This window comes from Aquabacter sp. DMC10 (assembly GCF_056314145.1).
In genome coordinates, this window is sequence record NZ_JBQUYX010000007.1 from 289,841 (window position 1) to 347,511 (window position 57,671).

The following is a 57,671-nucleotide window of genomic DNA, read 5'->3' on the forward strand; positions in this document are numbered from 1 at the left end:
CTCCACCACTTCTCCGTCATCCCGGTTCTACGTGATCGCCCAGGCTTGAGGCCCCAAAGCGCGTGGCGCTGGCGCCGGCAGGTCGATGCCTGTTCCCATGTCCCGTGACGGCCGCGCGCAGGCGCGGCCGATGACGGCGCCGGGCGCGATGTCTCAGGCCGGCGGCACGGCGGGCATGAAGTGGAGGTCGCTGCCGGTCACGAAATGCTCGGACACCTCGCCGGCGAAAACCTCGCCTTGCGCGATGGACAGCTTCAGCACCGGGGCGCCGGGCTTCAGGTTCAGCTTGTCCAGGCGCACCCAGAAGGTGTTGGGGCGGGTGGCCGAGTCGAAATAATAGACCTTCTCCTTGTGGTCGCAGATGCTGCGCCAGATTGTGGAGGAGATGTTGGGCTGGTCGGGGGTGGTGATGCCCAGCGGCACGCTCACCGCCCGCTGGAGGCTCAGCACGGAGGCGAGTGCCTGGCGGGCAAAGGTCTGGCCGGGCACGCCGGCCATATATTGCGGCTCCGGCTTGCGCGGAATGGCGTCCAGATAGAAGGCGGCGCGGGCGAAGCGGTCGGCGGCGCGGTTGGTGCCGGGCAGGAAGGCGAGGCCGCCGATGGATTTCCAATATGCCACCAGCGCCAGTTGCTGGTCATAGGTGGGGGAATTGGTCATCACCGTATGGGCGTTGCCATGGTGGATGACGAGCTTGCCGCCCACATATTCCAGGATGGCCGAATCGCCGGTGGCATCTGACAGGGCAAGATGCAGCGTCGTTTCCACGCCATTGGGCAAGGCGGGGGCGAGAAGGTTGAACGCCTCCTGCTCGAACGCGGCCACCGCCTCGGCCACCGTGGCGAAGCTGTCCAGCGCATATTGCGCCCAGAGCGAGATGGACAGGAATGGCCGGCCAGCCACCGGCGCGGCATATTGGGATTCGGCGAGGTAGAGCGCGTTGGCTACCAGGCCCGCCTCGTTCATGCCGTCGGGCGTGCCGATGTCATAGCCGGAGGCGATGACGCTGCCATATTTAGAGATCCAGCGCAGGGAATGGGGACCTGCCGCACCGTCGCGGGCGATCCCGGCGGGAAAGGCCCACAGATTGGTGCGCATGTCCTCCTTCCAGTCCATGTTGCGTCCGGTGATGACGAGGTCCTCGTCAGCGACGAACAGGGTCCTGGTGCACATGCCACTCTCCCAACTCCACGGCCGCCTCGCGGGCGGCGCGCGTGACGTTAGGGATATTCCGGCGGGCTGTCAGCCCGGCGTGCGGCGCAGGGGGGCGGGACGGCCGGTGATGGAACGCACCAGCGAGGTCTTCACGCTCGCCACATGCTCGCGCATCAGCAGCTCGGCGCGATGCGGCTCGGACATGATGATGGCGTCATAGATGCGGTGGTGGTCATCATGGCGCCGCCGCACGTCCATGAGCTCGAACGAGACCACATTGCGGTGTGAGGATTGCGGCACCGACTGGCACAGCCGCACCATGTCGCCCAGCATGCGGCAGCGGGCGGCCTGGTGGATGGTGTCGTGGAAGGTGAAATTGATGGCGCCATAGGCGATGCGGTCGTTTTCGTTCAGCTCGCCCTGGGCCAGCAAGGCATCGCCCTCCGCCAGCGCGCGCTCGATGGCCGAGCGCTCCTCTTCCTTCAAGCCCCGCTCGGCAGCGAAGCGCGCCGCCAGGGATTCCAGCATGGCCCGGATCTCATAGGCGTCCACGATCTCGGACGTGAGATATTTGCGGACCGAGTAGCCGCGGTTGGGGGCATATTCCAGCAGCCCCTCGGAGGCGAGCGTCTGCAGGGCCGAGCGCACCGGCGTGCGGGACACGCCGAGCCATTCGGACAAGCGCACCTCATGCATGCGCACCCCGGCCTCGAACGTGCCGGAGAGGATGGCGGCGCGAATGCTGTCCGTCACCGTCAGCGAACGGGTCGGGGCCCGTTCCGGTTCGGAGGGATCGACGAGGATCTCTGACATGGCTCTCGACATGGGTTCTCCATGGCTTTGATACCAGCACGCCGCAGCGCCCTGCAAGGATACAATCGTATGATCTTCTCGCAATGCAACCCGGCGCCCCCAACTTCATTCCGCGTCGCAAGATAAGGCGCCTTGCCCGAAAGTCAGGCAAGGCGTGCCCTCGAAATCATCACAAAATGTATACATAGATCGTTGACGGACGGGGAATTGTATTCATACTTCGGTTCATTCGGGCGGCTGGCCGGCGAGGATCGGCGCCCCTCCGATGCGTGACCGGAGCGGGCGGCCGTCCGTCCGCCGCAGGTCGCGTGCGCGCCACGCCGGATGGGGAGCGCCACGGTGTTGAAGTCCTTCGATTTCGGTTTGGATGAGGTGCGGCCCGCCGTGGTCGCCATCGACCTGCATCGCGGTCATCTGGACATGGCGGTGGCCACCATGCCCACCACGCCGGACGTGGCAGAGCGGGTGATCGCGGCCAATGACGGCCTGTTCCGCTGGGCGCGTGGGGCCGGAGTTCCGGTCGTCCACCTCGTCACCTGCTATCGCGACGAGGTGGAAATCCGCGCCAATCCTTTCTGGCGCACCCGTGCGGACGACCCCAACGCCACCCGCAAGAATGTGCTGCGCCACAATCTGGAGGGCGGGCCGGGCTGCACGGTCATGCCGCAGCTGCAGGCGCCGCAGGATTTCGTGGTGCGCACCAAGAAGCGCTACGATTGCTTCATCGGCACCGACCTGGACTTCACCTTGCGGGCGCACGGCATCAACCTGCTGCTGGTGACCGGCGTGAACACCAATTCCTGCGTGCTCGCCACCACCACCGCCGCCAATGTGCGGGACTATGGGGTCATCGTGGTGGAGGATTGCGTGGACACCATGGACGGCCCCGCCCTCCATGCGGCGGGTCTGGCCTGCATCCGCACCGCCTTCGGCTGGGTCATGTCGGCGGCGGAGGTGATCGCCGCGCTGGACGGCCGCACCGGGGCCAGCGCGCCATGAGCCGGCGTCTCAAGAGCCTGGTGAGCGGCGGGCGCGCCGTTCTGGCGGTCAATCCGGGAGGGGTCGCCCTGCCGGTGGTGGATGCGCTGGCGGATGCGGGCGTCGAGGCCTTGTTCATCGATTGCGAGCGGTCCCCGGTCTCCATCGAGGGCGTCGTGATCCTTGCCCGCGCGGCCCAGGCGCGGGGCATGTCGGCTCTGGTGCGCTCGCCCACCCGCGACCCGGCGTATCTCACCCGCTATCTGGATTGCCGCATCGACGGCCTCGTCCTGCCCCAGGTGGAGGATGCGGCGGCCTGTGCGGATCTGGTGGCGGTGGCCCAGGCCTCCCGGCGGTGCGCGGACCTCTTCCTGGTGGCCCAGATCGAGACCGTCGCGGGCATTGCGGCGCTGGACGAGATCGCTGCCGCGCCGGGCATCGACCTCATTCTCATCGGCCCCAACGATCTGTCGCACTCCATGGGCCTCGCCGGCGATGCCGGTCATCCGCAGGTGCAGGCGGCGGTGCGCGAGGTGGCCGAGCGCCTGTCCGCCCTCGGCCGCCCCTTCGGCCTGCCGGTCAATGCCGCCACCGCCGGCGAATGGGTCGGGCGGGGCGCGCGGCTTCTGTATTCGGGGCTCGCCCCGCTTCTGTCCCCCTCCATCGCGGCGCTCCGGGAGGCGGCGTCGTGACCGCGAGCGTCTCCCCCGTTCCCGCATTCCAGTGAGGTAAACATGCCCACTCTGCCCCGTGACCGTGCCCCCTATTCCGCCATTGTCGACCGCCCGCCGCTGAAGCTGCCGGGCAAGGCCCGCGTGGTGCTGTGGACCATCGTCAATCTGGAAGTGTGGGACATCGGCCGGCCCATGGCCCGTCAGGTCATTCCGGCGCCCCAAGGTCAGCCGCTGCTGCCTGACGTGCCCAATTGGTCCTGGCACGAATACGGCATGCGGGTGGGCGTGTGGCGCTTCTTCGATCTCTACAAGCGTCTGGGCATCCGCCCGACGCTCTCCATCAATGCTCGCGTCTGCGAAGATTATGAGCGGGTGGCTGCCGAAGCCCGCGATGCCGGCTGGGAATTCATGGGCCACATGTATGACCAGCAGCCCATCCAGAAGGTGGAAGACCAGCGCGGCACCATCTTCAAGTCCATGGACGTGATCGAGAAGTTCACCGGCAAGCGGCCCATCGGCTGGCTCGGACCGGGCCTGACCCAGACCTTCGAGACCCCGGAGAATCTGGTGGATGCCGGCGTCAAATATATCGGCGACTGGGTGTGGGACGACGAGCCCTGCGAAATCTCCACCGCCTCCGGCCCGCTGGTGACGCTGCCCTACACTGTGGAGCACAACGACATCCCCATGATGGCGGTGGCCCATCATGAATCGCCCTATTGGCTGGAGCGCTTCAAGGATTCCCTCGACCGCCTGCACATGGAAGGCGGCGACCGCGCCAAGATCCTGGCGGTGGCCATCCATCCCTATATTTCCGGCCAGCCCCACCGCATCAAGTATTTGGAGGCGGTCTATGACTATGCCCGCAGCCGTGGCGACGTGCTGATGTGGAATGGCGAGGAGATCTACAACTGGTATCAGGGCGTGAGGGGCAAGTGAACACGTCCGTGAGCGCACCCGCCACCGCCGCCTTTGTTGTGCCGGCCCCGGAGGTCGTCAGCCTCCCCGTGGCCGGGCGCGCGACGCGCTTTCCCGTCCGGCGCATCTATTGCGTCGGGCGGAACTATCTCGCCCATATCCGCGAGATGAAGGAAGCCGAGGACGAGCGCGACCCGCCCTTCTTCTTCCAGAAGCCGCGCGATTCCATCGTGCCCGACGGGGCCAGCGTGCCCTATCCGGCGGATACCACCGATTTCCAGTATGAGATCGAGTTGGTGGCGGCGATCGGAAAGGGGGGCGTGAACCTCTCGGTGGCCGAAGCCCGCGATCACATCTTCGGCTATGCGGTGGGCATCGACCTGACCCGCCGCGACCGCCAGCGCGACTGCCGCGACAAGCGCCTGCCCTGGGAGGCAGGGAAGGCCTTCGACCTCTCCGCGCCCTGCGGCGAGGTGCATCCGGCCAGTGACATCGGCCATCCCGACGGGGGCGCCATCACGCTCGCCGTCAACGGGACGCTGACGCAGAAGGGCGACCTTGGCGACATGATCTGGAACGTGCCGGAAATCGTCGCCAACCTCTCGCGCTCCTATCGCCTGGAGCCGGGAGACCTCATCATGACCGGCACGCCCGCGGGCGTCGGCCCGGTCGAGCCAGGCGATGTCATCGTCGGGCAGATCGAGGGCGTCGGCGCCCTCACCCTCACCATTGCCGAAGCCGGGGCCTGAACCATGCTTCCCACCGAGCGCATCGCCTATTCCGCCATCACCGAGCGCCCCCGCCTGACCTTGCCCGACGGCAAGCGCATGGCAGTGTGGATCATCGTGAATGTGGAAGAGTGGAATCCGAAGGAGACCATGCCGCGCACGGTGCTCACCCCGCCGGCGGGCGGCGCGCCCATGCCGGACATCCCCAACTGGGCCTGGCACGAGTACGGCAACCGCGTGGGCTTCTGGCGCATGCTGGAGGTGTTCGACGAGTTCGAGGTGCCCGCAGCCCTCGCCATCAACGGCTCGGCCATCGCCGCCTATGAGCCCATCGCCCGCGCCGCCCGCGACCGCAACTGGGAATTCATCGGCCACGGCTTCAGCCAGAAGAACATGCAGAAGGTGGAGAACGAGCGCGAGGACATCGCCCGCACCACCAGGGTCATCACCGACTATACCGGCAAGCGCCCGCGCGGCTGGCTGGGGCCGGGCCTGACCGAGACCTGGGAGACCCCCGACATCCTGGTGGAGGAGGGCTATTCCTACGTCTGCGACTGGGTGCTGGACGACGAGCCGGTGGTGCTGAAGACCCGCACCAAGCCGATCCTGAACGTGCCCTATACCCAGGAATGCAACGACGTGGCCATGATGCTGATCCAGCATCACAAGGCGTCGGAATATTTCGACCGGGCCTCCGACCAGTTCGACCAGATCCACCACGATGCCCGCCACTCCGCCCGCGTGATGGCCATCGTGGTGCACCCCTACATCATGGGCGCGCCGCACCGGCTGAAATATTTCCGCAAGATCGTCGAGAAGATCGCCTCCTACGAGGACGTGGCCTTCATGACCGGCGAGCAAATCGCCGACTGGTATCTGGCGCAGCGACCGAACGCGCTCTCTGGGGCGGCAGAGTGATGGGCGGCTGGGCCTTCCATATCCTCAACGGGCTGACTTTCGCGGCGCTTTTGTTCATCGTCGCGTCGGGCTTCACGCTGATCTTCGGCCTGTTGCGCATCGTGAACCTCGCCCACGGCGCGCTCTATCTGGCGGGCGGTTATATCGGCTACACGGTGGCGGCCACCTTGGGGGCGGGCTTCGTCGTCGGCTGCATCGCCGCCATGGCCTGCGTGGCGCTGGCGGGCTTTGCCCTCGACCAGGGCCTGCTGCGCTTCGTGCGCGGCTACGAGCTGCGCCAAGTGCTGCTGACGCTGGGCGTCGCCTTCATCATCAACGACATGTTGCTGGTGGTGTTCGGCGGCGACACCTTCACCATGCCCACGCCCGCGCTGCTGCGCGGGGCGGTGAACATCAACGGGCTTTTCTATCCCAAGTACCGGCTGTTCGTGCTGGGGCTCGGGGTGGTGATGTTCATCCTGCTCTGGCTCTTGCTCTACAAGACGCGCTTGGGCGCGCTGATCCGGGCGGGGGTGGATGACCGCGAGATGATCGAGGCCATGGGCATCAACATCCGCCGCATCTTCCTGCTCACCTTCATGCTGGGCTCTGCCTTTGCCGGCCTTGGCGGCGCGGTGGGCGGCGCCTTCCTGACCCTTTATCCGAGCGCCGACGCCGAGATCCTCGTCTTCTCGCTGGCCGTGGTCATCATCGGCGGCTGCGGCAGCCTGGTGGGCGCGGCGGTGGGGGCGGTGATGGTGGGGCTGCTCAATTCCATCGGCCAGGTCATGTTCCCGGAATTCGCCTATTTCGTCATCTTCGGGCCCATGGCCCTGATCCTGGCCTTCCGGCCGCTGGGCCTGTTCGGGAGGGCGGCATGACCGGCCTCATCGCCGCCTCCCGCGCCGGACGGCTCGGTGCCCTCGCGGTCCTCATTGGTGCCATCGCCTTCGCTTGCGTGCCGCTGGTGGCGCCTACCTATCAGGTGAGCATCTTCACCGAGATCCTCATCTTCGCCGTGCTGGCCATGGCGGTGGATATCCTCGCCGGCTATACCGGCCGCACGCCCCTGTGCCATGGCGCCATTTTCGGGGTGGCCACCTATGTGACCATCTACTGGCACACCAATGTGAGCGAGCACCTCATCCTCGCCATGGCGGCGGGCGTGGTGGCGGCGACCCTGGTGGCGGCGGTGTTCGCGCTGCTCGCCATCCGCACGTCGGGCGTCTATTTCCTGCTGCTGACCTTGGCGCTGGGCATGATCGTCTGGGGCGTGTGCCTGCGCTGGACGGCGGTGACCGGCGGCGAGAATGGCCTGCGCGGCAGCCTGCGGCCGGGCTTCATCGCCGACCATGTGCACTTCTACTATCTCGTCTTCGCGGTGGTGGCGGTGGTGGCCTTCGCCATGTGGCGGTTCGTGCGCTCGTCTTTCGGGCTCACGCTGCGCGGCATCCGCGACAGCGAGAGCCGCATGCGGGCGCTGGGCTACAATGTCTCCCTGCATCTGTTCCTGGCCTTCACCGTGTCGGGCTTCTTCGCCGGCATCGCCGGGGCGCTCTATGCCCTGTTCAACGAGTTCGCCAGCCCCTCGACGGTTGCCCTCTCTCAATCGGTGGAAGGGCTGCTCATGGCGGTCGCGGGCGGCATCGGCACGCTGTTCGGGGCCTTCATCGGGGCCGGCGTGGTGATCGGGCTGGAGAATTTCGCCAGCCTCTACACCGAGCGCTGGATGAGCGTGCTCGGCCTTATGTTCGTGCTGACCATGATCTTCGCGCCCGAGGGCATCCTCGGTCGCGTGCGGGACTTGCTATCGCGCGGCCGGCGCTGAACCGGCCCGCCAATCAAAATACACCAGAAGGAGCGGGATATGGATCGCAGGACGTTTCTGAAGACCTCCGTCGCCCTCGCCGCCACCGGCGTCGTGGCCAGTCCCTATGTGGCCCGGGCGCAAGGCGCGCCCATCAAGATCGGCCTCATGGCGCCGCTCACCGGTGTCGTCGCCTCCGGCGGGCGCGAGATGGTGGATGGCTTCAACATGTATTTCGAGAGCGTGGGCGGCGAGGTGGCCGGCCGCAAGGTGGAAGTGGTGGTGGAGGATGATGCCTCCAACCCCGACACCGCCCTCCAGAAGGCCCGCCGCCTGGTGGAACAGGCCAAGGTGGATTTCCTGTTCGGCAATCTCCTGGCCAATACCGGCCTGGCGGTGGCCAACTACGTGAAGGGCAACGGCGTGCCCTATTTCATTCCGATCATCGCCGCCGACGACCTGACCCAGCGCGGGCGCATCAAGAATGTGATCCGCGTGGCCGGCTACACCGCCAGCCAGTTCCCCCGGCCGCTGGCCGACTGGGCACTGAAGCAGGGCTACAAGAAGGTGGCCACCATCAGCCAGGACTACACCTTCGGCCATGAGCAGTGCGGCGGCTTCTGCCAGACCTTCACCGAAGGCGGTGGCCAGGTGCTGGGCCAGTTCTGGCACCCGCTCAACACCTCCGACTTCAGCCCCTATCTCGGCCAGATCGCCAATCTGGGCGTCGACTGCGTGTTCGCCATGGAGACGGGCGCCGATGCCACCCGCTTCATGCAGCAATATGCCAATTTCGGCCTGAAGGGTCAGATCCCTATGCTGGGGGCCATGAATCTGACCGACCAGTCGGTGATCCGCACCATGGGCGACGAGGTGGACGGCATCATTTCCGCCGCCCATTTCGCTGAGGGCTCCGACGTGCCGGTGACGCAGGCTTTCGTGGCGGAAAATGTGAAGCGCTACGGCAAGCTGCCCTCGCTCTACGGCTTCTCCATGTATTCGGGCGCCATGTGGGTGTCCGAGGCGCTGAAGACCATCAACGGCAATGCCTCGGACAAGGATGTGCTGATCGACGCCGTCATGAAGACGACGCTGACCGGCTCGCCGCTGGGCAAGCCCGTGAAGCTCGATGCCTACGGCAACCCCATCTACGACGTCTATATCCGCAAGGTCGCCAAGGCCAAGGACGGAAAGTACTGGAATGTTCCGGTGACCACCTACCCGAACGTGTCCCAGTTCTGGACCTATGACCCCGAGACCTATATGAAGCAGCCGCCTTACTCGCGGACCTTCCAGGGCATCAAGAAGTCCTGATCGCGCTTCCGCAGGCCGGTGCGGCATCTGCCGTCGCCGGCCCAGGAAGAGGCCCCCGCGCCCGAAAGCCCTGACACGGGCGCGGGGGCCTTCCTCCCCTCCGATGCCGTTTCGGAACTGAAAGGCAGCTCGGGCCGTGAGCCATCTTCTCGACCTCGACCACATCACCGTCCGGTTCGGCGGGCTGAAAGCGGTGGACGACGTGTCCATCCGCGTGAAGGCCGGCGAGCGGCGGGCCATTATCGGCCCCAACGGCGCCGGCAAGACCACCTTGTTCAATGTGATGACCGGCGTGGTGCGCGCCGCGTCCGGCACCATCAGCTTCGATGGCGTGAATGTCACCGGCGAGCCCGTGCACAAGCGCGCCGCGCGCGGCATGAGCCGCACCTTCCAGATCACCAATCTCTTCCCCCGCCTGACGGTGGAGGAGAATATGCGCCTCGCGCTGCGCGGCCTCTCGCCCCGCAAATTCTCCCTGTTCGACAGCGGTGCGCTGACCCCGGACGAGGAAGCCCGCGCCCATCGCGCGCTCTCCCTCTCCCGCCTCCAGGAGCGGCGGGGCGCGCAGGTGCGGGAAATGTCCTATGGCGAGCAGCGCCAGCTGGAAATGGCCATGGCGCTCGCCGCCGAGCCCAAGCTCCTGCTGCTGGACGAGCCGGCGGCGGGTCTCTCGCCGGCGGAGCGCGTCATCGTCGCCGACGTGATCCGCTCGCTCCCGCGCGAACTGACCCTCGTCCTCATCGAGCATGACATGGACCTCGTGCTGCAACTGGTGGACTATGTGACCGTGCTCAATAACGGCAAGCTGCTGGTGGAAGCCCCGCCCGGCGAGATCCGCGACAATCCGGACGTCCAGGACGTCTATCTGGGCAAGGCGCGCGCCCATGCTTGAGGTGCGCGACATCCACTCTTTCTATGGCGACGCCCATGTGCTGCACGGGGCGAGCCTCAGCGTGGGCAAGAGCGAGGTTCTGGCCCTGCTCGGCCGCAACGGCATGGGCAAGACCACGCTCATCCGCTCCATCATGAACCTCTCGCCGCCCCGGGTGGGGGAGGGGGATGTGATCTGGAAGGGACAGTCCATCAAGGGCGTCGCCCCGCACGAGATCGCCAAACGCGGCATTGCCTTGGTGCCGCAGGGCCGGCGGCTCTTCCCCTCGCTCACCGTCACCGAGCATCTGACCGTGTTGAAGGCGGCCAATGTGCGCGAGGGCTGGACGGTGGCCAAGGCCTTCGAGCTGTTCCCGCGCCTCGGCGAGCGGCGCGGCCATTATGGCAACCAGCTTTCCGGCGGTGAGCGGCAGATGCTGGCGGTGGCCCGTGCGCTGATGATCGACCCCGAGCTGATCCTCATGGACGAGCCCTCCGAGGGCCTCGCCCCGGTGATGGTGCAGCATCTGGAGGCCATCATCGTGCAATTGAAGCAGGCGGGCCTCTCCATCCTGCTGGTGGAGCAGAACCTTTATAGCGCGCTGGCGGTGGCCGACCGGGTCTCCATCCTGGAGACCGGGCGCATGGTCTATGAGGCGGACGCGGCCACCGTCGCGGCGGACCCGAAGGCGCTCACGCGCTTCCTCGGCGTGCATTGAGGGGTGGCCATGGCGACAGACGACACTCCCACCGACCACATGCGTGCCTTGATGGCGGAGTGGAACGGCGTGCACCTGGACCCCGCGCTCCTGCCGCCCCTGCGCGCGGTGGCGGCGGCCATGAATGGCCTGGTGCGCACCACGGCCGATGCCCACCTGGCCTTCGATTCCGCGCCCTGGAGCTTCGAGACGCTGAAAGCGCAGTTCCGCGCCGCCGAACCCTCTGACGAAACGGAGGAGGAGCCGGCATGAGCGCGCTGTATGAACTGGGCGTCGTCGAGACCGCCGAGGCGGTGGCGAGCGGGGCGGTCACCGCCGAGGCCGCCACCCGCGCCGCATTCGAGCGCCTCTCGACGCTGGGCCCGCGCTTCAATGCCGTGGTGCGCCTTGACCTGGACTTCGCCCTCGAAGCCGCCCGCGCGGTGGATGTCGCGCGCGCCCAAGGCGCGGCGCTGGGTCCGCTCGCCGGCGTGCCCATGGCCCATAAGGACCTGTTCTATCGCGCCGGCCGGCCGTGTTCCGGCGGCTCCATCATCCGCAAGGACGTGGTGCCGGACGAGACCTCGGTCGCCCTGGAGCGCCTGGACGCGGCGGGGGCGGTGGATCTCGGTACGCTGCATCTGGCGGAATTCGCCCTCTCGCCCACCGGCTACAACATCCACTATGGCCATGGGCGCAATCCGTGGAGCCTCGACCATTGCTCGGGCGGATCGTCCTCCGGCTCGGGAGCGGCAGTGGCGGCGCGCCTCGTCCCGGCCGCGCTCGGCTCCGATACGGGCGGTTCCATCCGCCACCCCTCCGCCATGTGCGGCCTCACGGGGGTGAAGCCCACCCATGGCCTCGTGCCGCTGGCCGGTGCCATGCCGCTCTCCCCCAGCCTCGACACCCTCGGCCCGCTCGCCCGCAGCGCACGCGATGCCGCGCGTCTGCTTTCGGTGATCGCCGGTCCCAGCCCCCGTGACGGTGCCAGCCTCTCCGCGCCTGTGCGCGACTATGAGGCGGGGCTCAGCGGGGATCTGTCCGGGCTCACCATCGCCGTCCCCCAGGATTATTACCGCCCCGCCGCCACGCCGGAGATCCTCGCCCTTCTGGACGAGGCCGTCGCCGCCTTGCGGGACCGGGGCGCGCGGATCATCGAGACCGTGATCGGCGAGGACATGGGCGGCATGGCTTATGTGAACGCCGCCATGCAGGTGCTCATGTCGGTGGAGGCGGCCACCCTCCATCGGGCCTATATCGAGGCGCGCCCGCAGGATTACGCCCCCCAGGTGCTCGCCCGCATCCTGCCGGGCCTCGCCTATCCCGCCATCCGCTATGCCGAGGCGCTGATGATGCGGGCGCGCGCCTGTGCCGCCTGGATCGCCGGCGCCATGGGCGAAGCGGACATGGCCTTCCTGCCCACCTTGGCCGTGCCCGTGCCCACCATTGCCGAGACCACCGAGGGCGCGCCGGAAGCGGTGGCGGCCGCGCTCGGCCGCGTCACCCATTGCACGCGGGGCCTGAATTATCTCGGCCTGCCGGCGGTGGCTGTGCCCTGCGGCTTCACCGCCGGCCCGTTGCCCGCCTCGTTCCAATTGGTTGGCCGTCCCTTCTCGGAAGCGCTCCTGCTGCGGGCGGCGGATGCCTACCAGCGGGTGACCGACTTCCACACCCGCGTCCCGCCCGGCTGCGGGATCGCCTGAGCCGGTCGGCGAAGCGCCCGTCTGGGCCTTCGCCGCGACATCCCCATCCCCCTGTCCCGCGCGCCGGCCGCCGGCGCCGCGCAAGAAGAGGACGTCCCCATGCGCGTCGACCTGCACAGCCACGCCATTCCCCGCACCATCGTCGAGGCCATCGCCGCCGATGGAAAGGGATTTGCCGCCCGCATCGAGGGCAGCGAGGGCCATCGCCGCATGGTGCACGACCAGGGTTATGTCTATCCGCTCTTCGACGAGTTCCTGGACCCCGCCGCCAAGCTCGCCGCCATGGATCGCAAGGGGCTGGACCTCTCCGTCGTCTCCACCGCCCCGCCCATGTTCTATTACTGGGCGCCCGCGGAACTGGCCGCGAAAGCCGCGCGCCTCGTCAATGACGGCATTGCTCAATTCGTCGCGGCAGCCCCTGACCGGCTGCGGGGCATGGCCTCCGTTCCCATGCAGCATCCAGAATTGGCGGTGGCCGAGCTGGAGCGGGCGGTGAACGAGCTGGGCTTCAATGCGGTGGAGATCGGCACCACCATCGAGGGGGTGCAACTGGCCGATCCGCGCTTCCGCCCCTTCCTGCGCCGGGCGCGGGAATTGGACGTGCTGGTCTTCATCCATCCCTATTATGTGGGCTCGAAGGCAGGGCTGGAGGATTATTACCTTACCAATCTCGCCGGCAATCCGTTCGACACCACGCTGGCCATCGCCCACCTCATCTTCTCCGGCGCGCTGGACGAACTGGCGGGCCTGAAGATCCTCGCCGCCCATGGCGGGGGCTATGCGCCCTACCAGATCGGTCGCCTGGAGCACGGCCAGAAGGTGCGGGCCGAGCCGAAGGTGAAGACCACCACCTCGCCCAAGGCGCTGCTGAAGACCCTCTATTTTGACACCGTGCTGTTCGATGCCCAGGCGCTGCGCCACCTCATCGACGTGGTGGGCGCCGACCATGTGTGCCTCGGCACGGACGCCCCCTTTGACATGGGCGACGAGACCCCGCTTGCCAGCCTCGACGCCGTGCCCGGCCTCACGGAGGCGCAGCGGGACCGGATCGGGGCGGCCAACGCCTTGGGCCTGCTCGGCGAAGGCTGAGGCAGAACACGGCTGCGTGCGCCCTCCATGCGGGCAGGCATGAGCTGTGGCGTTGGGGCACGCGGTCGCCTATCCTGCGGCCGTCTCCGCGGGGTGAGACGGGTGATGAGCGCAGGATCGATGGACAACGGCAGGCGCGAGGAGACGCGCGCGGACCGGTGGCGACTGGTCGCCATGGGCGCCTGCGCCGCCCTGCCTTTGATCCTGTTCGGCCTCACCGCCTCCTGGGATTATTCGCGGGAGATGCGGGCGGCGCGGGCCGAGGCCATGGCCGGCGCCTATGCCATGGCCGAGCATGCGGATGCGGTCTTCTCGTCCCTCCAGCTGGCGCTGGAACAGATCGACTGCGCGCTGGCCAACCGCCCGGTCAGCGAGCTGCGGGCGGACAAGGCCACCCATAAGCTGCTGGCCGACATGCAGCGGCGCTTTCCCTATATGGATTCCATTTTCCTGGTGGATGCGGACGGCTATGTGGCGTCCTCCAGCCGCTCCTATCCCATCCCGCCCTATGACGTGCGCTCGCGGGAATATTACACGGCGGGAAAGGCGGGGCAGGACGGGTTGCATTTCTCGCTGCCTTATCGGGGGCCCTTCTCCCGCGCCGTCTCGTTCGCGGCCAGCCAGCCCATCCAGCGCGACGGCGCCTTTGCCGGCGTGCTGGCGGTGACGGTCTTCCCCGAATATTTCCACACCCTCTACCGCAACTCCGCCCTGGCCGGCTCCAATGTGACCGCCGCGCTGGTGCGGCCGGACGGCACGTCCATCTTCCGCTCGCCCGACACGCGGATGACCTCCGAGAGCGCGGCCCCCTTGCCGGGCCTTGCCACGGCCTTGAGCAACCAGGAATCCGGGGTGCTCACCGACTTCGTCTTTCCCGACCGGTCGGGGGGCATCGCCGCCTTCCGCACCTTGCCCAATGCGCGCCTGGCCATGCTCTATGCCCTCAACGAGGCTGACATCCTCGACGAGTGGTATCGGCGCACGGCAGGCTATGGCGTCGCCGCCCTTGCCAGCAGTCTCGCCGTCCTGGGCGCCTTCGCATGGGCCGGCCGTCGCCGGGGTGAGGGCGACGAGGACTTCGCCTGGCAGGCGGCGGAGGCGCATCCGGCGGAGGGGATGGCCAATGCGGAGCGCTTGCCCAGCCTCGGCCTGCGCGGCCTCGACACCCTCCTCTCGCTGGTGCTCAACGCGCTGGCGGTGAGCCGCCGCCATGCCACCGAGGGGCCGGGGCCGGATCTGGCCGACACGCTGGCGGGCGCATCCCACGGCGTGGAGGTGGCCCAGCGCCTTGTCTCCGCTCTGCGCAGCCGGGGCGGCCAGGCGCGCATCGTCAACATGGCGGTGGCGCTGGAGGATCTGCGCAAGCTGCTGCTTGGCGCGGTCTGGCCCCGTCTCCAGGTGGCCCTGCCCGGTAACGAGCCCTTGCTCGACGTGTTCGTGGACCCCGAGCGGCTGGATGTGGCGCTGGTGGACCTGGTGCTGGGCCTGCGCGAAATGGGGCCCTCCGGCTCGCGGCTGGTGGCCAGTCCCGACCGCCGTCAGGTGCGCACGGGTACCGAGGCGCCGGTGCCGCTGGGCGATTATGTGCGGGTGGAGTTCCGCCTGACCGGCGAGGAAGGCATCGTGCGCGACGCCAGCATGCGCAGCGAGACCCGGCTGCGGCTGGTGGAGAATTTTGCCGAGGCCAGCGACGGCGCCCTCCAGGTGCGCACCCCTGATCCGCAGACCGTGGTGGCCGTGCTGTGGCTCCCCGCCGCTCTGGTCCGCCGCGACCCCAGCAAGCTATAGGCCCCGGCCGTCGAGGCCATGGAGGATCACCGACCATGTGGCGTGACACACGGATGCTGGGCGCCGGCTTCATCGCCGCGATGGTGCTGGGGACCTTGACCCCGGCCGCGGCGGCCAACGGCCCCAAGTGCCTGGAGGCGGCCGGGTTCAAGGTGGCCTATCGGGAGCGCACGCAGTCGGTCGGCTCGGACATCGTGGTCCATGCCGGCCCCTCTGCTGCCTGCAGCCTGAAGACCTCCGGTGGCTTCAAGGTCGGTGGCGCGGACGATGCCTTCTATGTGAAGGGATTGGCCGGCAGCATGCTGGTCCTGGACGCGGGCACCGGTCCCGACCGGCAATTGCGCCTCTACGACCTCGCTGCCCGTCGCACGGTGCTCACCGCCGATTATGACGACAGCCAGCCGCTCGGCGTGACGCCGGAGGCCGTCACCTTCTGGGAAGTCAGCGCCGGGGCCAATGCCAGCAATTGCAAGGAGTTCGCCAGCATCAAGGCGAACGGGCTGGAGCCGGCGCTGGCCCGCCAGGTGACGGTGCGCCTGCCCGGCCTGGAGCGGGGCGCGCCGGGGGCGGCGCGCTGCATCGCGCGCCAGTGAGGGCGCCGCGAGCGCCGATCAGCGCTCGGTCAGGAAGGTCAGCAGCACCGTGTCGCCCTCGCCGGTGAGGCACAGGAAGCGGTGCACCTTGTCGCTGCGGTCGCGCTGGATATAGGCCTCGCCCATCAGCACGTTGCGGATCTTGGTGTTGCCCACCGCAAGGTCCGCCTCGGCGATGGTCAGGCCGTCCATGTCGATGAAGATGTCCTCGATGGAGGGCGAGCGCTGCTTGAGGATGGACAGGGCGCGCTCCTTGCAGGCGAGCGCCAGGTCGGTTTCCTTGGCGCCGGCCGCGGGGCCGGCGGGCACCGTCGGTTCGGTCTTGACGGTGGGCGTGCTCGACTTGGTCGCCGCCCCCGGCGCCGCAGGGGGCAGGGGCACCGGTGCGTTCTGCGCGGTCTGGGGAGCGGGCGCCGCCCGCACGGGGCTGGCCGACATTGTCAGGAGGGTCGCCACGCCCAGGACGGACGCCACGCCCAGGACGGACGCGCCGAAGACGGCCACGCCCAGGCGCAGGGCGCTGGCGCGGCCGCGGGCGGGCGGGCCCGACAGGGTGCGAAGGGCGGACGGCGCGAGAGGGGAGGACGGCATGGGCAGGCTCCGGTCGGTTATCCCGAATGCAACGCCCGAGCCTGCCCTTTTGTGCCGCTCCCGCCTGTCCTGACTTTTCCCGTCAGTCCTCGTCGCGATCCTCTTCGTCGGTGTCCTCCTCGCCCTCTTCGTCCCCGTCCGAGGGGGCGATCAGGCGGTCGAGGCAGGCCATGAGGTCGTCGCCGATGGCTTCCACGTCTTCCGGGCTGAGGTCCGGGTCGCAGGGCAGCACAAAGCGCTGGTCGCCCTCATCCGTGCTCACATCCAGGATCAGCGCGCTGGGCATGCCCTCCGGATGGAGGAAATTGACCCTGAGGCCGGTGAGGATGGAGGCGATGATGTCGTCGGCCATGGCAGGCTCCGGTGGGGTGAAAGACAGGGGGTCAGCCGCGCAGCGCGGAAAGAAGGCGGTCACCGTAGAGAATGAGAAGCACGCCGCCCATCACCAGCGCGGCGCCGAGGCTGCGGGCGGGGGTGACGTGCCGCTCCATCAGGCCCAGCAGACCGAAATGGTCGATGGTGAGCGAGCAGGCGATCTGGCCGGCAATCACCAGCGCCAGCAGCCCGGCAAGACCGATGCGCGGCACCAGGAACACCGAGCCCAGCAGATAGGCCGCCCCCAGAATCCCGCCCGACAGCTTCCACAGCGGCTGGCGCGGCAAGGCCGCCAGCGCCGCCGGCAGTCCGCCTCCGAACAGGGCGATGGCCAGGAGAAAGGCCGAGCCCACCAGGAAAGAGATGAGCGCCGCCATCAGCGGCCCACCCCCCAGCGACACGGCCAGCTGGTTGTTCACGGGCGCCTGGATGGCGATGCAGGCGCCAATGGCAAAGGCCAGGGCCGGGTAGAGAAAGGTCATGGCGGGTCTTGAGGCGGGGATGTGTTGAAATCCCTTCGTAGAGCATTTCCGCGCGAAGTGGGAACCGGATCGCGTGAGGGAAGGCGGTGAAACCAAGAGGTGGAGCCTTCCATAGGCACATGCGCGCGGGGGGACGCACGGCGGGGAGCCCGCGCGCGCCGCCGTGGGGACCATCAGCGGGTCAGCACTTCCACTTCCTGGTCCTTGCCCGCTTCCACCTTGAATTCGCGGCTGATGGTGCGCCCGTCCTTGCGGGCGAAGGCCACATAGTCGCCTTCCGTCAGGACGAAGACCGGGAAGGCGCCGATGGATTCCTTGATGGTGTCGCCGCCCGGCGTGGTCACCGTCCACTGGGTATCGGGCAGGGCGCTGCCGCCCTTCTGCGACACCAGCTTCAAGGTCACCTGGGCCGCCCGATGGTGGACGGTGGCATCGGTCAGCTTGCCGGGCTGCACGGTCACGTCCGCGCGCACCACCGCATTGGCGTCCCCGTAGCTGGAGACCACGTGATAGGTGCCCTCCGGCAGCAGCACCACCTCGCCGGCATTGGCGCCACGATAATAGGGCTGGCTGGAGGCGCGCCCCTGGAGGAAGGAACCCTCGAAAATATCGAAGGTCACCTTCTGGGCCGGAATGGGCTTGTCGTCCACGTCCGCCTGGAGGCGCAGGCCGCCGGCGGGCAGGTTGAAGGCCTCCCGGCGGGACACCGAGCCCACCTGCACCCGCTGGGCGGTCACCGCCATGCCGTAGCTGACATGGAAGATGTAGCCGCCGGGGTCCAGGAAGAAGACCGGATAGGGGTCCGAGCTCTCCGCCACCAGGGGAAAGGCACCGGAGGCTTCCGGCGTGTCGGCGAAGACCCGCCATTGCACGCCGCGGGGAATGGGCGGCCCCTCCGCCCCGAAGCGGGCGAAGGCACCCAGCGCCACCTTGCCGGCGGGCGGCTGGGGCAAGGTGGCATGGGGCTCGCTTCTCTGGCCCTGCGCGCTGCGGGCGGGCGGTGGCCCGAAGCCGGTGCCCGGCGTGGTGGCGGACGGCGGCGCGGGATTGAAGCGCTCGGCGGGAACGCCCGCCGGCGCCCCGAGAAAGGGCAGGGCCTGCGCCGATGCCGCCGCTGGCGCCCAGGCGGCGGCAAGGCAGGTCATCACGGTCAGGCCCCTCTTCGCGGCGCGGACGGCATGGTCGAGACGAAGCATGTTTTGTGACGTGCCCCGAAACCGTGACGGATTCAAGTCGAAGCCGCGGCCGCCCCCGGTGGGCCCGGTGGAAGAGGCGTCTTTGGCCCGTCCGACGGGCGTGATAGAGGAGGCCGGCATTGTCCGCTTAAGGTTGCCGTCATGACCGATACCATTGCCCTGCTCAGTGCCCGCCGCTCCACCCGGATTCTCGATCTGGTGGAGCCGGGTCCGTCGGCGGACGAGCTGGACACGATCCTGACCATCGGCGCGCGGGTGCCCGACCACGGCAAGCTGGCCCCCTGGCGCTTCATCGTCTTCGAGGGCGAGGGGCGGACCCGCGCAGGCGCGGCCCTGGCCGAGGTGCTGGCGGAAACCGATCCGGCCGCCACCGCCCGCCGGCAGGAGGAAGAGGCCGGCCGCTTCCTGCGCGCCCCCCTGGTGATTGCGGTGGTCTCCCGCGCCGCCCCCCATGTGAAAATCCCCGAATGGGAACAGGTGCTCTCCGCGGCCGCCTCGGTCCAGAACATGCTGATCGCTGCCACCGCGCTTGGCTATGGCGTCAATTGGGTGACGGAATGGCCGGCCTATGAGCCCAAGGCCCGCGCCGCCCTGGGACTGGAGCCGTTCGAGCGCGTCGCCGGCTTCCTTTATGTGGGCACCGCCACCCAGAAGCTGGAGGACCGCCCCCGCCCGCCGCTGTCGGAGATCGTGACGCGCTTCTGACGGCGGGGAGGAAGCCATGGGCGCAGGTGAGCGGGCGCGGGGCGAGATCGCCAAGACCGAGATCGCCAAGCAGTTGATGCTGGCCGCCCTGGGCGTGGTCCGGGGCGAAAATCCCATCCGCCGCATCCGCAAGGCGCTGCGCCTGCTCTCGGTGGCGCCGCCGCCGCCCGCGCGGGCGGACCGGGACCTCTTGGATGCGGGCTTCCGGGCGGTGCGCCTGCCCTCGCTGGCCGAGCCGCTGGGTCCCACCTGCCTGTTCGTCGCCTTCGCCCCCGACGGGCGCCTGTGGGACCACACGCTGCATTATTGCGCCGATCTGCGGCGGCAGGGCCTGAAGGTGGTGCTCATCGCGGTGACCGACCGGCCGGACCTGCAATGCCGCGACCCCGGCCCCGAGGTGGCGGATGCGCTGGTGGTGCGGGAGAATCATGGCTACGACTTTGCCGCCTGGGCTGCCACCTTGCGCTACATGCCGGAGCTTCTGGAGGCGCCGGAACTGTGGTTCGCCAATGACAGCGTCTACCATTCCCCCGGCGCCCTGGCCGGCCTGGTGGAGCGCATCCGCGCCGGTGCGGCGGATGCCGTCGCTTTGACCGAGAGCCTGGAGATCCAGCCCCATTTTCAGAGCTATTTCTTCGTGCTGCGCGCCTCTGCCCTGGCGGCGCCGGCGGTGCGCGGCTTCTGGTCGGCCATCGCCTCGCGCGGGGACAAGAACGAGATCATCCGGGACTATGAGGTGGGCCAACGGGCCCTGCTGGAAGGCGCCGGGCTGACCGTGGACATCCTGTTCAAGGACACGGGCGCGCACCGCAACCCGCTTCAGCTGGGCTGGCGCGCCCTGGTGGCGGCGGGCTTTCCCTTCGTGAAGGTGGAGCTGCTGCGCGACAATCCCTATGGCGCGGAGCTTGCCGGCTGGCGCGAGGTGCTGGCCGCCGCCGGCTTCGATGTGCCGGAGATCGCCTTCCACCTGGGCGCCCGGCCGGACGGGGCGGCGGGGCTGCTGGAACTGCGATAAGGCCCCGCTCACATACCGGAAGGCTGGCCCTTGCAGGGCAGGGAGCGCTCGGTGGGCATATAGACCACGATGTCCGGCTTGAAGCGGTCGATGGCATCCGCCTCGAACTTGCACGAGGAATGATGCATCCAGCCGAAGCGGCTGGTGCGGGCGGCCAGGAGGCGCGGCCAGAAGTTCTGCGTGAAGCTGTCGCCGATCACCAGGATGGCCGGCCCGGAATGGCCGGTGGCATAGGCATAGGGCTGGAAGGGATCGCTGTCGGGCCGCTCGGGCACCAGTCCCTTCAGGGGCGTCAGGCCGGGGGGGACCTTCAGGCGCTCCTCATAATCGCTGTCGCCGGTGGCCTTGGATTCGCCGAGGATCCGCGAGAGGTCCCCGGTGGCCGTCGGGACCAGCGGGCCGTTCGCCTCCTCCAGGGGGATGGCAAGCTCGGGCCGGCCGGCCGCCGCCATCACCGCGTTGAAGGCGAGCACCGCGCCAAGCTGCGTCCAATGGGTGTCGGTGCGCCGGTAGATCTGACCGCCGCCCGCCTTGGCGGCTTCCAGGATGGGGCGCAGGTCCACGAAGGTGATGCCGTTCTGCGGCAGGCGCTCCGAGACAATGTCGAGCTCGGTGGGATGGCGCATCTGCGGCCGCGCCCAGCCCGGCAGGCGTCCGGGCAGCATGGTGGCGCCATTGGGCGGCACCGCCACCACCAGCGTGATTCCCTTGGCCTCCAGGCGCGCCTTCAGGCGCGTGAGCACGTCGATGAAATCGGCGATGGGCTTGGCGCGGACCAGCAGGCCCAGCGACTGCTCCAGCGTCTGGTCGCCGGTGAAATAAAGCTGGCCGCCATCGCCGATCAACACCGGCCGCGCGCGGGTGGAATGGGTGGCGCGGGCATAGGAGGCGTTGGCCGCCATCACCGCGCCTCGGAAGCCGAAATGGGCGTTGATGAAGGGGTCGAGCCGCTCGGTGGCGCGCACCCACCAGGTCGCCTCCACCTTGGTGACCGGGCGCACGGGCCCCGGCAAGTCGGGCAGGACGAGGCCGAGGGTCGGCAAGGCCAGGATCGCCGCGAAGAGCGCCAGCCACCAGCGTCGATAGGCGAGGAGCAGCGGCATGGCTCAGAACCGGAAGTACAGGAAGGGGCTGTAATTGGCAGCCCCCACGGTGATGAAGCACAGGGCGAACAAGGCGAAGATGACCAGCGTGTCCACCAGCCCGTAGATCGCCACCCGTGCTCGCGGAGACAGCGGCCCGCCCTTGACCAGCGGCAGGCCCCACATGGACAGCGGCCAGGCCAGGATGAAGACGACAAGGGTCGCCGGCTGCAGGGCCGCGATCATGGCGCTGTCCAGCCTGCCCCAACCATTCAGGCCGGCCAGGCCCGCGAACATGTCGAGCGCGTGCGGCAGCGAGAGGGCGCGGAACCAGACCCAGCCGGTGAGCGCCACCAGCAGCACATAGGCATGGGCGAGGACGCGGGGCGCGCGCTTCAAGGCCTGCCCGAAGGGGGTGCGCTCCAGCACCAGGAAGGCGCCGTGGTGGGCGCCCCAGATCACGAAGGTCCAGCTCGCCCCATGCCACAGGCCACATAGCAGGAAGACGGTCCACAGGTTGAGGGCGGTGTGCAGGTGGCCGCGCCGGTTTCCGCCCAGCGGAATATAGACATAGTCGCGGAACCAGCTGGAGAGGCTCATGTGCCACTTGCGCCAGAAGTCCGTGATGGAAAGCGCGCCATAGGGCAGGTTGAAATTGCGCGGGAAGCGCAGGCCCATGGCCAGCGCCAGGCCGATGGCCATGTTGGAATAGCCGCCGAAATCGAAATAGATCTGCAGCGCATAGGCCGCCACCCCGAGCCATGCGGTGGCGAAATTGGGGGTGGTGATCTGGTCGAAGGCGATGGCGGCGAGCGGCGCCATCTCGTCGGCGATCAGCACTTTCCAGGACAGGCCGATGACGAAGATGCGCAAGCCTGCCGCCACCCGGCCGGGCGTGGTGCGCCGGTCGCCGATGAAATGGGCGATGGTGGAATAGCGCACGATGGGCCCCGCCACCAATTGCGGGAACATGGTGATGTAGACCGCGATCTCCTCGAACCGATTGTTGGCCCAGGCTTTTCCGCGATAGATGTCGACCAGGTAGGAGATGGCGTGGAAGGTGAAGAAGGAGATGCCGAGCGGCAGCTCCGTATGGATCACCGGCAGCGCGAGCCCCGTGGGCTCCAGGAGGACGTTCAGGTTCTCCGCCAGGAAGCCGGCATATTTGAAGAAGACGAGGCCGGCGAGATTGAGCGTGACCGCCACCGCCAGGAGCGGCAGGCGGCGCAGCGGCGGCCGCGACCCGATGAGCAAGGCGAACAGGTAATTGCCCACCATGGAGACGGCGAGCACCAGCACGTTCGCAATGCCGCCCCAGGAGTAGAAGACCAGGGAGAAGGCCAGCAGGACGAAGTTGCGCGCGCGCAGCCGCGGCACTGCGAAATAGCAGACCAGGAAGGCCGGCAGGAAGTAATAGAGGAAGGTGACGGACGAGAAGACCATGGGACAGGGACCGGGCGCGGCGTCGTCTAGAAGACGAACTGCTCACGCAGGATGCGCTCTTCCAGCCCGTGATCGGGATCGAACAGCATGTCGATGCGCGAGCGGGTGTCGAGCCGTGCGGTCACGGCCACCACGTTGCGCACCTCGAAATGATCGGCCACGGCGCTCACCGGGCGCTTGTCGGCCTCCAGCACGGCAATGTCGATGCGGGCCTTGTCCGGGATCAGCGCGCCGCGCCAGCGGCGGGGGCGGAAGGGGGAGATGGGGGTCAGCGCCAGCAGCGCGGTGCCGAGCGGCAGGATGGTGCCATGGGCGGACAGATTATAGGCGGTGGAGCCGGCGGGGGTGGCGATGATGACGCCGTCGCAGATCAGCTCCTCCAGCCGCACCCGCCCGTCGATGGAGATGCGCAGCTTGGAGGCCTGGTAGGTCTGCCGGAACAGGGCCACCTCATTGATGGCGGGGGCCTTGTGGCGCACACCCGCCATGTCCACCGCCTCCATGATGAGGGGATGGATGACCACATGCTGGGCCGCCGCCAGGCGTTCCACCAGATTGTCTTCCGAATAGGTGTTCAGCAGGAAGCCCACCGAGCCACGATGCATGCCGTAGATCGGCACGCCCCGGTCGCGGGCGGCATGGAGGGTCTGGAGCATCAGGCCATCGCCGCCGAGCGCCACGATCACGTCGGCCTGGTCCGGCGGCACGCTGCCATAGCGGGCGATGAGGCGCTCGCGCGCGCTCTCGGCTTCCGGGGTGCGGGCGGCCACGAAGGCGATCTTGTTCAGAGGCGACAGGGGGGTGTTCATCAGGACGGTCGCGCCCGCAGGTCCTTTCGGTGCGCCCCGTGCAGACGCCTCATCTTCGTAGCCGCCTGCGCCGGCCTTGTCGAGGCGCTGCGCCCGCGCCATCCTCGCCGCTCCCGGCACATGGCCGGGCGTGACCTTGCGTGTGCGGCCATGGACTTGAAGATCGTCTATTCCACCTTCCCAACGGTCGCCACCGCCGAGGCCGCCGCCCGCCAGATGGTGGAACGCCGCCTTGCCGCCTGCGGCAACCTGCTGCCGGGGCTCATCTCCTTTTATGAATGGGACGGCCAGATGGAGCGCGCCGAAGAGGTGGTGCTGCTCCTGAAGACGCGCGCCGGGCAGGTGGACGCCCTCATGACGGCGCTGCGGGCGCTTCACCCCTATGAGGTGCCGGCCATCCTGGTGCTGGACGTGGCGGCTGCGGATGCCCCCTTCGCCGCCTGGGTCCGGGCGCAGACGGTCGATCCGTCAAAAGATTAGAGATTGCGGACGGCGTCGTCCTAAGGTGTCCTTGCGGTAGGTCAAAAAAGGCAAAAAGAGTTGGGGGAAGGGATGGCGCAGCGGGACAAGGCTGGGCGGGGTCCCAAGGTGAGTCGCGCGCGCGCCGGGCGCCAGCGGGTGTGGCGCGGCGCGCTGGGCGTGCTCGTCCTTCTCGGCGCGGGCACGGGCATTGCGCGGGCGCAGTCGCAGTGGGATTCGGTCATCTCCAACAGCAACTGGTACGTGCCGTTCCCCTTGATGCTGGCCTATGGCACCTCCGGCACCTCGTTCGCCAATCCCTTCGCGGTGGGCGACCAGACAATCTGGGCGCTGGGCACCTCCACCAATGGCGTGTTTACCGGCACCAGCTCGGCCACGCTCACCATCGGCCCTCTCGTCACCACCTCGTCCATGACCATCCAGGGCACGGTCACCGATGCCGGCCAGATCACCATGCTGTTCAACAATGGCGCCGGCCTCACCACGGTCGGCCTCGGCGTGATGCAGCAGGTGGGCGGCGTGACGACCATGGAAATGCAGATGATTACCGGGGACACCATGATGGTGACCCACTGGGCCTATATGACGCCCTACAACCCGGCCACCTTCACCCCGCCGGCGGCGCAGGTGGTGCCGGCCATTGCCTCGCCCCAATGGGCCTGGACGCAAGGCACCCCCTGGCGCCTGGTGAGCCCCAGCCTGCTCGGCACCACCGCGGCGGCCAACATCGTCATCACCAATTATGCGGGCGGCTATTTCTGGGGGAAGGGCGTGACGCCCGCAGGTGCCCTCTTCACCTTCATCGGCTCCATGACGCCGCAGGGCAAGGTTCTGCTCTCCACCGTGCCCGCCTCCAATCCCGTCGTCACCAACCTCTACGGCGAGATCGAAGGCGATCCGCGCTCCGCCCAGATGCAGCTGGGCGTCTATGATTCCAGCGGCACCTATACGGGCCAGTCGGCGCTGGTCACCTTGGTGCAGCCCTATGTGACCACGGCCGCGGTGCTGAACCCGGCGGCGACCGGAGCGGCGGTGGCGCTCTATGGGGTGGCGGGGACGCCGGAGGGGCTCGTGGGTCCGCTCGCCCCCGCCATCTCCGTCCTCAATGCGCTGGAGGGGCCGGCCCTGGCGGCGGCGCTGGGCCAGACCTTGCCAGCGCTGGCCGGCAATGCCTCCCGTGCCACGTACGACAGCCAGCGCCCCCTCCAGCAGATCGTTGCGAACCGGATCGCCGCGCGGACGGAGGACGCATCGGGCAAGGCTGGATGGGCGCAGCCCTTCGGCGCGCTGGCCAGCCAATCCACCCAGGCGGGCTATTTTGGCTATCATGCCTCCGGCGGCGGTTTCGTCGCGGGCGTGGACGGCGCGCTGTCCGACCAGGTGACGCTGGGTGGCTGGTTTGCCTATTCCTATGCCCGCCTCACCGGCGATGCGGTGGGGGCGCCGAGCACTCTTGACGTGAACAGCTATGCGCTGGGTCTTTATGGCAGCACGCGCCTTGCGCCCGGTCTCGCCCTCGACCTGACGCTCGACGGCGCCTTCAACGACACGTCCGAAAGCCGTTATGTGGGCCTCGCGCCGGGCTCCGCCAACGCGGATTATACCGGCACCACCTTCCATGCGGGCGCAGCCCTGCGGCAGGACGTCCAGGTGTCGCAAAACCTGCGCCTGACGCCCACCGTGCGGCTCGACTATGCCACCGTCCATGCGCCCGCCTATGTGGAAAGCGGGGCGGGGGCGCTGAGCCTTTCGGTGGCCGGGCAGACCTACCAGGAACTGATGCTCAGCTTAGGATTGCGGGGCGAGTATCGCCTGTCCGCGCCACTGCGCCTGACCGGCTATGCGGGGGTCGGCTACAACATGCTGGATACGCAGACGCAGGTGAGCGCGTCTTTCCTGGGCGGCGGGCCGCGCTTCATGACCTATGGGGCGGACCTGTCCCCCTGGCTGTTCTCCGGCGGCGTCGGCTTGGTGGGCACGCGCCTCGGCGGCCTCGATCTCGGGGTGAACTATGATCTGCAGGCGAGCCCCTCCGGCTTCGTCAGCCAGACGGGCTCGCTCAGCCTCAAGCTGAAGCTGTAGAGGCCTCAGAGCACCGGGTTCCAGGCGGTGGGCACATAGTCGAAGCGCACCCCGTCCTTCTCCACATAAAGGGCGGCGGGGAAGGGGAAGTGATAGCCCGTCACCAGCATCCGCTCCGCCGAGACCATGTCATAGATCTTGATACGGTTTTCCTGCGCCTTCGCCGGGTCCATGTCGAACATGACGTGCCAGGTGGGGTTGCGCACGAACAGGGCCGGGATGTTGGTCAGGTCCGACTGCACGAACAGCCGCCCCTTGTCGGAGGCGAGCTGGAACGAGGTGTGGCCGGGAGTGTGGCCCGGAGTCGCCACCGAGGTGAGGCCAGGCATGACCTCCTTGTCCCAGCCGTAGCGCTCCACCTTGCCGGCCAGGGGGGTGAAGACCCGCCGCACATTCTGGAACCCGCCCTTCATGGCGTCGGGCGCGCGGCTCATCTGGCCGTCATCCATCCAGAAGGCCCATTCGGCCTCCGGCACCAGCACCTGGGCATTGGGATAGGCGGGGGCGCCCTGGGCGTTCAGCAGGCCGTTGATGTGGTCGCCGTGGAAATGGGAGATCACCACGGCATCGATGGATTTGGGGTCCACCCCGAGGGCAGCGAGGGTGCCGCCGAGCAGGCCCACCGTGCCCTGGGCCGGGCCGTTGCCGCTGTCGATGAGATAGAGCTTGGAACCGGTGTTCACCAACAGCGCCGTGAAGGGCAGGGTGAGCTGGTTCTCCGGCAGGAAGGCGGCGCGCAGCGCCTCGTTCACCTGCTCGCGCGACGCATTGCGCACGAACGTGTCGGTGAGGGGAATGGTGCGCGCGCCATCGCTGATGGCGGTCACCTCGATGCTGCCCACCTTGTAGCGATAGGCGCTCGGCCACTGGCTGGTGGCCTGGGGCGCTGCGGCGAAGGCGGAGAAGGCGCCGGTGGTGAAGCTGGCGGCACCGGCCGCGGCGGCGGCAAGGACGGAACGGCGGGACAGGAGGGTCATGGGCGTCTCCCAGGCGCGCGGTCCGCACGGGGGATCGCGGGCACGATCCGAGGACGCTGCGGCCGCGCTTCTGTTCCAAGGTGAGAGGATGCGTGCCGGTCAGATGGTGCCCGCACCAGGGGCCATGCGACGGGACCGCGCTCCAACAGAGGCCGAGAGACTAGAATGGCAGAAGGGGCTTGGTCGATACCGTTAGGGAATGTTGCCGCTCACGTTTGAGCGAGCGGCAAAAAAGGCCGAAGGGACGGCATAAGGGACGGCTGAACGAGGGGCCGGCGCGCGGCCCCTCGCGGCGTGCGGGATCAGCGCACCGGCGGGGCGTACTGAATGCCGCCGGCGCTCCACAGCTGGTTCAGGCCGCGGGGAATGCCAAGCTTGGAATCACCGCCCACATTGCGCTCGAACACCTGGCCGTAATTGCCGACCGCATTGATGATGCGCACGGCGAAGTCCTTGGTGAGGCCGATCTGCTCGCCATAATTGCCGTCGGCGCCCACCAGGCGGCGCACGTCGGGCTTCGAGGACTTGAGCGCCTCGTCCACATTGCCGGAATTCACGCCCAGTTCCTCGGCGTCCAGCATGGCAAAGTGGGTCCACTTGACCACGTTGAACCACTGGTCGTCGCCCTGGCGAACCACCGGGCCGAGGGGCTCCTTGGAGATCACGTCGGGCAGCACGATGTGGGCGCCGGGCTTCTTCATCACGAGACGCAGCGCGAACAGCTGGGACACGTCGGTGGACAGCGTATCGCAGCGGCCCTCCTCATAGGCCTTCACCATCTCGTCGGAATTGGCGACGGTCACCATCTCCAGCTTCATGGTGTTGGTCTTGAAATAGTCTTCCGTGTAGCCGGCGGCGGTGGTGCCGCTCTGCACGCACACCTTGGAGCCGTCCAGCTCCAGGGCCGAATTGATCTTGCGGGCGGCGGGCACCATGAAGCCCTGGCCGTCATAATAGGTGATGGCGCCGAACAGGAGGTTCAGCTTGCCTTCGCGCTCCAGCGTCCAGGTGGAATTGCGCGACAGCAGGTCCACCGCACCGGTCTGGAGGGCGGTGAAGCGCTCGTCGGCGCTCAGCGGCACGAACTTGACCTTGGCCGGGTCGTTCAGCACCGCCGCCGCCACGGCGCGGCAGAAGTCCACGTCGAAGCCGGTCCACTTGCCGGCGGCATCGGGGCTGGAAAAGCCCACCAGGCCGCGGCTCACGCCGCATACGAGCTCGCCGCGATCCTTGACCGCCTTGAGGGTCTGCGCGTCGGCCGCATGCGCGCCGAGCGCGACGGCCGCTCCGGCCAGCAGGGTCAGGAGGGTCTTCATGAAAACCGCCTCTTGGAACGGGGGATGAGAAGGGAATAAGCGAAAACGCCGAACGCGACCTGTGCCGACACCATCCGTGCCAGCACCAAACCGGCTCACGGCCCGCCCTGTCGCGGCCGCCTGGGCCAGGGGCGCGCGGGGGAACGTGGTCCAGGGAACAAGGCCCGGCGCGCCCGGGTCGCCCGGATGCGCCGGCCATCAGCTGGCCATGCGCCACGCCCGCCGGAGCGGGAGCGGCGCAGGCATGTCAGAGGGCGACGGCCTGGCGCACGATCACCTTGGTGCCCACCGGCACGCGGCTGTAGAGATCGATGATCTCGCTGTTCACCAGCCGGAAGCAGCCGGACGACACCGCATAGCCGATGGTCTGCGGCTGGTTGGTGCCGTGGATGCGATAGACCGTGCCGCCCAGATAGAGCGCGCGGGCGCCCATGGGGTTGCCGGGGCCGCCGGCCATGAAGCGCGGCAGATAGGGCTGGCGCTGGATCATCTCGGCGGGGGGCGTCCAATCGGGCCATTCGGCCTTGCGCACCACGGTGACGAGGCCCTGCCAGGTGAAGCCGTCCCGGCCGACGCCGATGCCGTAGCGCAGCGCCCGGTTGTTGCCTTCCACCAGATAGAGGAAGCGATCATTGGTGGAGATGATGATGGTGCCGGGGGCTTCCGTGGTGCGGAAATAGACCGGCTGGCGGCGATAGATCGGGTCGATCTCCACCTCGTCATCGGACGGGGCGATCACGCCGGGCTGGTCGCCAATGTCCATGGTGCGGCCCTGGATGGCACCGGGCGGCACAGGCGTGGACTGGGCCATCGCCAGGGTTCCAAACGCGAGGGCGCCGACCTGAAGCAGAGCGGTCAGCGCCAGGGTCTTGAAGGTAACGGGCATCGTGCCGGCCTCTTTGCTTTGCGCCCCCTGAAGTGGCGCCGGCTGCAGTCTGGCTCAAGACGGTTAACGAAGCACGGCGTCATTACAGCGCCATGGCACGCCACCGCCGGGAAACCACGCACGTCCGGCACCCCTTCGCGCACGCCGCCCACGGGCGACGCGCCCCATCTTTCGATTATCTGAGCCGTGCCCGAAGGAAAAGGTCGAAAAAGTGGCCCCATTGCCGCCGGGGCATTGGCACGCGATGCAAGTCTGGGGTCAGCTTGGGCTTGTGTAGATCGCTGCAGCGGTGTTGTTTGTCCGGCGCGTGGTATCAATCTCCGCGCACCGTGGGGGCGGGTCATGGCGGGTCGTAACACTCAAAAGGTGGCGGGCCAGGTGAAGGCCGGCAGCGTTTACGGCGCCTCCTCGGCCCGGCTGCGGCTGTCCACCGCGCTGTCCACCACGTTGGCCGGGCTCGCCTTTCTGGCGGGAGCTGGGGTCTCCGGCCCGGCCATGGCCCAGACCCAGGTGGCCGTGCCCTATGCCTCAAGCGCCACCGGCGCCCGCGGCGGCGGCGGCGACGACGTTTATGATTACACATCGGATGCCACCGGCGGCACCGGGGGCGTCGGCCAGTCCATGCCGACGACCAACCTCCAGGTGAGCGGCACCACCGCCGGCGTGCCCTCCGCCTTGACCATCTACAGCCGCGGCGGCACTGGCGGCACGGGCGGCTATGGCCATAGCGACACGGGTTACGGCGCGGGCGGTGCGGGTGGCGCGGGCGGCTGGGGTGGTGAGCAGTTCATCACCATCTCCAACGTCAATGCCAACACGACGGCCAACACGGTTTCCGTGCAGTCCCTGGGCGGGGCCGGGGGGATGGGCGGTTACGGTTTCAGCCGTACGGACTGGGCGCAGGGCGGTGCCGGCGGCTCGGGCACGGGCGGCGCGGCGATCACGCTAAGCGTTGTGAACTCCACCTTGTCCACTGGCGCTCAGGCCCTGTTTCTCCTCACCATGGGCGGTGGCGGCGGGGCCGGATACTATGGCCAGTCGAATTCCGCCACCGGCACCGGCGGCGCCGGCGGAACGGGCGGCGTCGGCAACTGGATCAATCTCACCATTACCGGCTCCACCATCACGGGCGGCGCGGGTGGCAATGGTTATGCGGTGTTCGCCCAGTCGGCCGGCCAGACCGGCGGCACCGGCGGCTATGGCAGCTCCGACACCACCAATGCGACCGGCGGCGCAGGTGGGACCGGCGGGACGTCCAGCACATTCGTTTCCGCCTATGGCTCCATCACCAATTCCACCATCACCGGTGCGGCGGGAGGCGTTCAGATGCTGTCCACCGCCGGCTGGGGCGGGGTCGGCGGCAATGGCTCCAGCGGCACCGGCCGGTCCTATGGCGGGGCCGGCGGCAATGGCGGCAGCGTGGCCGGGGTGACCGGGCTCAACATTTCCGGCTCCACAATCACCGCCCAAGGCGGGACCGCCATCGTGGTGTCCTCCGTGGGCGGCCTCTCCCAGGCGGCCGGCTGGGGGTCCAGCGATTCGGACAAGTCTTATGGCGGCAATGGCGGCACCGGCGGGAATGGCAACACGGCCAAGCTGATCCTGTCCGGCTCCACCGTCAGCGGCACCACCAACGGGATCGTCGTGTGGTCCGGCGGCGGCGCCGGCGGGGCGGCGGGCTCGGGCTCCGGCGGCACGGACCATGGCTATGGCGGCAATGGCGGGCAGGGCGGCAACGGCGGCTATGCTTATGCGCGGATCACCGGCGGCAGCGTCACCAGTTCCAATGGCACGGCCATCGCCATCTCCTCGGTGGGCGGCAATGCGGGCAACGCCGCTGAAGGGCATTCCGCCGGCGACAGCGCCGATGGCGGCCTGGGCGGCACGGGCGGCAATGGTGGCAATGCGGGACTGACCTTGTCCGGCACCTCGGTGACGGGGGTCATTGGCGTGCAGGTTCAGTCCCTCGGCGGCACGGGGGGCACCGGCGGCGAGGGTGATTCCACCGTGGCCAATGCCACAGGCGGCAACGGCGGAGCGGGCGGCGGGGCTGGCACCGTCACGGTCTCCGTGTCTGGAACCGTGAGCGGGAGCAGCCTGGGTGTCGGCGCGGGGGCCAATGGTGGCGCCGGCGGGCGCGGCGGCTACGGCTATGCAGGAGCGTCCGACGCCTGGGGCGGCAATGGCGGCGCGGGGGGCGCGGGGGGAACGGCGTCGGTGACCATCGCCGCGAACTCCGTCATCACCGCCTCCGGCGCGTCGGGCGCCCGGGCGGTGGCGGTCTATGCGAATGGCGGCAACGGCGGCGATGGCTATATTGCCAAGCCCTGGTTCGCCGGCGGGTTCGGCGCCACCGGTGGCAATGGCGGACAAGGCGGCACTGGCGGCGTCGCCGATCTGACGGTGCAGGCGGGCGCCCAGCTTTCGACCGTCGGCAAGAATGCACCCGTCGTCCTGGTCCAGGCCAATGGGGGAAGCGGCGGCAGCGGTGCCACGGCCAATGATGCCTGGAACCTGACGGGCGGCAATGGCGGCACCGGCGGCAATGCCGCCAGCGGCAAGGTGGTCAACGTCCAGATCGCGGCCGGCGTTTCCATTTCCGCCACCGGCTATGCCTCCAACGGCATTCTGGCCCAGAGCCTCGGCGGCCTCGGGGCCAATGGCGCCAGCGTCTATGGCGGCTTCATTTCCACCACCGGCGGCAATGCGGGCCCCGGCGGATCGTCCGGCTATGTCTATGTGAAGACCGCGGCCGCCGTGACCACGAAGGGCAGCGGCGCCATCGGCATCGTCGTCCAGTCGGTGGCGGGCGGTGGCGGCAATGGCGGCGATGCCGGCGGCAGCTTCTCCTCCATGGGCGGCAATGGCGCGGCCAGCGGCAATGCGGGCAGCGCGACCGCGCGTAATTCCGGCGCGGTCAACACCTATGGCAATTACTCCCACGGCATGCTCGTGCAGTCGGTGGGCGGCGGCGGCGGCAGCCTGATCCTGGGCAGTGGCCAGATCGCGGTGGGCGGCTCCGCCGCGCCGGGCGGCTCGTCGGGCACCGGCACCAGCGCGGTGGCCCTGGTGAACAATTCCGGCACCATCACCACCCGCGGGACCTATTCCGACGGCATCCTGGCGCAGGCCATCGGCGGTGGCGGCGGCAATGGCGGCGGCGCGGGTGGCATCAGCTCGCTCGGCGGGCAGGGCGCGGCCGGCGGCAATGCGGGCACGGTGAAGGTCTATAATTCCGGCCTGGTGAGCACCGCCAGCAAGGATTCTCTGGGCATTGTGGCGCAGGCCATTGGCGGTGGCGGCGGGCGGGGCGGCGGCGCCGTCTCCGCGAGCATCGGCGTCTCGGCGGCCATTGGCGGCGGCGGCGGCACGGGCGGCGCGGGCGGCAATGTCTATGTGACCAATTCGGGCGCCACCACCAGCACCGTCACCGTCCAGACCTCCGGCTCCTATTCCACCGCCATTCTCGCCCAATCAGTGGGCGGGGGCGGCGGCGCCGGTGGCAGCGCCAAGGCGGCCACCCTGGAAGGCGTGGCCTTCACCATCGGCGGCAGCGGCGGATCGGGCGGCAATGGCGGCACCGTCACCGTCACCAACGAGGCGGGCGTCCTCACCACGGGGGCCCGCGCCTCCGGCGTGCTCGCCCAGTCTATCGGCGGTGGCGGCGGCTCCGGCGGGGCGGTGGTGGCGAAAAGCGTCGGCCTGTTCGTGGGCGCGGCGGTCTCGGTGGGCGGCACGGGCGGCACAGGCGGGCTGGGCTATGGCGCCACGGTGACCAACAGCGGGGTTGTCAGCACCTCCGGCTTCGATTCCATGGGCATTGTGGCCCAGTCCATCGGCGGCGGTGGCGGCAATGGCGGTTCCTCGTCCGCGGAGGCGGCTTCGGCGGGCGTCGACGTGTCCGTGTCCATCTCCGCCGCCATCGGCGGCAGCGGCGGCAGCGGCAACAATGCCGGCACCGCCAGCGTGAGCAATACGGGGTCCGTCCGCACCCAAGGGGACGGCGCCACCGCCATCCTCGTGCAATCCATCGGCGGCGGCGGCGGTGCCGGCGGCGATGCCTCGGCCATGAGCCTGGCCGCCTCCAACGGCATTTCTTTCAGCGTCAGCGCCGCCCTGGGCGGCTCGGGCGCCGGCGGTGGCACCGGCGGCGCGGCCAACGTCACCAATACCGGCCTTGTTGGCACGTTGGGCGATTTCGCCGATGCCATCCTGGTGCAGTCCATCGGCGGCGGCGGCGGCGCGGGGGGCGTCGGCGCTTCCTCCGCCAATTCGCCCACCATGGCCAAGTCGGTCGCGGTCGGCTTCTCATTGGGCGGGGCCGGCGGCACGGCGAGCGCGGGCGGCGCCGTGGTGGCCAAGAATTACGGCTCCATCCAGACCGAAGGGGCGAGCGCGCGTGGCATTCTCGCCCAGTCCATCGGCGGCGGCGGCGGCGCGGCGGGAGGCGGCGCGGCCAATGCCTATAACGGCACCCTCAATGCCACCGTGGCGCTCGGCGGCTCGGCGGGCGGCGGCGGCCATGGCGGCACGGTGAACGTCTACAATACCGGCACCATCGTCACCAGCGGCGGCGATGCGGTGGGCATCCTCGCCCAGTCGGTGGGCGGCGGCGGCGGCGCGGGCGGCTCGGCGTCCGGCAAGACCGGCGACAGCGCCTATTCTCCCAACGCCACCGGCAGCTTTTCCTTGACCGCAAACATCGGCGGCTCGGGCGGCAGCGGCGGCAATGGCGGCGCCGTCACGGTGAACAATGTGGCCAAAGGCACCGCCAAGGCGCCGGTCATCGCCACCAGCGGCGACCATGCGGCGGCCATCATCGCCCAGTCCATCGGCGGGGGCGGCGGCAAGGGAGGTGCTGCGGCCGGGTCCGCCTCGGGCGGCAAGGCGGCCCTGACCTTCACACTGGGCGCCTCGGGCGGCACCGGCGGCATCGGTGCCACCGTCACGGTCAACTCCACCGGGACCCTGTCCACCAAGGGCCTCGACGCCCCGGCCATCCTGGCCCAGTCGGTGGGCGGCGGCGGCGGCGTCGGCGGCAGCAGCAGCGCGGCGACCACCTCCAAGATCTCCCTTGGCGGCGCCGTCGCCGGCTCCGGCGGCACGGGCGAGCAGGGCGGCAAGATCTATGTGACCACGTCCGGCACCATAGAGACCAAGGGCGAGTTGTCCGACGGCATTCTCGCCCAGTCGGTGGGCGGCGGCGGCGGCGTGGGCGGCGCGGCCTCGGCGGAGGGCCATGCGGCTGGCCAGGGCTCCATCTCGGCCACCCTGACCCTGGGTGGCGCGGGCGGTTCCGGCACCTATGGCAATCAGGTGCAAGTGACCAATTCGGCCACCATCGTGACGGAGGGCGCGAGCGCCAATGGCATCCTCGCCCAGTCCATCGGCGGCGGTGGCGGCAAGGGCGGCTCGTCCTCCAGCAAGGGGGAGGGCGGCAGTTACAATCTCTCGGCCGGGCTCGGCGGTTCGGGCGGCGCCGGCGCGTTTGGCGGCCAGGTGACGGTGGCCAATTCTGGCGCCGGCATCTCGGTGTCGGGCGACCATGCCATCGCCATTCTCGCCCAATCCATCGGCGGTGGCGGCGGCACGGCCGGCGCCTCGGCCGCCGCCACTTCGGGCAAGACCGCCAGCGTCTCCTTTTCGCTCGCCGGCACCGGCGGCTCGGGCGCCGATGGCGGCACCGTGAGCGTGACCAATTCGGCGGGCATCTGGACCAAGGGCGTGGATGGCATCGGCATCCTCGCCCAGTCCATCGGCGGGGGCGGCGGCAATGCCGGGAGCGCCACCAATGCGGCCTCGGCCAAGTTCGCGGTGGGCGCCGCCATCGGCGGCAAGGGCGGCGGGGGCGGCAATGGCGGCAGCGCCACGGCGGCGCTCTCCGGCAGTTCCAAGACGCAGATCTTCACCACTGGCGCCGCAGCGGATGCGGTGCTGGTGCAGTCCATCGGCGGCAGCGGCGGCACGGCGGGGGCAGGCACGAGCAAGGCCGACGGCGGGGGCGGCAATGGCGCCGCGGTCACGGTGGGCGTGGGTGGTGGCGGCGGCAGCGGCGGCCATGGCGGCAGCGCCACCCTCACCAACGGCCCCACCGCCAGCGCGGCCCTGACCATCTATACGCAAGGGGTCGGCGCCAACGGCCTCGTCGCCCAGTCCATCGGCGGCGGCGGCGGCAAGGGTGGCGGCACCTCCTCCACCACCAGCGGCAGCGACACCGCCAATGTCTCCGCCTCCATCGGCGGCAATGGCGGGGCGGCGGGCTATGGCTCCAATGCCACCATCACCAATGCGGGTCGCGTCGGCACCTGGGGTGACCATGCGACCGCCATCCTGGTGCAGTCCATCGGCGGCGGCGGCGGCAATGCGGTGGGCGCCATGTCCACCGCCAGCGGCCAGTCTGCCAAGCTGAACCTGTCCGCCAGCCTGGGCGGGTCGGGCGGCGCCAGCGGCGATGGCGGCTATGCCAAGCTCACCAATTCCGGCGTCATCTCCACCCAGGGCGACTTTGCCAACGCCCTGGTGGCCCAATCCATCGGCGGTGGCGGCGGCAGCGCGGCGGTGACCGGCGACAGCGGCACCGGCGGCAGCGCCACCGTGACCCTTGGCCTGGCCGGCGCCGGCGGCAGCGCGGGCGACGGCGGCACGGTCAGCCTCACCAACAGCGCCAACATCTCCACCATCGGCCAGCAGTCCAACGCCATTCTCGTCCAGTCCATCGGCGGCGGCGGCGGCCTGGCGGGCAGCGCGCAGAACGCCACCACGGGCAAGGTCTCGGTGGGCGCCGCCATCGGCAATTCGGGCGGCAGCGGCGGCAATGGCGGGGCGGTCACGCTCACCCTGTCCGGTGCGCAGACGGTGGCCACGTCCGGCGATCTGTCGGATGCGGTGGTCGCCCAGTCCATCGGCGGCGGCGGCGGGGCCGGCGGCTCCGGCTCCAGCAAGGCGGATGGCAAGGGCGGCAACAGCTTCGGCGTGTCCGCGGCCCTCGGCGGGTCCGGCGGCGCGGGGGGCGATGGCGGCAAGGTGACGCTGAACATCGGCACCGGCACCTCCACCGTGGTGGCCACCTTCGGCGATACGTCCTCGGCCATCCTGGCCCAGTCCATCGGCGGCGGCGGCGGCAAGGGCGGCGCGGCCTCCTCGGCGGCCGGCACCACCGGGGGCGAGGCGTCGCTGGGCGCCAGCATGGGCGGCACCGGCGGCGCGGGCGGCAATGGCGCGGGCGTCTATGTCACCGTCAATGCGGCGGTGCAGACCTCGGCGGACGCCTCCACCGGCATCCTCGCCCAGTCGGTGGGCGGCGGCGGCGGCGCGGCGGGCCTGGCGGGGGCGTCCGCGAGCGGCGGCAAGCTCGCCATTGGCTTCGCGCTCGGCACCAGCGGCGGCAAAGGCGGCTCCGGCGGCACCGTGACCGTGACCGCAGCCGGCACCGTGCTGACGGAGGGCGAGAATGCCACCGGCATCATCGCCCAATCCATCGGTGGCGGCGGCGGCATCGCCGGCAGCGCGGAGGCCAGCAGCGCCTCCACCATTTCCCTGGGCGCCTCCATCGCCGGCTCCGGCGGCAGCGGCAATTATGGTGGTCAGGTCCAGGTGAACGCCCAAGGCAGCATCGTCACCAAGGGCGAGTTGTCGGACGGCATCCTCGCTCAGTCCCTGGGCGGCGGCGGCGGCGTGGGCGGCGCGGCAAGCTCCAAGGCCAATGGCACGGGCAGCCAGTCCGTGTCCGCCACCTTCGCGCTCGGCGGGGCCGGCGGCACCGGCTCCTATGGCGGCGCGGTGGGCGTGGTCAATTCCGGCAGCATCAGCACGGCCGGCGCCAGCGCCAACGGCATCCTCGCCCAGTCCATCGGCGGCGGCGGCGGCAAGGGCGGCTCGTCCACCACGGGCGCCACCGGCGCCAGCTATTCCATTGGGGCCAGCCTCGGCGGGGCGGGGGGGACCGGCTCGCAAGGCGGGACCGTCACCGTCAGCAATTCCGGTGTCATCTCGGTCACGGGCGACCATGCCAATGCCATCCTCGCCCAGTCCGTGGGTGGCGGCGGCGGCGCGGTGGGCGCCTCGGCGGCGACGGGGGCGGGCAAGACCGCGGCCATCACCTTCACCCTCGCCGGCAATGGTGGCAGCGGCGGCTATGGCGGGGCGGTGAATGTCACCTCCACCGGCAGCCTCTCCACCGCCGGCCAGAATGGCGTCGGCGTACTCGCCCAGTCCATCGGCGGCGGCGGCGGCAATGCGGGCAGCGCCACCAATTCGGCCTCCTCCCGGATCGGCGTCGGCGGCGCTGTGGGCGGCACCGGCGGCAGCGGTGGCGATGGCGGCGCCGTGACGGTGGCCTTCAACAACGCCAGCTTCGGCAGCATCGTGACCACTGGCGCGGCGGCCGATGCGGTTCTCGCCCAGTCCATCGGCGGCGGCGGCGGCACCGGCGGCACCGGCACCAGCAAGGCGGACGGCACCGGCGGGCAGGCGGTGAACCTGGCCGTGTCTGTGGGCGGCGGCGGCGGATCGGCCGGCGGCGGGGGTACCGTCACGGTCACCAATGGCACCCCCGGCTTCTTCATTTTCCCTGGGAGCCAGGGGGTGAACATCTCCACCTCCGGCACCGGCGCCAACGGCGTGGTGGCCCAGTCCATCGGCGGCGGTGGCGGCAAGGGCGCGGCGGCCTCTTCCACGGCGGCCGACACCGGCGCCTCCAGCATCGCGGAAATCTCCCTCGGCGTCGGCGGGGCCGGCGGCGCGGGCGGCATCGGCGGGACGGTGACGGTCACCTGGCGCGACGGCATCATCGTGACCGCGGGCGACCATGCCTCCGGCATCATCGCCCAATCCATCGGCGGCGGCGGTGGCCTTGCCACCTCCACCCATGCGGCGGCCAGCGGCACCAAGGCGGACGCCAGCGTCATCGTCGGCATTGGCGGGCAAGGTGGCAGCGGCAATACGGGCGGCACGGCTACCGTGACCTCCGCCGCCACCATCCAGACCCAGGGCGTGTCCAGCTATGGTGTTCTGGTGCAGTCCATCGGCGGCGGCGGCGGCGCCTCGAGCGCGGTGGGCGGCGCCGCCAATGGCGGGCAGGCGGGCGTCACCTTCACGCTCGCCGGCGCGGGCGGCAACGGCAATGATGGCGGCGCCGCAACCGCCAACATCTCCGGCAGCGTCTTCACCCAGGGCCAGAATGCGACGGCGGTCATGGTGCAGTCCATCGGCGGCGGCGGCGGCACGGCCGGCAGCGCGGACAATGCGACCCTCGCCCAGTTCGCCCTCGGCGGCGCCGTGGGCGGGGCCGGCGGCGCGGCCTCCAATGGTGGCGCGGCAAGCGCCACCCTCACCGGGTCCGCCGCCACCCGCATCAGCACCACCGGCGATGCGGCCGATGGCGTTCTGGTGCAGTCCATTGGCGGTGGCGGCGGCACAGCGGGCGCCGGGTCCGGCAAGGCGGACGGCGCGGGCGGCAATGGGGTCACCGTCTCGGTGGGCATTGGCGGCTCGGGCGGCGATGGCGGGGCCGGCGGCGTGGCGATGCTGACCAATGGCGGCGCGGCCGGGCCGGGCATGTCCATCTATACGTCAGGCGTCGGCGCCAACGGCCTGGTGGCCCAGTCCATCGGCGGCGGCGGCGGCAAGGGCGGGGGCAGTTCCTCCACCAGCGGCGGCACGGGCGCGGCCAATGTGTCCGCCAGCCTCGGCGGCACCGGCGGCAGCGGGGGGGCGGGCGGCACCGTCACGCTCGCCAACACCGGCATCATCCAGACCACGGGCGACCATGCCAGCGCCATCCTCGCCCAGGCCATTGGCGGTGGCGGTGGCAATGCGGTGGCCACCGCCACCGCCGCCACGGGCGGCGCGGCGCAGCTCAATCTCGGCGCGGCCCTCGGCGGCTCCGGCGGCAGCGCGGGCACGGGCGGCACGATCACGGTGACCAATTCCGGGGACCTTGCCACCGGCGGCAGCTTCGGCCACGGCATTCTCGCCCAGTCCATCGGCGGCGGCGGCGGCAGCGCCGCGGTGACCGGCGACAGCGGCACCGGGGGCGCGGCGGCGGTCAGCCTGTCGCTCACCGGCTCCGGCGCCGGGGGCGGGGATGGCGGACAGGTCACCGTCACCAATAATGGCGACATCACCACCACCGGCTTCGGCGCCAGCGCCATTCTCGCGCAGGCGGTGGGCGGCGGCGGCGGCTTTGCCGGCAGCGCCCAGAATGCCGCCAGCGGCAAGCTGGCGGTGGGCGCGGCCATAGGTGGGGGCGGCGGCAGCGGCGGCACGGGCGGCAACGTCTATGTGTTCGGCCAGACGGCGCAGCAGATCATCACCACCGGGGCCATGGCCGATGCCATCCTCGCCCAGTCGGTGGGCGGCGGCGGCGGCGTGGGCGGCGCCGGCAAGACGGCGGCCGACGGCAAAGGCGGCAGCAGCTTCGATGTCTCCGCCACGGTGGGTGGTGGCGGCGGCACGGGCGGTGACGGCGGCATGGTGACGGTGGATTTCGGCACCAGCCTCGACACGGTCATCTCCACCTCCGGCCATGATGCGGCGGGCCTCGTGGCGCAGGCCATCGGCGGCGGCGGCGGCAAGGCGAGCCTGGCCTCTTCCTTCGCCGGCACCGGCGGCACGGCCAGCCTGTCCGCCGACATGGGCGGCTCGGGCGGCGCGGGCGGAAATGGCGGGACGGTCACGGTCACCCTCAACGCCCTGGTGCAGACCACGGGCGCCGGCTCGGACGGCCTGCTCCTGCAATCGGTGGGCGGCGGCGGCGGCACGGCGGCGGCGGCCAATTCGTCCGCCTCGGGCGGCAGCAATACGGTCAATGTGGCCTTCACGCTGGGCGCCTCCGGCGGCTCCGGTGGCGACGGCGAAGGGGTGACGCTCACCCAATCCGGCCGCGTGGTGACCACGGGGGATTCCTCCAACGCCATCGTGTTGCAATCCATCGGCGGCGGTGGCGGACGCGCCTCCAGCGTCGGCGCCGATGCCGGTGCCGGCGAGGTGGCGGCGACCGTGACCCTGGGCAGCTCCGGCGGCGTCGCCGGCGCGGGCGGCACCGTCACCGGCACCGTGAAGGGGCTTGTCTCCACCAGCGGCGATGCGGCGGCGGGCGTGCTGGCCCAATCCATCGGCGGCGGCGGCGGCGTTGCGGCCACCAGCACCACCCAATCGGCCGGCAGCCATTCCCTGGCACTGACGCTGGGCGGCTCCGGCGGTGCCGGCGCCATCGGCGGCACGGTTCAGGTGACGCTGGGTGATACCGGCACCATCGTGACCCGTGGCGCCTCGTCCCACGGCCTGCTGCTGCAATCCATCGGCGGCGGCGGCGGCGTGGCCGGCGCGGGATCGGCGGACGGCACCGGCGCGGTGGCCTTTGGCGGGTCGGGCGGCACGGGCAACAATGGCGGCACCGTGACCGCCACCGTGGCGGGCGCGATCGCCACCAGCGGCACCGGCGCGGCGGCGATCTTCGCCCAGTCGGTGGGCGGCGGCGGCGGCGTGGGCGGCAGCGCCGCCAGCGCGGTGTTCACGCTCGATGACGGCATCAATGGCTCCGGCGGCGGCGCCGGCAATGGCGGCGCGGTCACGGTGAACGTCTCCGGCAAGGCGCAGGCCTCCGGCGCCAATGCGGCGGCCATCGTGGCCCAGTCCATCGGCGGCGGCGGCGGCCTCGCCGCCACCGGCACGGGCGTCGGCTTCGGCACCGCCGGAGGGGCGGGCACGGGCGGCCCGGTGACGGTGAATGTCTCGGGCCTGGTGAGCGCGTCCGGCAGCGGCGCGCCGGCCATCTTCGCCCAAAGCCTCGGCGCATTGGGCAATGGCGTCATCGCGGTGAATGTGGACCGGGGCGGCCAGGTGATTGGCGGTGCCGGCGGCCCGGCCATCATGCTCTCGGGCGGCGAGGCGAACATCATCACCATCGCCGCCGGCGGCCGGGTGACCAATAATGCGGGAATGGCCATCCAGTCCGGGTCGGCCGCCGACAGCATCTCGGTGTCCGGTGTCCTCACCGGCAGCGTGGACCTGGGCGAAGGCGCCAACAGCTTCGTGGTTCAGAAGGGCGGCGTGTTCAATTCCGGCGCCGCCGTGAGCATGGGGCCGGCGTCGGTGACGGCGAGCCTCCTGAGCGCATCCTCCGCGCCGCTGGCGCTGCAAAATCTCGGCACCGTTAATCCCGGCGGCCTGGGGACGCTGGCCAAGACCGGGCTTCTGGGCCAGTTCGTCTCCCCCGGCATCTACCAGGCGGACGTGGATGCGCGCTCGCTGAGCCACGACCTCCTGTCCATCTCGGACACGGCCGTGCTGTCCGGCCTCATCGATCCGCGCCCCCACACCATCGCGCCCAATACCAGCTACAAGATCCTGGAGGCGCCCACCCTCATCAATACGGCCACCACCACCCAGTCCGGCTTCGCCTACAGCTGGGACATGGTGACGACGGCCACCACCCTCACCGTGTCCCCGGTGGCCCATTTCGTGCCGGCCGGGGTGCCGCTGAGCGGCAATGAGGCGGCGGTGGGCGGGGCCTTGCAGCAGGCCTGGAACCTCGGCGGCTCCAGCGGCATGACCAATGCCTTCTCCTCGCTGATCGGCCTGTCCGACCTGCCGGCCTATCAATATGCGCTGGGCCAGCTCTCGCCCCAATTGCTGCAGGCGGGGGCGGTGCTGCGCACCACGGACAGCCGGGCCTTCCTGAACCGGACCTTGTCCTGCCCGGTCTTCATCGAGGAAAGCACCCAGCTGCACGAGGATCGCTGCGCCTGGACGCGCATCATCGCCGGGCGCACCACCCAGGCCACCACCGACCAGATGGCCGGCTATACGGCGGACAGCCTCACCTTCCAGGCCGGCGTGCAGAGCGAGATCGCCACCGACACCTTCATCGCCCTGTCGGCCGCCTACCAGCAGAGCTGGCTGTCCAGCTCCAATTCCTCCCTGTCGTCGGACGGCACCGGGGTGGACGTGGGCCTGGCGCTGAAGCGGCAGGTGGGGCCGTGGCTGTTCGCGGCCGCGGTGGACCTCGGCTGGGTGAGCTATGACAACACCCGGACCATCTGGACCATGGGCGGGGCGCCCACCAGCTCGGCGGATGTGTGGAACGTCACCGGGCGCCTGCGCGCGGCCTATGAGTTTGCCTTCGCCAACTGGTATGCGCGGCCCATGGTGGATCTGGACGTGATCCACGTGAACGCCCCCGGCTATAGCGAACAGGGCTTCACGGGGGCCGAACTCCAGGTCTACGGCAACAGCCAGACGACCTTCGTGGTGACACCGGCGGTGGAGTTCGGCGGGCGCATCGACCTGTCCGACGGCACGGTGCTGCGGCCCTATATGACGCTGGGGGCCTCCTTCGCCTCCAACGACGCCTGGACGGTGTCGTCGAGCTTCCTGTCGGCCCCGGCCGGCACGATGCCCTTCTCCACCACCGCCCCCATGCCCAGCGTGCTGGGCAATTTCGACATCGGCCTCCAGGCGCTCACCAAGCAGAACCTGGAGCTGAAGCTGGAATACAGCCTCAGCGCCGGCAACAATTATACGTCCCAGCTGGGCATGGCGCGCTTCGCCATCCACTTCTGAGGGACCGGCGCGCGCCGGTCCGGCCGGTCAGTCCTGCGGCAGCAGGAAGGCGTTCAGCCGCGCCACCGCCTCTTCGGAGAGGGGCGAGGACTTGCGGGTGGCATTGTCCACCCGCACCATCACCGTGTCCGCATTGGCCACGCGCTTGCCGTTCTGGAACAGCACCTGCCGCATCTGGACTGAGCTGCGGCCCACCGACAGCACGCCGGTGCCGATCCAGATTTCCCCCGGCCATAGCACTTCGGCGCGATATTCCATCAGCAGGCGGGCGAGCACGAAGGAGCCGCCCGGCCCCGCAAGGGAGCCACCCTGGCCGTAGAACAGCTCGGTGCGGCCGGTCTCCAGGAAGGTGGAGAAGACGGCATTGTTCACATGGCCCTGCCGGTCGGTGTCCCGATAGCGCAGCTTGTCGTAGGAGCGAACCGGAAAATCCTCGAGCGTCAGATCGCGCATGTCTCTCCCCGGAGCCGGCGCCATACCGGCAGAGCCGCAAGCTCTATCCGCCACCCGGCGCCCCCGCAAGTGCGTCAGGAGGGCTGCCTTATGGCGCGCTCACCGGGCCGGGCGGGCCTCCGGGGCGGGATGGGGCAGGATGAGCACCCAGGGCACCGGCCACAGGGCCAGGCGATCGCGGGAGGGGTCCGCCCGCCAGGCCGCCACTTCCGCCCGCCAGGCGGGTCCGTGGAAATAGGGGGCCGGCTGCCAGAACTGGACCACGCCCACCCCCACCACCCCCAGGGCGAGGCCGGAGGCCAGCAGGCGCAGGGGGAGGGCCGTGGCCCGTTCCGCCGCCGCCGCCACGAAGGCGAGAATCATCAGCACATTGGGCGCATAGGCATAGCGGCCATTGGCCAGGGGCAGGAGCAGGAGCCACGGGTCCTTGCCCAGCGCGCCGGCATAGGACACGACGGCAATCAGGAGGGCCGCCATCCCCAGCCAGCGACCGGCGGGGCTGCGCACCACGGCAAGCGCGAAAAGCCCGGCAACGCAGGCCAGCGCCGCCATCACCAGGCCCCTCCCGAGCGCCGTGCCGGACAGCAGCGCGACCGGCACGGCGTCCGCCAGGGGCCCAAGGCCCGGCAGGGCGAGGTTCTTGACCCCGAGGCCGCCGATCAGCGCCAGGACCGAGAAGCCGCTGCCGGCCCGCGCGCCGGAGGCGAGCCCCTGGGCCATCAGGATCGTCTGCAGCCCGGCCAGCGCGCACAGCAGGACGGCTTCGATCAGGTCGGGACGGGTGCGGCTGCGCAGGGCCTTCCAGGCAAAGAGCGGGGCCAGCGTCACCGAGACCGGCCCGGTGGCGCCTGCCAGCAGCAGGAAGAGGACGCGGAAGGTGGCGGGAAGCGCGGCCCGCCCGGTGACCAGCAGCACCGCCGTGCCGACGGCGAAGTGGAACTGGCTGTTGATGGTGTTGAGCCAGACCTCCACGCTCGGCTGCGCGAACAGCGGGGCCGCGACGGCCAGGGGGCGCAGCCAGAGCGGCCCGAAGGCGTCCGAGCGGGCGATGATCCAGACCACGGCGAGCTGCACCCCCAGGGCGCAGAGCGTGGTGACGCGCGCGGCCTCTTCCAGCGGCACTGCGGCGGCGCCAAGGGCGGCCAATTTGTTGAAGGCGGAGAAATAGCCGATGCGAGGGGCAAGCAGGGCATCGTACCAGGAGCCGAGCACCGCATCGTGGAAGTAAACGACCCCTTCTTCTGCAAACAGCCGGCCGTGCAGCAGGATGTCCGGGGTTCGGGAGGCGATGAGGAGCGCCGCGAGCCCCACCAGGACCCAGGCCAACAGGCGCGCCCCCCGGGACGGGGCGCCCTGCGGGAGCGAAAGAGGGGAGGGCTGGTGCAAAGGGCAACTCACGGGGTGACGATGGGCTGTCCCCTCGTGCCGCAGGCACCGCAGTCCCGTCAACCGCCCCGTCAGCGCCGGCGGTCGCTCGGGGGATCAGGCGCGGTCGGCGTCCCGGGTGACCGGGCCGGTGAAGACGTAGCCGATGCTGCGGGCGGAGGCGATGGGCAGCGCTTCGCCGGTTTCGGTCTGCACCTTCCGGCGCAGGCGGAAGACGATCAGGTCGAGGCCGCGCCCCAGCGTGTCTTCGGAGGGGCGGCGCACGTCGGAGATCAGCGCCGTGCGCGCCACCGGCTCGCCGGCCCGCTCGGTCAATTTGTTGAGCAGATGGTGCTCGGCCGCCGACAGCGAGACCGAGGCGCCGCCGGGGGCGATCAGGGTCCAGCGGGCGGTGAGGAACACCCAGCGGCCGGGTCCCGGACGCTCCACCGGCGCCGCATCCTTCGGCCCGGCGAGGCGCCGGGCGAGGTTGCGGATCAGCAGTTCCAGCTCCTGCGGGTCCACCGGCTTGGTGACATAATGGTCGGCGCCCACCGACAGGCCCTGGAGGCGGTCCTCCCGCCGGGTGCGGCCGGTGAGCATGATGATGCCGATGCCGGGCCGTTCCTTCAGGTGCACGGCGGCCTCGAAGCCGTCGAGGCCGGGCAGGTTGACGTCCAGCAGCACCACGTCGGCGGGGAATGTGGTCAGCTCGCGCTCGATATAGCGCGCATCGCGCAACGCGCGGACCTTGAAGCCCGAGCCGGTCAGGAGGGTGTCCAGACTGTCCCGAAGGTCGCTGTCATCTTCGACGATAAGCACATGAACCGACATGACCCCTCCCTCACCCCTTGAGCGCCGTGGGCCGGTCGAGGCCGGGATGGCACGGCAGCCAAACCTTGAAGACGCTGCCGCCTTCGCTCCTGTCGCCCACCTTGATCCAGCCGGCGTGCTGCTCGACGATCAGGCGGGCCAGATAAAGGCCGATGCCCGTGCCGGGCCGGGTCACCGTGGAGGGCGACCTGTAATAGCGCTCGAAGATCTCTTCCCGTTCCGCTTCCGGCACGCCGCGGCCGCGGTCGGCCACCTCGATCAGTACCCCCTCGTGCGCCGGCGCCACCGAGGTGGTGACCGGGCCGTCCGTGTGCTTGAGGGCATTGCCGACGAGATTGTCGAGCACGGTGCGCAGCAGCACCCCGTCGCCCTCGATCACCGTTTCCACGCAGGCGTCGAGGAAGACCCGGCCGGGCGCATGGGCCGCATGCTCGCGTACCACTTCGGCCACCAGCGCGCCCATTTCCACCGGGCGGTGCTGGAGCATCATGGCGGAATGTTCGAGCCATTCGTCGGCAAGGAAGGTGTCGATGAGGTTGGACAGCCGCGTCACCGAGCGGCCCACCTTCTCCACCTCCCGCCGCAGCGCGCTCATGCCCGTGCCGAGGCCCCGCTCCAGCACGGTCACCGCGAGGCGCATGGTGGACAGGGGGGTGCGGAATTCGTGGCTGACCATGACCAGGAAGTTGCGCTGTTCCTTCAGCGCCCGCTGCAGGGCGGCCTCGGCGCGGCGGCGACCCTCCACTTCCGCATTGAGGGCGGCGGTGCGCTCGGCGACCGCCTGCTCCAGCAGTTTTTCATTGCCGCGCGAGATGGCCAGCAACTGGCTTTCCAGTCGGCGCCGGGCGCGCGAGCCCGCCCGCATGGCTGAGGCAAGGCCCGCGAACACCGCCACCATGTGCAGGAAGCCGGCGGTCTGATAGCCCCAATTGAGGAAGTCGTTCAGCGGCGCGATGCCCAACACCACCAGCGAGAACCAGATGGTCGCCGCGCAATAGGCGGTGAAGCCCACGAAATACCAGCCGCCGGCCGGCTCGCCGCGGCGCATTTGCTGCAAGGCCAGCCAAGGCGACACCAGGCCGAGGCCCAGGATGCCGATCATCAGATAGGGCGCGATCAGCTTGTAATAGCCGAAGGCCGAGACGAGCACGCCCACGCCGCAGCAATAGCCCAACGCGCGGACATAAAGGTCCGCGAGCCGCTCCTGCTCATAGGGGCGGAACAGGGCCCGCACCATGAAGGCCCCCGCCATGGTGGCAAAGCAGCCCATCATGTTCTGGAGCCGGATCACGTTTCCCGGCTCCCAGGCGTTCAGCAGCACCTGGCCGAAACCGCCATTGCCCAGGAAGACCAGCGACACCGATCCCACATAGGCGCCGTACCAGCCGAATTGGGACGACCGCAGCCAGATGGCCATGATGAGCGTGCCGACGGAGGTGATGATGGCCGCGCCCACCCCCAGCGAGAACAGCAGCACGGACAAGGTGAGGTGCCGCAGCAGTTCCGGCAGGCGCCAGAGCGTGAGCTGGGCATTGAGCGCCCGGTTGCCGGACAGGCGCAGATAGACGTTCGAGGTTTCGCCGGCCGGCAGATGCAGCCGCACCACATTGGTGAAGGTGAACAGGTCCCGCTCGCGGGCGGGAATCATGGCGCCGGTTTCCTTGTGCCGCCGGCGCTGCAGGTTGCCGTCCTCCGCCTGGTCCGGCGCATAGACGGCGATGTGGTCCGTATAGGGAGCGGTAATGACGAGCCACCATTGGCCGTCGGCGGTGGGCTCCGGCGCGAGGCGCAGCCGCACCCACCAGGCGCCCTTGGGTACGTAGCTGGCGTTGAAATTGCCGGGCAGGGGCCTAAAGCGGTCCCCCGCGCGCTCCACGTCCTCCAGGGTCATGGTGCCCGCCGGGTCGTAGAAGGCCTCCAGATGGCCCTTGGCGGGAACTTCCAGGATGTCGGCGGGCAGGGTCAGCGGGCCGTGCTCGGCCGCCGCGCCATGGGTCGGCCAGAGCGCCGCGAGTGCGGCCAGGGCGAGGAGGGCAAGGGGCAGGACGGGCAGCAGGAGGCGGGGGAACCGGACGTAAGGCCTGTGTCGCCCCCGGACGGACCGAAGCGGGTCCGGCGGCGGGCGTGGCGAATGGGTCCGGTCATCCCCTTTATGTGGCCGCACAGCTTCGACCCTGTCGCACAATCAGACATTAACCCGCGCGGCAAAGCCTCGGGTCATGGAGGAGGGTGACGAGTGGGCCGCAACAACCCTCGCCGGGCACCGTGCAGGAGACGCCAGCATCTCCCGATCGGCTAAAAAAAAGCTTTGACTTGACGGTGATCAAATCCCGCATTCGGTTTCTCACACCCAGGCGGACGGGCCGTCAATGAAATAGTCCGTAAAAATAGGCAGATACGCACATGTGGTTGGAGGCTCCGGGATACCTTTGATCTCTTCTAGAGTCCGGGGGCGGGGGCGCGGCAGCAGGATGCGTGAAGGGGAAGGGCAGAGCGTTCCCTTCCACCGCCCGCCCGGCCGGTCCGTCCGACCCCGCCGGCAGCGCGACGCGCCTTCATGGTCCGGCGGAAATGGTCTAGCGTCCTTTCGGTTTTGAAGTCCGCTCGCAGTCCGGTCCGCACCCCGGTGGACTTGGCGCCCGGGCCGGCAGGAGCGAGGGAGGCGAGAGGTGGTGAAACGGCGCGGCGCCTCTCACGAACTCCTGGTGCTGCTCGCCCTCTGGCTCGGCCTCAATGCCGTGGTCGTGGGCCTGAGCGCCCGCGCGGCGCTGGAGCGGGCGCGGGCGGAGGCCGATGCCACCGGATTTGCCTTGCACCGGGTGATCTCGCAGCGGGTGGCGCAGCATGATGCGCTCCTCACCAGCCTGGTGGCGCTGGCGCTGGTGGCCGATCCCCCGCCGCAGGACGCCATTCTCCAGGTAAGCCAGAGGTTCATGCGCTTTTATCCGCGTGTGGCCGGCATCGACCTGGTGTCGCTGGCGCAGGCCGACGGCACGGTCTCGCTGCGGTCCCTGATGTCACTGGCGCCCGACGCCGCCGATTTGCGCAACCTTGCCGCCGCTCTCTATGCCCTCACGCCAGGCGAGCCGCGCAGCTTCCTCGATCCCTCCGCGCCCCGCCATTATCTGGTGGGCAAGAAGGCGAGCGGGGCCAATCCGGCGCTGGCGGTCGTTCTTGCCATTGATGCCGCGCTGCTGGTGGAGCCGTCGGAGCGTCCCCCCTGGGCGCAGGTGACGCTTGCCCTCGACGGCCGGACCCTGGTGCGGTGGCCGGCGGAGCAGGGGGACGGCACCCACGCCTGGCTGCCGGAGCCGCGCTTCTCCCGCCCCATAGAGAACCCCAGCCAGCCCCTCGCCTTCACCCTCGTGCGGCCGCTGTCGCTGGCCGAGCTTCTTGATCCGCGGCTGACCCTCGGCTTTGCCGGCCTGTCGCTGCTGGCCGTGCTGGTGCTGCATGACGCCTGGCGCCAGCGCCGTGCCGCCCGCCTGTCGCAGGAGACCGCCCGGCTTGCCGAACAGCGCACGCGGATGTTGGAGCACGAGACCCGCCTCGCCCATGCGGCGCGGGTGAATGCCCTGGGGGAGCTGGCCTCCGGCATCGCCCATGAGCTGACCCAGCCGCTCACTGCGCTCCTGAGCCAGAGCCAGGCGGCGCGGCGGCTGGCGCGGCCCGGTGGCGACCCGGCGCTGCTGGACCAGGCGCTGGAGGCCAATGTGCGCGAGGCGCGGCGGGCCGGCGAGATGCTGAAGCGCATGCGCGATTACATCAGCAACCGCGCCGCCCGCCCCGTGCTCACCCCCGTCCAGCGCATCCTGGACGATGTGGCCGGGCTGGTGCAGGCCGATCTCGACCGGCGCGGCATCACGCTCCTCCTGGAGAGCGCGGCGCCGGACGCGCAGATCCTGGCCGACCCCATCGAGATGGAACAGGTGCTGCACAATCTCATCCGCAACGCCGCCGACAGCCTCGACGGCGCCGACCCTGAGAAGACCATCACCGTGCGCACACGCGCCGTGCCCGCCTCCGCCGCCGGGGACGGGCGAGTGGAGATCCGCGTGTGCGACACCGGGCCCGGCATTCCCGCCGCCGCGCTGCCGCGCCTGTTCGAGCCCTTCTTCACCACCAAGCCGGAGGGGCTGGGCCTTGGCCTTTCGCTGTGCGCCACCCTGCTGGAGCGTTGCGGCGGCACCATTGCCGCCGGCAATGCACCGGAGGGGGGCGCCGTCTTCACCCTCACGCTTCCCGAGGCGGGCGCCGCCCGGCTGGCCGCGCAATGACTGCCGCGCGCATCTATCTCGTCGATGACGACCAGCCGGTGCGGGAGGCGCTGACCTTGCTGCTCGGCACCTATGGCATGACGGTGGAGGCCTTCGCCGATCCCGCGACCTTCCTGGCCCATGTGGACCGGGGACGGCCCGGCTGCCTCATCCTGGACCTGCGTATGCCCCTGATCAGCGGCCTGCAATTGCAGCAGAAGCTGGTGGAACGCGGCATCGACTGGCCGGTCATCATGATTACCGGCCATGGCGACGTGAATGCCTGCCGCCGCGCTTTCAAGGCCGGCGTGCTGGATTTCCTCTCCAAGCCCGTGGACGAGCAGGTGCTGCTGGATGCCATCGCGGCGGCGCAGAAGGCCCTGGAACAGGTGCTGGAGCGGGCGGAGGCGCAGGATCTCCTGGGCCGCCTCACCGAGCGCGAGCGCGAGGTGCTGGACATGGTGTGCCAGGGCTGGGCCAGCAAGGAGATCGCCACCGCCCTCAATGTCTCCGCGCGCACCATCGATGCCCACCGCGCCCATATTGCGGAAAAGCTCGGCACCAGCTCGGTGGCCGAATTCGTGCGCCTGACCCTGGCGGACCCCGCGCCCCCGTCTCGGTAGCCCTACCTATATCGCCCTGTGGCGGCACGGATTCAGGCCGGGCGGCACCGCCGCTAGATCTGAGGCCAGGAAGCGTATCGCTTTCGCCACCGATCCCGCGACCCCCTGGGGAGACCGACCATGACCCGCTTCATCCTCGCCGCCGCCACGGCTCTTGCCTTCACCTCGGCTGCCTCCGCGCAGGTCCTGCAGGAAAAGAACATGCCGCTGACCTTGGCCGCTGACCTCGCCCGGGACACGGTCGCCGCCTGCAGCGCCCAGGGCTACAATGTCACCGCCACCGTGGTGGACCGTGCCGGCGTGGTGCGCGCGGTGCTGCGCGCCGACAATGCCGGCCCCCACACCGTGGATGCCTCCCGCCGCAAGGCCTTCACCTCCGCCTCCACCCGCCTGCCCACCTCGACGGTGGCCGAGAATGTGCAGAAGAACCCGGCGGCGGCGCAGCTGGTGGCCATTGACGGCTTCCTGGTTCTGGCCGGCGGCGTGCCGGTGAAGGTGGGCAATGAGACCATCGGCGCCATCGGCGTCGGCGGCGCCCCCGGCGGCAACCTGGACGAAGCCTGCGCCACCGCGGCCCTCGCCAAGGTTCAGGACCAGCTCAAGTGAATTGAGGCCGCTGTTCTGCCGGTCCATTGCAGGAGGGGGGCGCGCACGACGCGCCCCTTTTTGCGTGGGAAATGGAATGCGGGACACGGGCGGGTTCACTCTGGCCCGTGTGGCGATCCGGCGGCGTTATGCCGGCTCTCATTCCTGCGGCGGGAAAGACACGCTCCGGCGCGAGAAACGCCCCTTCATCATCCGCGACGTGTCGGCGGGGCTCCCGCCGGGCCGAGTCGGCGGCGCCAACGGCCCGGCGCCAACGGCCTCGCGCCAAGCGGGGAGTGAAACCCCGGTCGCGTCCGTTGAACCCCGCGTCCCCCGCTGTGTGTGGTGCCGGCTGAGGGGATCGAACCCCCGACCTTCGGTTTACAAAACCGCTGCACTACCGCTGTGCTAAGCCGGCCCTGGTCCCTTCGGCGCTCGGCCGTCGGGTCCTCCCCGAACCCCGGCGCACGGCCGATGGGTTCGCTTCTGCCGGCATCTATTCCGCGACAGCGGCCTGTTCGTCAACCTCTTGCCTGCACCGCGCGGGTCGTCGGCGGCGGGTTGGCTTTCGCGGCCGGCGTTGGGGAGGGCGGCACTGCGTGCGCCGATGGGAGGCGGGTCAGCGGATGACGGCGCCCCCCGATGGCCCGTCGCCCCCCCTTGCAGCCGAGCGGCGCTCCTGCTTTTTCATGAAAGAATTCGGAAGAAGAGATGATGTGATAAAAGAGTGTATTGTTTATATAATTGCCTCTATAAGTTGCATATATGAATCATCCATAATAAAATGAAACAAAATATTCCTGCCTGTGCGCCGTCGATTGTCCTGAAATGATGATTTCGTGTGCCTATGATCGCCGCGACGTCGGATAGATCACGGTGTGACTGCTCCTCTGCAGGTGGGGCTGTCTCTGAGATCGGCTTGTCTGACGGATATGATCTGGCCGGTTCGGCCGCTGCCACGGGAGCCTTCATGAAAGCCCATCTTGTTCTCGGCCTTGGCCTGCTCACCGGCCTTTGGGCTGCGCCCGCCCGCGCCCATGTGTTCGCTCCCACGGTGACCAGCTGCATCCGCAATGAGGTGGTCACCGTCATCTCCAGCCCCAAGACCGATGATGCCGGACTGAGATTCCAGGTCCGCCGGAGCACGCAGGATGCGAAGGCCGATTGCGCCCTGGAGGCGCGCGCCAGCGATGTGGTGCTCGGCACCGGTCCGATGGATGCCCTCTATTACATCACGCTCGCCAAGACCTTCCTGATCCTGGACGCCGGCACGGGGCCGGACCGGGGCCTCGTCATCTACCAGGTGCCGGAGGGCAAGGAGCTGTTTTCGGGCGGCTATTCCGTGCAGGGGCGGTGCGATCCGACCACAGGGTGCGAATCGGACGAGTTTGCCATCGACGAGACCGGCCTCACCTTCTGGCGGGAGATCCCGGAGAAGGCCGGCGCCAACAATTGTCCCGGCTACGCGAGACTAGTCAGGGCAACAGGCTCGGCCGCCATTGAGGAGAAGTCGCTGTTTCGATTCTCGACCCGCGCGGTTGAGCCGCTGAAAGGGCGGCGCTGCGTTCCGCAGCAATAGGGGCGGGCCAGCCCGCAATAAAAAGGCGCCCCGCCGGGGGGCGGAGCGCCTGTCTTGCGAAACCGATGGCGCCGGGGGCAACCCGGGGTGAGGAAGACGGGCGGCGCCGAGGCCCCGCCCGCACGCCCTCAGTGCCAGTCGTCCAGGTTCCGGTTCTTGGTCTCCGGCAGGAACAGGAGGCCGATGACGATGGTGATGCAGGCCACCACGATCGGGTACCACAGGCCGGCGAAGATGTTGCCGGTGGCGGCCACGATGGCGAAGGCGGTGGGGGGCAGGAAGCCGCCGAACCAGCCGTTGCCGATGTGGTAGGGCAGCGACATGCCGGTGTAGCGGATGCGGGTGGGGAAGAGTTCCACCAGCAAGGCGGCGATGGGCCCGTACACCATGGTCACGTAGAGGACCAGGATGAACAGGAGGCCGATCATCTTCAGCGAGCGGCCATCGGTGAGCACGCCACCGATGGTGGGCTGCTTCAGGATGGAGGCGTCGCCCGCCTTGGGATAGCCGGCGGCCTGGGCGGCGGCGACGATGGAGGCACCGGTCTTGTCGGTGTCCGGGATGGTCACGGCAGCGCCGTTGACCGTGGCGCTCAGCGCAGAACCGGCGGCGCCGGGCACCAGCTCATAATGCATGGAGTTGGTGGCCAGCGTCCGGCGGTACACGTCGCACGGCCGGGTGAAGACGCGCACGCCCACCGGGTCGAACAGGGTGCCGCAAGTGGCCGGGTCGGCGGTCACCACGATCTTCACGTTCTCCGTCGCCGCGATGAGCTTGGGATTGGCCGTGGTGGCGATCATGTTGAAGAGCGGGAAGTAGGTGGCCGCCGCGATGAAGCAGCCCAGCAGCAGGATCGGCTTGCGGCCCACCTTGTCCGACAGCATGCCGAACACGATGAAGAAGGGCGTGCCGATGAGCAGCGAGAAGGCGATCAGCAGGTTCGCCGTGGTGCCGTCCAGCTTCAGGGTCTGGGTGAGGAAGAACAGGGCGTAGAACTGGCCCGTGTACCACACCACGGCCTGGCCGGCGGTGGCGCCGAACAGGGCGATGAGGGCGATCTTGGCGTTGCCCCAGGTGCCGAAGGCTTCCTTGAGCGGCGCCTTGGAGCGGGTGCCCTCTTCCTTCATGCGCTGGAAGGCGGGGGATTCGCTCAGCTGCAGGCGGATCCACACCGAGAAGCCCAGAAGGATGATGGAGAGCAGGAAGGGAATGCGCCAGCCATAGGCGGCGAAGGCTTCCGGCGTCATGGACAGGCGCAGGGTCAGGATGACCAGCAGCGACAGGAACAGGCCCACCGTGGCGGTGGTCTGGATCCAGGAGGTGTAGAAGCCGCGCCGGCCATGGGGCGCATGCTCGGCCACATAGGTCGCCGCGCCGCCATATTCGCCGCCGAGCGCCAGGCCCTGGAGCAGGCGGCAGATGATGAAGGCCGTGGGGGCGAGATAGCCGATGGAATCGAAGCCGGGCAGGATGCCGACCAGGAAGGTCGAGATGCCCATGATCACCATGGTGACCAGGAAGGTATATTTGCGGCCGATGAGGTCGCCCAGGCGCCCGAACACCAGCGCGCCGAAGGGACGGACCGCGAAGCCGGCGGCAAAGCCGAACAGCACGAAGATGAACTTGGCGGTGTCATTGGTGCCGGGCACGAAGGTGGCGGCGATATTGGCCGCCAGCGAACCGGCGAGATAAAAGTCGTACCACTCGAAGACGGTGCCGGCGGAGGAAGCGATAATGACCTTTCGCTCCTCCCGGGTCATCGGCCCGGCCGCGGCGGCCGGTGCGGTCGTTACTGACATGAGCTTTCCTCCCAGCATCAAACGAAACCCCGCCAGCGGGGCGGGCACGCGGCCTGACGGCCGGAACGGATGTGCGGGAGGGTGAACGCAAGGGTTCTGCGGCACGCAAGGCGCGCCTCAGCTTTGGCATTTCCTCCTGCGCATCGTCTTCGCCCGCGTCATTTGGCGCGCGGGCATGTCCGGACGAGGTGGTGCGCAATGAGGAGAGCATGCCTGACCTTCCGCAGGCGCGCGATTGGTCAATGGTCTAAGTCGGCGCGCCGCTTTTGCGGTGCGCAAAGGCTTGCAGGCCAAGGTGTGCGGCGCGCGGCCGCTCAGCCGCGCTTCAGTTGCCGCCGCGCCATGCCCAGCGACAGGGCCGCCGCATTGGAGACGTTGAGCGACTTGATGACCCCCGGCAAATCGATGCGGGCGAGCACGTCGCAGGTCTCGCGGGTGAGCTGGCGCAGTCCCTTGCCCTCGGCGCCCAGCACCAAGGCGAGGGGGGCGCGCAGGGCCGTGTCCTCCAGGTCCGCCGGGCCCTCGCTGTCGAGGCCCACCACCAGCATGCCATTGTCTTTCAGCTCGGTGAGGGCGCGGGCGAGATTGGTCACCAGGCAGAAGGGCACATGCTCCAGGCCCCCGGAGGCGCTCTTCGCCAGGACGCCGGTGGCCGGCGGGCTGTGGCGGGCGGTGGTGACGATGGCCCCCACCGCAAACGCGGCCGCCGAGCGCACGATGGCGCCCACATTGTGCGGGTCGGTGATCTGGTCGAGCACCAGGACGAGATCGGCCTTCGCCACGTCGCGCAGGCGCGGGGAGGGCAGGTGCTCGGCCTGCACGAGAAGGCCCTGGTGGACCGCGTCCGGCCCCAAGAGCTTGTCGATCTGCGAGGGGCGCACGATTTCCGGGGCGATGGGCAGCTTCAGGCCCTCTTCGGCCAACCGGTTCACCGCATTCTCGGTGGCCATGATCTTGCGGAAGCGCCGCTTGGGATTGGCCAGCGCCTCCGAGACCGTGTGCCAGCCATAGAGCAGGGCCACGTCCTCATCGCCTTCCCACGCGGGGGCCGGCCCGCCTTTGGGACGGCGCGGCGGGAAGGGGCGGTTGCCGCCTTGGCCGCCGAAGGGGCGGCTGGAGGCGGGGCGGTGCGGGGGGCGGCTCGGCCGGTCGGACATGGCCATGGCTTTGTCAGAGCGCGCGCCCGCGCGCAAGGGCAAAGGCGGAAGGCCAGCCGCGCGCGCGACGCACCGCCCGGCCGTGTCGGGCCAAGGCGGAGCGCGGCGGCCGCGTGTTCTGGCGCCAGCCATCCACAGGCGCGCAAAAAGCTCTCAGATTTTCGGTTGACTTGTGGGGGGCGCCCTCACATAAAACCGGGCCTCGGGAGCCGGTTGACGCCGCTTCCGAAGCAGTCGGGCTGACCCTTGGGCCAGCCCGGATGACGGGCCCAGATGTGGAGGGGTGCCCGAGTGGTTAAAGGGGACGGACTGTAAATCCGTTGGCTCTGCCTACGTTGGTTCAAATCCAACCCCCTCCACCACCCGTCGTCCGGAAGATCCGGCTGCGCTGTCCGCCGGGGCAGGGTGCAAGCCCACCCCTGGCCTGCCGCCCGGAACGGCCCGGTTGGTGCGCGGGTGTAGCTCAATGGTAGAGCAGCAGCCTTCCAAGCTGAATACGAGGGTTCGATTCCCTTCACCCGCTCCAAACCCGTTTTCCGCGCTGCGAACCCGCGTCTTCCGAGTGCCGGGGCTCCGAATTCAGAGACCGCTACGCGAAGGCGAAGGAACGCCAAGCCGCGCACGGTACGCTGATCGCCGAGAATGAGAAGCTCACCGGTCAGATGCGGGACGCGGCCACGGTACAGTCGAAGGCGGCACAGGCCGAGATCGATCAGAGGAGCGCCATACCTAAACTTGAGGCAGCCTTGGCGAAGCTGGACTGCCTCGTTGAGGCGCGGCGCGCGGTTCTGAAGGGGTCGGCTGAACGGATAGCGGAGAAGTCGGCGGGATCGCTGAAGGCGAAGGTGGAGCGAGATAGAAACCCGGCTGATGCGGGCACCGCCCTTTGCGCATTGTTCGATGGCAGTCGCTTCCGAGAAACGGAGATGCATTGCGAGAAGTGGGCCGCCGCGTATTCGCAGCTGAACCTTCGGGTTGGCGTGAGCTCTGCGCAAGATTGCTCGGCGCCTATCGGGACAAATTGCTCGCCGGCAGCCCCCGAGCCCGGCACTGACGCCGTGGCCCATTTGCGCGACACATTGGCGGCACTGCTCCGCTGACCTCGCAGCAGCTTGCGCGGGTGCACGCCAATCTGACCGACCAAACGCTAGGGAAGGTTTTCGCTGCGACGCCGCGTGATTTTTGAACTTTGAGCCAGTTCTTGGTGTTTCAATAAAGTATATCGCAGTTTTAACAAAGACGAGAAGCCCCGCGTGTGTGGCGAATATTAACTGCGGCTTTTTCACCCTCCGCCAAGGGTATGATCACCGCTTTCGCCAAGTAGCGTCTCATGATGAACTGCTTGTCCAATGCCCGGCTGCATTCGACTGCAGGAAGGACTTCTGCAAAAGGGCTGTATGACGAGTATGATCCAAGCCTATGCCCACTCCCTTCCCGGCGCGTCCATGGAACAGTGGGAAACGCTGCCAGACCATAGTCATCGGGTCGGCGAGCAGGCCGCGGTATTCGGCGCGCACCTCGGCTGGGCGGAGATTTTGCGTCTGGCAGGATGGCTCCATGACATTGGCAAGCTGTCGCCGGAGTTCCAGGCCTATATCGCCGGCGACCGGACATCCGGTGGCGACCATTCGTCTGCCGGCGCCCGGATTGCTCTGGATTCTTACGGCCCCAATTTCGGCATGGTGCTGGCTGCCATCATCGCCGCGCACCATGCGGGCCTTGCGGACGGCGAGGATCTGCAGCGCCGCATGTCGCGCGCGAAGAGCCTCATTCCTGCTCGCTGGGACATGCAGACGGGGCCGTTGCCAAACATGGCTCAACTGAAGCCGAGTGTTGCCCTGCCAACCGGCGGGCCAAAGGGCTTCGCGCAGAGCTTTCTCATTCGGATGCTGTTCTCGTGCCTGGTCGATGCGGATTTCATCGCCACCGAGGCCTTCTATGCCCGAGCCTCCGGCGAGGCTGTGGCGCGCGGCGGCCACGCCGAGATGTCCAC

The 57,671-nt window shown here is 69.3% G+C and carries 44 protein-coding genes and 3 tRNA genes (1 of these 47 cut by a window edge); 28 read left to right on the forward strand and 19 right to left on the reverse strand.

Annotated features, from left to right (window positions below; all coding sequences use genetic code 11):
• Window positions 1–153: 153 nt before the first annotated feature.
• Together ACT54L_RS19275 and ACT54L_RS19280 are read right to left on the reverse strand one after the other, a co-directional pair.
• Window positions 154–1,173 (reverse strand): linear amide C-N hydrolase, encoded by a 1,020-nt coding sequence (locus tag ACT54L_RS19275; protein WP_476087243.1) that lies wholly within the window; start codon window positions 1,171–1,173, stop codon window positions 154–156.
• A 69-nt stretch (window positions 1,174–1,242) separates the two neighbouring features.
• A complete protein-coding gene (locus ACT54L_RS19280) occupies window positions 1,243–1,980 on the reverse strand; it encodes a GntR family transcriptional regulator (RefSeq protein WP_476087244.1) in 738 nt (245 codons plus the stop codon).
• Between the two features lie 327 nt (window positions 1,981–2,307).
• Between ACT54L_RS19280 and ACT54L_RS19285 the strand changes: the two genes are divergently transcribed.
• The 15 genes from ACT54L_RS19285 to ACT54L_RS19355 all read left to right on the forward strand — a co-directional run bounded on the left by ACT54L_RS19285 (window position 2,308) and on the right by ACT54L_RS19355 (window position 16,025).
• The gene (locus ACT54L_RS19285; protein WP_476087245.1) at window positions 2,308–2,967 is read left to right on the forward strand and encodes a cysteine hydrolase family protein; all 660 of its coding nucleotides are present in this window, start codon (window positions 2,308–2,310) and stop codon (window positions 2,965–2,967) included.
• Window positions 2,964–3,638 (forward strand): HpcH/HpaI aldolase family protein, encoded by a 675-nt coding sequence (locus tag ACT54L_RS19290; RefSeq protein ID WP_476087246.1) that lies wholly within the window; start codon window positions 2,964–2,966, stop codon window positions 3,636–3,638. The genes ACT54L_RS19285 and ACT54L_RS19290 overlap by 4 nt, the downstream gene beginning before the upstream one ends.
• Before the next feature lie 42 nt (window positions 3,639–3,680).
• Window positions 3,681–4,559, forward strand: coding sequence for a polysaccharide deacetylase family protein (locus ACT54L_RS19295; RefSeq protein ID WP_476087247.1), 879 nt, complete (start codon window positions 3,681–3,683; stop codon window positions 4,557–4,559).
• Between the two features lie 8 nt (window positions 4,560–4,567).
• On the forward strand, window positions 4,568–5,287 hold the full coding sequence (locus tag ACT54L_RS19300) for a fumarylacetoacetate hydrolase family protein (protein ID WP_476087248.1): 720 nt from the start codon (window positions 4,568–4,570) through the stop codon (window positions 5,285–5,287).
• A gap of 3 nt (window positions 5,288–5,290) precedes the next feature.
• Complete coding sequence (locus ACT54L_RS19305; RefSeq protein WP_476087249.1) at window positions 5,291–6,184, forward strand: polysaccharide deacetylase family protein; 894 nt, start codon at window positions 5,291–5,293, stop codon at window positions 6,182–6,184.
• Window positions 6,184–7,044, forward strand: a complete 861-nt coding sequence (locus ACT54L_RS19310; protein WP_476087250.1) for a branched-chain amino acid ABC transporter permease — start codon at window positions 6,184–6,186, stop codon at window positions 7,042–7,044. The genes ACT54L_RS19305 and ACT54L_RS19310 overlap by 1 nt, the downstream gene beginning before the upstream one ends.
• The gene (locus ACT54L_RS19315; protein ID WP_476087251.1) at window positions 7,041–7,991 is read left to right on the forward strand and encodes a branched-chain amino acid ABC transporter permease; all 951 of its coding nucleotides are present in this window, start codon (window positions 7,041–7,043) and stop codon (window positions 7,989–7,991) included. The genes ACT54L_RS19310 and ACT54L_RS19315 overlap by 4 nt, the downstream gene beginning before the upstream one ends.
• A gap of 39 nt (window positions 7,992–8,030) precedes the next feature.
• Window positions 8,031–9,284 (forward strand): ABC transporter substrate-binding protein, encoded by a 1,254-nt coding sequence (locus tag ACT54L_RS19320; protein ID WP_476087252.1) that lies wholly within the window; start codon window positions 8,031–8,033, stop codon window positions 9,282–9,284.
• Window positions 9,285–9,420: 136 nt separating this feature from the next.
• Window positions 9,421–10,176 (forward strand): ABC transporter ATP-binding protein, encoded by a 756-nt coding sequence (locus tag ACT54L_RS19325; RefSeq protein ID WP_476087253.1) that lies wholly within the window; start codon window positions 9,421–9,423, stop codon window positions 10,174–10,176.
• Window positions 10,169–10,873: an ABC transporter ATP-binding protein gene (locus ACT54L_RS19330; protein ID WP_476087254.1), complete on the forward strand. Its 705-nt coding sequence runs from the start codon at window positions 10,169–10,171 to the stop codon at window positions 10,871–10,873. The genes ACT54L_RS19325 and ACT54L_RS19330 overlap by 8 nt, the downstream gene beginning before the upstream one ends.
• 9 nt (window positions 10,874–10,882) lie before the next feature.
• Window positions 10,883–11,125: a hypothetical protein gene (locus ACT54L_RS19335; protein WP_476087255.1), complete on the forward strand. Its 243-nt coding sequence runs from the start codon at window positions 10,883–10,885 to the stop codon at window positions 11,123–11,125.
• Window positions 11,122–12,555: an amidase gene (locus ACT54L_RS19340; protein ID WP_476087256.1), complete on the forward strand. Its 1,434-nt coding sequence runs from the start codon at window positions 11,122–11,124 to the stop codon at window positions 12,553–12,555. Before ACT54L_RS19335 ends, ACT54L_RS19340 begins: the two co-directional genes overlap by 4 nt.
• A gap of 99 nt (window positions 12,556–12,654) precedes the next feature.
• Window positions 12,655–13,644, forward strand: a complete 990-nt coding sequence (locus ACT54L_RS19345; RefSeq protein WP_476087257.1) for an amidohydrolase family protein — start codon at window positions 12,655–12,657, stop codon at window positions 13,642–13,644.
• 105 nt (window positions 13,645–13,749) lie between these two features.
• On the forward strand, window positions 13,750–15,432 hold the full coding sequence (locus ACT54L_RS19350; protein WP_476087258.1) for a cache domain-containing protein: 1,683 nt from the start codon (window positions 13,750–13,752) through the stop codon (window positions 15,430–15,432).
• A gap of 35 nt (window positions 15,433–15,467) precedes the next feature.
• On the forward strand, window positions 15,468–16,025 hold the full coding sequence (locus ACT54L_RS19355) for a hypothetical protein (protein WP_476087259.1): 558 nt from the start codon (window positions 15,468–15,470) through the stop codon (window positions 16,023–16,025).
• An 18-nt stretch (window positions 16,026–16,043) separates the two neighbouring features.
• On the opposite strand, the gene ACT54L_RS19360 is transcribed toward ACT54L_RS19355, so the two are convergent.
• From ACT54L_RS19360 to ACT54L_RS19375, 4 genes are all read right to left on the reverse strand, one after another.
• Window positions 16,044–16,616, reverse strand: coding sequence for a hypothetical protein (locus ACT54L_RS19360; RefSeq protein WP_476087260.1), 573 nt, complete (start codon window positions 16,614–16,616; stop codon window positions 16,044–16,046).
• Window positions 16,617–16,698: 82 nt separating this feature from the next.
• Complete coding sequence (locus ACT54L_RS19365) at window positions 16,699–16,968, reverse strand: hypothetical protein (RefSeq protein ID WP_476087261.1); 270 nt, start codon at window positions 16,966–16,968, stop codon at window positions 16,699–16,701.
• A gap of 31 nt (window positions 16,969–16,999) precedes the next feature.
• Window positions 17,000–17,473 (reverse strand): DMT family transporter, encoded by a 474-nt coding sequence (locus ACT54L_RS19370; RefSeq protein ID WP_476087262.1) that lies wholly within the window; start codon window positions 17,471–17,473, stop codon window positions 17,000–17,002.
• A 173-nt stretch (window positions 17,474–17,646) separates the two neighbouring features.
• The gene (locus ACT54L_RS19375) at window positions 17,647–18,669 is read right to left on the reverse strand and encodes a hypothetical protein (protein ID WP_476087263.1); all 1,023 of its coding nucleotides are present in this window, start codon (window positions 18,667–18,669) and stop codon (window positions 17,647–17,649) included.
• 141 nt (window positions 18,670–18,810) lie between these two features.
• Here ACT54L_RS19375 and ACT54L_RS19380 point away from each other — a divergent pair, with 141 nt between their 5' ends.
• Window positions 18,811–19,374: a nitroreductase family protein gene (locus ACT54L_RS19380; RefSeq protein WP_476087264.1), complete on the forward strand. Its 564-nt coding sequence runs from the start codon at window positions 18,811–18,813 to the stop codon at window positions 19,372–19,374.
• A gap of 16 nt (window positions 19,375–19,390) precedes the next feature.
• Window positions 19,391–20,389: a rhamnan synthesis F family protein gene (locus tag ACT54L_RS19385; RefSeq protein ID WP_476087265.1), complete on the forward strand. Its 999-nt coding sequence runs from the start codon at window positions 19,391–19,393 to the stop codon at window positions 20,387–20,389.
• Between the two features lie 8 nt (window positions 20,390–20,397).
• On the opposite strand, the gene ACT54L_RS19390 is transcribed toward ACT54L_RS19385, so the two are convergent.
• From ACT54L_RS19390 to ACT54L_RS19400, 3 genes are read right to left on the reverse strand one after another with little or no spacing between them, the layout of a single operon-like run.
• Window positions 20,398–21,492, reverse strand: a complete 1,095-nt coding sequence (locus tag ACT54L_RS19390; RefSeq protein WP_476087266.1) for an alginate O-acetyltransferase AlgX-related protein — start codon at window positions 21,490–21,492, stop codon at window positions 20,398–20,400.
• A gap of 3 nt (window positions 21,493–21,495) precedes the next feature.
• On the reverse strand, window positions 21,496–22,914 hold the full coding sequence (locus ACT54L_RS19395) for an MBOAT family O-acyltransferase (RefSeq protein WP_476087267.1): 1,419 nt from the start codon (window positions 22,912–22,914) through the stop codon (window positions 21,496–21,498).
• A gap of 26 nt (window positions 22,915–22,940) precedes the next feature.
• Window positions 22,941–23,723, reverse strand: coding sequence for an NAD kinase (locus tag ACT54L_RS19400; protein ID WP_476087268.1), 783 nt, complete (start codon window positions 23,721–23,723; stop codon window positions 22,941–22,943).
• Between the two features lie 150 nt (window positions 23,724–23,873).
• On the opposite strand from ACT54L_RS19400, the gene cutA reads away from it, so the two are divergent.
• Together cutA and ACT54L_RS19410 are read left to right on the forward strand one after the other, a co-directional pair.
• The gene (cutA, locus tag ACT54L_RS19405) at window positions 23,874–24,203 is read left to right on the forward strand and encodes a divalent-cation tolerance protein CutA (protein WP_476087269.1); all 330 of its coding nucleotides are present in this window, start codon (window positions 23,874–23,876) and stop codon (window positions 24,201–24,203) included.
• A gap of 108 nt (window positions 24,204–24,311) precedes the next feature.
• Window positions 24,312–26,285: an autotransporter family protein gene (locus ACT54L_RS19410; RefSeq protein ID WP_476087270.1), complete on the forward strand. Its 1,974-nt coding sequence runs from the start codon at window positions 24,312–24,314 to the stop codon at window positions 26,283–26,285.
• 5 nt (window positions 26,286–26,290) lie between these two features.
• Here the strand turns inward: ACT54L_RS19410 and ACT54L_RS19415 are convergent, their stop codons facing one another.
• The 3 genes from ACT54L_RS19415 to ACT54L_RS19425 form a co-directional block, all read right to left on the reverse strand.
• Window positions 26,291–27,262 carry an MBL fold metallo-hydrolase gene (locus tag ACT54L_RS19415; RefSeq protein ID WP_476087271.1) on the reverse strand — a complete coding sequence of 324 codons (972 nt, stop codon included), beginning with the start codon at window positions 27,260–27,262 and terminating at the stop codon, window positions 26,291–26,293.
• 302 nt (window positions 27,263–27,564) lie between these two features.
• Window positions 27,565–28,578 carry an amino acid ABC transporter substrate-binding protein gene (locus ACT54L_RS19420; protein ID WP_476087272.1) on the reverse strand — a complete coding sequence of 338 codons (1,014 nt, stop codon included), beginning with the start codon at window positions 28,576–28,578 and terminating at the stop codon, window positions 27,565–27,567.
• Between the two features lie 247 nt (window positions 28,579–28,825).
• Window positions 28,826–29,464: a L,D-transpeptidase gene (locus ACT54L_RS19425; protein ID WP_476087273.1), complete on the reverse strand. Its 639-nt coding sequence runs from the start codon at window positions 29,462–29,464 to the stop codon at window positions 28,826–28,828.
• 342 nt (window positions 29,465–29,806) lie between these two features.
• Between ACT54L_RS19425 and ACT54L_RS19430 the strand changes: the two genes are divergently transcribed.
• A complete protein-coding gene (locus ACT54L_RS19430) occupies window positions 29,807–43,027 on the forward strand; it encodes a hypothetical protein (protein WP_476087274.1) in 13,221 nt (4,406 codons plus the stop codon).
• Window positions 43,028–43,054: 27 nt separating this feature from the next.
• Here the strand turns inward: ACT54L_RS19430 and ACT54L_RS19435 are convergent, their stop codons facing one another.
• The 4 genes from ACT54L_RS19435 to ACT54L_RS19450 form a co-directional block, all read right to left on the reverse strand.
• Window positions 43,055–43,480, reverse strand: coding sequence for an acyl-CoA thioesterase (locus ACT54L_RS19435; protein ID WP_476087275.1), 426 nt, complete (start codon window positions 43,478–43,480; stop codon window positions 43,055–43,057).
• A 99-nt stretch (window positions 43,481–43,579) separates the two neighbouring features.
• The gene (locus tag ACT54L_RS19440) at window positions 43,580–44,806 is read right to left on the reverse strand and encodes a hypothetical protein (protein ID WP_476087276.1); all 1,227 of its coding nucleotides are present in this window, start codon (window positions 44,804–44,806) and stop codon (window positions 43,580–43,582) included.
• A 156-nt stretch (window positions 44,807–44,962) separates the two neighbouring features.
• A complete protein-coding gene (locus ACT54L_RS19445) occupies window positions 44,963–45,679 on the reverse strand; it encodes a response regulator transcription factor (protein ID WP_476087277.1) in 717 nt (238 codons plus the stop codon).
• A 10-nt stretch (window positions 45,680–45,689) separates the two neighbouring features.
• Window positions 45,690–47,843: a sensor histidine kinase gene (locus ACT54L_RS19450; protein ID WP_476087278.1), complete on the reverse strand. Its 2,154-nt coding sequence runs from the start codon at window positions 47,841–47,843 to the stop codon at window positions 45,690–45,692.
• A gap of 505 nt (window positions 47,844–48,348) precedes the next feature.
• On the opposite strand from ACT54L_RS19450, the gene ACT54L_RS19455 reads away from it, so the two are divergent.
• From ACT54L_RS19455 to ACT54L_RS19465, 3 genes are all read left to right on the forward strand, one after another.
• Window positions 48,349–49,956, forward strand: coding sequence for a sensor histidine kinase (locus ACT54L_RS19455; protein WP_476087279.1), 1,608 nt, complete (start codon window positions 48,349–48,351; stop codon window positions 49,954–49,956).
• The gene (locus ACT54L_RS19460; RefSeq protein WP_476087280.1) at window positions 49,953–50,558 is read left to right on the forward strand and encodes a response regulator transcription factor; all 606 of its coding nucleotides are present in this window, start codon (window positions 49,953–49,955) and stop codon (window positions 50,556–50,558) included. Before ACT54L_RS19455 ends, ACT54L_RS19460 begins: the two co-directional genes overlap by 4 nt.
• A 120-nt stretch (window positions 50,559–50,678) precedes the next feature.
• Entirely contained in the window at window positions 50,679–51,164 is a 486-nt protein-coding gene (locus ACT54L_RS19465) for a GlcG/HbpS family heme-binding protein (RefSeq protein WP_476087281.1), read from the forward strand.
• 322 nt (window positions 51,165–51,486) lie between these two features.
• Here the strand turns inward: ACT54L_RS19465 and ACT54L_RS19470 are convergent.
• A tRNA-Thr gene (locus tag ACT54L_RS19470) sits at window positions 51,487–51,561 on the reverse strand.
• Between the two features lie 552 nt (window positions 51,562–52,113).
• On the opposite strand from ACT54L_RS19470, the gene ACT54L_RS19475 reads away from it, so the two are divergent.
• The gene (locus ACT54L_RS19475) at window positions 52,114–52,722 is read left to right on the forward strand and encodes a hypothetical protein (RefSeq protein WP_476087282.1); all 609 of its coding nucleotides are present in this window, start codon (window positions 52,114–52,116) and stop codon (window positions 52,720–52,722) included.
• A gap of 128 nt (window positions 52,723–52,850) precedes the next feature.
• On the opposite strand, the gene ACT54L_RS19480 is transcribed toward ACT54L_RS19475, so the two are convergent.
• Window positions 52,851–54,521, reverse strand: coding sequence for an MFS transporter (locus tag ACT54L_RS19480; RefSeq protein WP_476087283.1), 1,671 nt, complete (start codon window positions 54,519–54,521; stop codon window positions 52,851–52,853).
• Window positions 54,522–54,835: 314 nt separating this feature from the next.
• Window positions 54,836–55,678 (reverse strand): 23S rRNA (guanosine(2251)-2'-O)-methyltransferase RlmB, encoded by an 843-nt coding sequence (gene rlmB / locus ACT54L_RS19485; protein ID WP_476087299.1) that lies wholly within the window; start codon window positions 55,676–55,678, stop codon window positions 54,836–54,838.
• Between the two features lie 277 nt (window positions 55,679–55,955).
• On the opposite strand from rlmB, the gene ACT54L_RS19490 reads away from it, so the two are divergent.
• From ACT54L_RS19490 to ACT54L_RS19505, 4 genes are all read left to right on the forward strand, one after another.
• Window positions 55,956–56,040, forward strand: a tRNA-Tyr gene (locus tag ACT54L_RS19490).
• Window positions 56,041–56,130: 90 nt separating this feature from the next.
• A tRNA-Gly gene (locus tag ACT54L_RS19495) sits at window positions 56,131–56,204 on the forward strand.
• A 220-nt stretch (window positions 56,205–56,424) separates the two neighbouring features.
• The gene (locus ACT54L_RS19500) at window positions 56,425–56,778 is read left to right on the forward strand and encodes a hypothetical protein (protein WP_476087284.1); all 354 of its coding nucleotides are present in this window, start codon (window positions 56,425–56,427) and stop codon (window positions 56,776–56,778) included.
• Between the two features lie 297 nt (window positions 56,779–57,075).
• Window positions 57,076–57,671, forward strand: the beginning of a protein-coding gene (locus tag ACT54L_RS19505; protein ID WP_476087285.1) for a CRISPR-associated endonuclease Cas3''. The gene runs 1,723 nt beyond the window's last position; only the first 596 of its 2,319 coding nucleotides appear in the window; the start codon lies at window positions 57,076–57,078; the stop codon falls past the right edge of the window.

Excerpts from the sequence above, each read along its gene's own strand:
- ACT54L_RS19340 (WP_476087256.1), top strand. The coding sequence starts at position 11,122 with ATGAGCGCGCTGTATGAACTGGGCGTCGTCGAGACCGCCGAGGCGGTG.
- ACT54L_RS19445 (WP_476087277.1), bottom strand. The coding sequence starts at position 45,679 with ATGTCGGTTCATGTGCTTATCGTCGAAGATGACAGCGACCTTCGGGAC.
- ACT54L_RS19315 (WP_476087251.1), top strand. The coding sequence starts at position 7,041 with ATGACCGGCCTCATCGCCGCCTCCCGCGCCGGACGGCTCGGTGCCCTC.
- ACT54L_RS19460 (WP_476087280.1), top strand. The coding sequence starts at position 49,953 with ATGACTGCCGCGCGCATCTATCTCGTCGATGACGACCAGCCGGTGCGG.
- cutA (WP_476087269.1), top strand. The coding sequence starts at position 23,874 with ATGGACTTGAAGATCGTCTATTCCACCTTCCCAACGGTCGCCACCGCC.
- ACT54L_RS19435 (WP_476087275.1), bottom strand. The coding sequence starts at position 43,480 with ATGCGCGATCTGACGCTCGAGGATTTTCCGGTTCGCTCCTACGACAAG.
- ACT54L_RS19280 (WP_476087244.1), bottom strand. The coding sequence starts at position 1,980 with ATGTCGAGAGCCATGTCAGAGATCCTCGTCGATCCCTCCGAACCGGAA.
- ACT54L_RS19465 (WP_476087281.1), top strand. The coding sequence starts at position 50,679 with ATGACCCGCTTCATCCTCGCCGCCGCCACGGCTCTTGCCTTCACCTCG.
- ACT54L_RS19375 (WP_476087263.1), bottom strand. The coding sequence starts at position 18,669 with ATGCTTCGTCTCGACCATGCCGTCCGCGCCGCGAAGAGGGGCCTGACC.
- ACT54L_RS19425 (WP_476087273.1), bottom strand. The coding sequence starts at position 29,464 with ATGCCCGTTACCTTCAAGACCCTGGCGCTGACCGCTCTGCTTCAGGTC.
- ACT54L_RS19320 (WP_476087252.1), top strand. The coding sequence starts at position 8,031 with ATGGATCGCAGGACGTTTCTGAAGACCTCCGTCGCCCTCGCCGCCACC.
- ACT54L_RS19305 (WP_476087249.1), top strand. The coding sequence starts at position 5,291 with ATGCTTCCCACCGAGCGCATCGCCTATTCCGCCATCACCGAGCGCCCC.
- ACT54L_RS19365 (WP_476087261.1), bottom strand. The coding sequence starts at position 16,968 with ATGGCCGACGACATCATCGCCTCCATCCTCACCGGCCTCAGGGTCAAT.
- ACT54L_RS19390 (WP_476087266.1), bottom strand. The coding sequence starts at position 21,492 with ATGCCGCTGCTCCTCGCCTATCGACGCTGGTGGCTGGCGCTCTTCGCG.
- ACT54L_RS19370 (WP_476087262.1), bottom strand. The coding sequence starts at position 17,473 with ATGACCTTTCTCTACCCGGCCCTGGCCTTTGCCATTGGCGCCTGCATC.
- ACT54L_RS19275 (WP_476087243.1), bottom strand. The coding sequence starts at position 1,173 with ATGTGCACCAGGACCCTGTTCGTCGCTGACGAGGACCTCGTCATCACC.
- ACT54L_RS19350 (WP_476087258.1), top strand. The coding sequence starts at position 13,750 with ATGAGCGCAGGATCGATGGACAACGGCAGGCGCGAGGAGACGCGCGCG.
- ACT54L_RS19335 (WP_476087255.1), top strand. The coding sequence starts at position 10,883 with ATGGCGACAGACGACACTCCCACCGACCACATGCGTGCCTTGATGGCG.
- ACT54L_RS19415 (WP_476087271.1), bottom strand. The coding sequence starts at position 27,262 with ATGACCCTCCTGTCCCGCCGTTCCGTCCTTGCCGCCGCCGCGGCCGGT.
- ACT54L_RS19385 (WP_476087265.1), top strand. The coding sequence starts at position 19,391 with ATGGGCGCAGGTGAGCGGGCGCGGGGCGAGATCGCCAAGACCGAGATC.
- ACT54L_RS19290 (WP_476087246.1), top strand. The coding sequence starts at position 2,964 with ATGAGCCGGCGTCTCAAGAGCCTGGTGAGCGGCGGGCGCGCCGTTCTG.
- rlmB (WP_476087299.1), bottom strand. The coding sequence starts at position 55,678 with ATGTCCGACCGGCCGAGCCGCCCCCCGCACCGCCCCGCCTCCAGCCGC.
- ACT54L_RS19330 (WP_476087254.1), top strand. The coding sequence starts at position 10,169 with ATGCTTGAGGTGCGCGACATCCACTCTTTCTATGGCGACGCCCATGTG.
- ACT54L_RS19400 (WP_476087268.1), bottom strand. The coding sequence starts at position 23,723 with ATGAACACCCCCCTGTCGCCTCTGAACAAGATCGCCTTCGTGGCCGCC.
- ACT54L_RS19380 (WP_476087264.1), top strand. The coding sequence starts at position 18,811 with ATGACCGATACCATTGCCCTGCTCAGTGCCCGCCGCTCCACCCGGATT.
- ACT54L_RS19480 (WP_476087283.1), bottom strand. The coding sequence starts at position 54,521 with ATGTCAGTAACGACCGCACCGGCCGCCGCGGCCGGGCCGATGACCCGG.
- ACT54L_RS19430 (WP_476087274.1), top strand. The coding sequence starts at position 29,807 with ATGGCGGGTCGTAACACTCAAAAGGTGGCGGGCCAGGTGAAGGCCGGC.
- ACT54L_RS19420 (WP_476087272.1), bottom strand. The coding sequence starts at position 28,578 with ATGAAGACCCTCCTGACCCTGCTGGCCGGAGCGGCCGTCGCGCTCGGC.
- ACT54L_RS19355 (WP_476087259.1), top strand. The coding sequence starts at position 15,468 with ATGTGGCGTGACACACGGATGCTGGGCGCCGGCTTCATCGCCGCGATG.
- ACT54L_RS19395 (WP_476087267.1), bottom strand. The coding sequence starts at position 22,914 with ATGGTCTTCTCGTCCGTCACCTTCCTCTATTACTTCCTGCCGGCCTTC.
- ACT54L_RS19345 (WP_476087257.1), top strand. The coding sequence starts at position 12,655 with ATGCGCGTCGACCTGCACAGCCACGCCATTCCCCGCACCATCGTCGAG.
- ACT54L_RS19475 (WP_476087282.1), top strand. The coding sequence starts at position 52,114 with ATGAAAGCCCATCTTGTTCTCGGCCTTGGCCTGCTCACCGGCCTTTGG.
- ACT54L_RS19360 (WP_476087260.1), bottom strand. The coding sequence starts at position 16,616 with ATGCCGTCCTCCCCTCTCGCGCCGTCCGCCCTTCGCACCCTGTCGGGC.
- ACT54L_RS19295 (WP_476087247.1), top strand. The coding sequence starts at position 3,681 with ATGCCCACTCTGCCCCGTGACCGTGCCCCCTATTCCGCCATTGTCGAC.
- ACT54L_RS19310 (WP_476087250.1), top strand. The coding sequence starts at position 6,184 with ATGGGCGGCTGGGCCTTCCATATCCTCAACGGGCTGACTTTCGCGGCG.